The organism is Halomonas sp. DP5N14-9, assembly GCF_019802175.1.
GTDB lineage: Bacteria > Pseudomonadota > Gammaproteobacteria > Pseudomonadales > Halomonadaceae > Halomonas > Halomonas litopenaei.
Window position 1 is genome coordinate 56,453 of record NZ_JAHVHR010000024.1, and the last position, 57,549, is coordinate 114,001.

Consider the following 57,549-nt stretch of genomic DNA (forward strand, 5'->3'; position numbering starts at 1 on the left):
CAACAGCACGTCCTCGGCGATGTTGAACTTGGCACTGAACTGAAACTTGAGTTCAGTGTTGTCCATGTCGGCATCGTCTTCACCGGCACGAAAGGCGTCGGAATTCGGGTTGGTGTTGTAGCTGATCGGCAGGATGTAGTTGCGCCGGTGGGTGGTGATCGAGAACGGATTGCTCTCGGACTCCTGCTCCAGCTGACGACGCTCCTCGACGGTCTCCTCGATGGGCTTGCCCGAGGCACGTGCAACGATCTCCTCGGAGGCGGGCAGACCGGTGGTGTCGGGGGCTTCGGCGTTGACCGTCGATGAAGTGCCGGCGCTACTGACGGCCACGGCCTGTGCACCCTCGCGCTGGGCCTCGTCATCGTCGAGTTCATTTTCCAGCTTGGCGAGCTCAGCCTTCAGGGCCTCGATACGCGCCTCCTTGGCCGCGCGCTCGGCGTCGGTCAGGCCGCCGTCGGCGACGGCCTGTCCGCTGATGGCAAGCGCCAACAGGGAAGGGAACAGGGAGGAACGGACGGCGGGGCGGGTCATAGGGTGAATCCATTCGACAGGTTGAGGCGTTGTTCTACCATGGCGGCGCAGCGAGTCAACTTCGTGGAAGAATCTTGCACTGGATTGCCATACTGACACACTGGGTTGAGAATCTCGCCTCCTCCACGCTGCGACAGGAAGTTCTCTTAAGATGCCCAGCTCGCCTTCTTCGTTTTTCCGAATGCTCCCCCTCTTGCTGGTGTTGCTGCTGTCTCTGCTGTCGGTATCTGCGGTGGTGGCCCAGGAAGCGCCCGAGAAGAGGCTGCCGGACAAGCAAGAGCTGCAGTCGCGCCTTGACGAGCGCGTCGCCAATGCCAGCGATCCCCCAAGCGCCACGGCGCAGGAAGAGATCGATGCGCTGTCCGAGGCGATCGACGCGGTGGAGAAGCTGGCCGAGGTCGAGCGAGACCTGGAGAGTCTCGAGCGACGTATCGAGGAGGCACCCGAACGGCTGGCGGCGCTGGAGGAAGCGCTGCGCCAGAGTGAAGAAGGCGAGTCGCACAATCTGGCTGAGCTCGAGGGGCTGAAGATGCCGGCCGTCGAGCAACGCCTGAGCGACGCCACCCGAGTGCTGCAGTCGACCCAGGATACCCTGACCAGTGTGCAGAGCCAGTTGCTGGGGGCCCAGACGCTCCCGGAGCGGGCGCAACAGGCCATCACCGAGGCCAATCGGGAGATGGATGAGGCGAGGGTCAAGCTCGAAGACCTCAATCGTCGTGACGTGCCGGAAGATGCCCCCTTGCGGGTGGCGGCGCGGGCGCGCCAGGCTCTGGCCGAGGCTCAGCTCGAGCTGCACCAGCGTCAGCTCAATACCAATACACGTATGCGTGAGGTGCTGCAGCAGCGCCTCGCGCTGTTGAAACTGGAGGCGGCAAGCGAGGAGGCCTGGGTCTCCGCGCTGCAGGGTCGGCTCGATCGACTGCGCCGCGAGCAGACCGAGCGGGCCATCGCCGAGGCGGTACGCGATGAGCCAGAGGCCATCTCACGGCATCCGGTGATTCAGGCGGCCCAGACCACCAACCGTCAGCTCTCCAGGGACTTGCTCAACGCCACCTCGCGAGCCAACGATCTGGTGCGTGATGGACTCGAAGTGCGTCGCCAGCTCGAACGGGTGCGTCGCCTGCAGCAGGGGCTGACCCAGAACATCGAGGCGGTGCGCGGCAGTGTACTGTTGTCGCGCATCCTGCGTGAGCAGCGCGGATCGCTGCCCGAAGTGCAGCCACGGCCGGGCCTGCGTGACGAGATCGCCGATGTACGCCTGGCGCAGTTCGAACTCGACAGCGAACGCGACGCCTTGCGCTCCCCGGAGGCACTGGCAAGGGAGGTGTTGGCGCAGGCCGAGGTGGTTGAGCCCGAGCCCCTGGTGGAGCCGCTGGTGCAGCTGTTCAATTCTCGGCGTGAGCTGATCAGCCAGCTTGAGCCCACCTACGGTCAGATCCTCACGGCTGCCATCGATATGCAGCTCAACCAGCAGCAGTTGCTCGACATCAGTGCGCAGTTGCGCACCAGCATCGACGAACAGCTGTTCTGGGTGGCCAACGCCAGGCCCATCGATCTCGGCTGGCTGATGAAGATCCCCCAGAACCTGATGATGGAGTGGCGGGAAGGCGAGTGGCGCCAGATCCTGCCTCACAACTGGCGCTGGCCGGGGCCTGGTGCCTGGGTAGCGGTCCCGGTACTGCTGGTGGTGTTGCTGCTGCTGGCGCTCAGGCGCGCGATCATGCGTCGCCTGGTCACCCTGCACGACCAGATCGGTCGACTTCGCTACGATTCTCAGCTGCATACGCCCAAGGCGGTGGCATTGAACGCCCTGGTGGCCGCACCGGGACCGCTGTGCCTGGTGGCCTTCGGCCTGCTGTTGACCTTCGGTGGCTCCGAGGTGGCAGCGGATGTCGGCTACTCGGTACTGCAGCTTTCACTGGCCTGGGGCGTGGTCGCCTGGTCGCGTCGCCTGCTGGTCAGCGACGGCGTGGCGACACGTCATTTCCACTGGCCGGTCAAGTACGTGGGCAAGCTGCGCTGGTGGCTTTTGTGGCTTGGCGTCAGCATGGCGCCGGTGCTGCTGATCGCGCCGCTTGCCAGGGACGCTGCGGTGACGTTCAACCAGCGCCCGCTGGGGCTCGGACTGTTGCTGCTGGGGCTAATTGGGATGAGCGTGGCGCTCAGCAAGCTGATCATGGCCCACACCCCCTTCTTCGGGGTGAAGCTCTTTCGTCTGGTGCTGGGGCTGGCGCTGGCGATGGTGCCGGTGGTGCTGGGTGGTGCCGTGCTTTATGGCTACGTCTACTCGGCGTTGAGTCTGGTCAGCCGCTTCGTGATCTCGTTGTACCTGCTGGGCGTGTGGATCCTGGTCGAGGCAGCGGTGGTCCGCGGACTGGCGGTGGCGGCCCGACGCCTGGCCTATCGTCGTGCGCTGGCTCGCCGGCGAGCCCTGGCCCAGGACGACAACGACCGTGGCCTCGATATCGTCGAAGAGCCGCCGCTGGACATGGAGCAGGTCAACCAGCAGTCGCTGAGGCTGTCCAAGCTGCTGCTGACCATCGGCTTCGCCGCCTTGCTGTATCTGGTCTGGACCGACTTTCTCGGGGTCATCGGCTACCTCGATAACGTCACCCTGGTGGAAGGTGCCACCGGAGAGGGTGGCGAGGCGCTTGAGGACAACCTGAGTGTCGGCGACGTGCTGGTGGCCTTGTTCATCGCCGGGGTGACCATGATGCTGGCGCGCAACCTGCCGGGTCTGCTCGAGGTGATGGTGCTGTCGCGCCTGGAGCTCAAGCAGGGCAGCGCCTACGCCATCAGTTCGCTGTTGTCATACACCATCGTCGGCACCGGTACGGTGATGACCCTGGGCGCACTCGGGGTGTCATGGGCCAAGTTGCAGTGGCTGGTAGCGGCGCTTGGCGTGGGTCTCGGTTTCGGTCTTCAGGAGATCTTTGCCAACTTCATCTCGGGTCTGATCATCCTGTTCGAACGGCCTGTACGCATCGGCGACACCATTACCCTGGGCAACCTCACCGGCACGGTGAGCCGGATTCGCATCCGCGCGACCACGGTCACCGACTTCGATCGCAAGGAGATCATCATCCCCAACAAGACCTTCGTCACCGACCAGTTGATCAACTGGTCACTGTCGGACAGCGTGACGCGGGTGACGTTGAAGTATGGGGTCAGCCACGACGCCGATCGCAGCCTGGTGCATCGCCTGCTGGAGCAGGCCGCCGAGGAGAACGAGCGGGTACTGTCCGATCCGCCCCCGGAGATCTACTTCATGGCCTACACCGCCAGCACCATGGAGTACGAGTTGCGCATCTACGTGAATGCCCTGGGGGATCGACTGCTGGCCACCGACGAGCTCAATGGCCGCATCGGCGACATGTTCTCCGAGCATGGCATCCGTATCGCCTTCGACCAGCTCGATGTACACATTCGACGCTCGGGGCAGCGCGACGTGTGGAAGGGCGTGCATCGGGTCAAGGGCGACCCTCAGGAAGGCCACCCGCCCCCCGGGGCCAAGGGTGACCCGGGTGACGTCGGTATCGGGGATGGCGGCGGCAGCGATGGGGGCGGTGACGCCGGCGGGCGCTGAGGGCGACCGACCGCGGTCGCTGGCGAAAGGCTACATGGTCTGCTGCATGGCCCGTTGCATAGCCATGCTGCATGGCACGTTGCATGGCATGTCGCATAGCTCGTCGCATGACACGTCGCACAGCCTATCGCTAGCGCCGGCGGGCCTGCAGCAGAAACTCGCGATTGCCGTCGCCGCCGAGGATTGGGCTTTCCTGCCAGTGCAGGATCTCGAAGCCGACCGAGGCGCAGCAGTCGCGGGTGCGCTGCTCGACCTCGGCGTAGCGGCGGGGGTCGCTGACCACGCCTCGCTGATCCACCGCACCAGGCCCCAGCTCAAACTGGGGCTTCACCAGCGACAGCAGCAGGGCGTCCCGTGCCAGCAGCGTCGCCAGCTCGGGCAGAATCAGCGTCTGCGAGATAAAGGACACATCCATCACCGCCACCTCCGGCCGACCGATTTTCTCCATCAGCGTCATGAGTTCGCGGCTGTCACTCAAGTGGCGTGCGTTGAGCCCCTCCAGACAACTGACGCGGGCGTCGCCCCGCAGGCTATCATCGAGCTGACCGTGTCCCACCTCGATGCCGATGACGTGACGCGCGCCGGCGGCCAGGGCGCAGTCGGTAAAGCCCCCGGTGGATTGGCCCACGTCCAGCACCAGGCGACCATCCAGTGACAGTTCCAACGCCGAGAGCACCGCCTCCAGCTTGAGTCCGGCGCGGGACACATAGCGCTCCTCCGGGTCTTCTGCGACCACCAGAGCGAGGTCGTCGGGGCACTTCTCCCCGGGGCGTGTCAAAACCTTGCCGTCATCCCGGCGGGAGACACGGCCGTGGCGGATCAACCGCTGGGCGCGGGTGCGAGAGCGAACCAGGCCCTGGCTGACGAGGAGTTGGTCGAGACGTGGCATGGGGTGTCCTGTGGCGCCTTGGTCGGGCTGTCTGGAGTTCAGGCAGAAAATGCCGGCGCATTATGCCACGGCGAGGCCCCCGTGGGCGCGCACACCAGTCTCAAGCGCTATGAGCCGTCAACCACAGCCGTCCCCGCAGCTTTCCATCATATTCTGTCAGTTTCTACTCGCTAACCTGTTGTTCGCCTCTGGCTAGCACTCGTCTCCTTTCGACACCGACTAGTTTCGATACCGCCTAGGCTCTCACTACGTAGGGGACTAACCATTTTTAGCGCCACCTTCCGGTCGAAATGTCCAGGATCACAGACTATGCTGAAAATCAGCAAGTTTAATTAGGATCGCACAAGGCGACAGGTTCTGTGCGGAGTTGCGACAAGTGGCGGCGAGACAAGCAGTACGGTGCGACAAGCAGTACGGCACGGGCGTGCTGTTCGAAAGACAGCATCAGGTGACAAGGCATAACCACAAGTCGGCGGTCTCTATGTCATGTCACACCACGCGCAGCACCCAGTCCCTACCGAACTTGTGACTTCTTCCCGCCAGAGAGTGATGACGTCGCCACCTTGAAGTTAAGGGGAGGGACTTGCACGGGTGGCATGTCCCCCCGGTAGGGTGCTCGAACGGTTCTTTTCACTGTGCCCCATCGCCAGCTCTGCGCCACCTGATTAACAATGACTGATTGCCCGTTGGAGGGACGTCAACAAGGGCCTCCTGATGGTGCTGCAGCGCTCGTTCTAATATGGATTTATATACAGTATATCTGGCTGCACACCGAGGGCTGGCAGAGAATGCTGAAAGTGGGTGCTCACTTAGTGCGCATAGTCTCAATTTGTTGTCTGGAAAAACAAAAGGATAGAGAAAAGCCGCGAAGCAATATGCGGCACGGTTATCGGAAAAAATGAGCATGCACGTTTTCAGATTTCGCGAATTGACGGAGAAGTGAAACGACCCGTGAGGTTTCAATTGGATAAACGGAAACTTTGCGGGATCAGTCGCGGGAAATTTGAGCACGCCTACGATTAAAAATGTTAGGCAGCATAGTTGGTGATTCACTTTTACGAAGGATGCAGTTTTGAAGATTCAATACCTAGAGATCGTAACGAACGATGTGGATTCTGTATGCGCTTCCTATGGTAAAGCGATAGGAGCTCAATTCAGCGCTGGAGAAGAAAGTCTTGGCAATGCTCGACTCGCCAAACTTGATGATGGAGGCCTGATCGGGGTCCGGGCACCTTTACGCAGTGATGAAGATCCGGTGGTCCGCCCCTATTGGCTGGTTGATGACATTGAGACTGCAGTTAAGGAAGTCGTTGAAGCAGGAGGCCAGATCGCTCACCCTCCCCTTGAGATACCCGGCTTCGGAACTTTCGCTATCTACCTTCAGGGTGGCAACAACCATGGACTCTGGCAGCTATAGCGGCAGCCTAACAATACGATTAACTTCGCGCCTTCGGCGCCGGACAACGGCTGCGCCGTTGCCGGTTATCTATGGCGTTACATTTCACAATCAGCTAAGTAGTAATCATATGGATATCAGAAGAGAAAATGCACTAAAAGTATTAGCAGAAAGATTTTCAACTTTTTCAAATGTTGTGACCATTCAAAATAAAGCGGGATTCAATGACATCAATAAGAGTGCCGAAAGACTTTTTATTAATGTTTTAAATATCGCTTACAACCTACATCTGAGAGATATGAACGCAATTCAAGATAATTACCCAGCTATAGATTTAGGTGATTACGATTCTAGAACGTGTATACAAGTTACGTCGGAATCTACGATTCAAAAATTCAGAAACACAGTTTCAAAGTTTAAAGAAAAACAATTAGATCGTGATTTTGATAAATTGATCTTTCTAATTATTTCAAATAAAGATCTATGTTCTTTAACAGATCGAGATATTACTACCAGCGTAATAAATCTGAATGACTTATACAAAGCTATATCTGTCCTACACGATAGAGATATTTTTTTTATAGAAAGCTACTTAGCAGAAAACTTAGTTAGTAGAGTTGAAAAATCTGATAGCATTCTTCCTTCGGGACTAATGGCATCATATTCAGCACCAACGCCAAATGCTTTGATCTCTTTTTTAGGGTTTGAAGATGAACCTGAATATAGAGAGAAATTATTAAACGATCTTAAATCACTTGCACAAATACTATTAAACCTGACCAGACACCAAAGAGAATACCTATTCTATGTTGTTGGGCAAGGTCAGTTTGCCCGTAATCTTTATGGGAATTTAGATGAAAATAATATTGTCATGCCCACAAGCCAAGTAGGTCAAGTATTTGGAGATTATGGTTATCAGATATTTCAAGTTCTGAAAGCTCAAGACCTATTGTTTGTAAATGATGAGTATGATCCACACGGAGATGATAGATATATCGGGGTTCTTGAGCCTTATTTCAGAGGTGAGCTAGATGATACAAATCTCTTTTGTGCGCTAAAAAGCTTCTGCAAAGGTGATAACAACAAACTCAGAAGAATCATTTTAGATTGTGATTTTTCAGATCTTAAGTAGTAAAATGTAACAAGTGGTTCCAGGTGACGCCTACGGCGCACCTGAACCAGGCGTTAGGCCGCACGGATGCGTACTGCTCACTGGAGGCAATGAATGGCCACATACAACGGTGGTTGCCTATGTGGTGCCGTTCGAATTATGGCATCAGGCCAGCCTTATCGCGTCGGCCTGTGCCATTGTCTTGACTGCCGCAAGCACCATGGTGCCCTCTTTCACGCTTCCGCCGTTTTTCCCAGAGACGCAGTCATGATCGATGGCGAGACCAGAAACTATGAGGAGCGTCATTTCTGCCCACAATGCGGCTCATCGGTCTATTCGTGCAGCGCAGATGAAATCGAGGTCAATCTAGGTTCGCTGGACTTTCCTGATCAACTAACCCCGACCTACGAACTCTGGACGAGCCGTCGAGAGTCTTGGTTGCCGGCGTTTCCATCTGTCCGGTGCTACACCCAAGATCGTGACCCCACGAGCCGTGTTGAAGAATAGGCCGCCGATGAATCGTCGCGCTTCTTTTCACAATCATCAAAGGTTGAGCCAGTGTGGCCTAACCAGTTGCTGTAGGGGACGTTTGACCCGTCACCCGCTTTGCTATCGCAAAGCGCAAATGCCCCTGAGTTCAGGTGTTAGGCTCCATGATCCACGGAGGAATTGAGTGGAAATCAAGTGTATTGCAGGCTTTGCATCAATTACCAAAGACCCTGCGGCAAGTACGTCCTTATATGAGGATGCGCTAGGTCTGCCGCTAGAAAAGATGGACGATTATCGTTTCATGGATAAATTCCCAGGAGCGAATCATTTCGGGGTATGGCCCCTCGCGATGGCGGCCCAATCTTGTTTTGGGCAGGAGGAATGGCCTGACCATGTTCCTGAGCCGACAGCTACAATTGAATTTGAGTTGGCGGACCCAGCTGCAGTGGAAGCGGCAGTGAAAGAATTGAAGGAAAGGGGGCAGGAGTTCGTTCATGAATCCCGGACTGAACCTTGGGGGCAGACAGTTGCAAGGTTTATGAGCCCCGAGGGAGTGTTGGTAGGTCTGAGTTATGCGCCATGGCTTCATGAATAAGAGCCTAACCATAGCATCAACGCGGACTGGCTTTTCCGCTGACGCTGAAAAGCCAACCGGTTACGCTGGGCGTTATGTGTAAGAGGAGAGATTGTGCCCACTCCCTATAATATGGCATTTGCTTGTTTGACTTGCAGGAAGTCTTTCAAACGTAGGTATGATTTTTTCTGCACAATGTCCAAGTGAACTCACTTGTCCTGATTGTGGTGGAGAAGCACACAATTTCGGTCGGCATTTCAAATCACCAAAAAAATCCGGTCTGAAACAATGGGAAAAAGTAGCCTTTCTATTTGATCATGGCTTCAGGTTTCAAAAAATAAGAATTGGCCCGGGGCATCATGATGTAATTCCTTACCCAGACACTTTGGATCAGGCAAAAGAATTCGTGGTCAAATACAAAGACTATGCGTATAAATCAGGAAAAACACATAACCAGGTCATGCACACGACCTTCGGTAACTCACACCTTTTATGCATTCACAGAAATGCCGAAAGTTACCTCGGCCTGTGATGGCGGCGTCATGTTCTAAGAGAAAAATCATGATCAGGGAAATCACTAAAGCCGATTTCGAGTCGTTTTGGCCAACATTTTCAGCGGTTATTCAGGCTCAGGAAACCTATGCCTTCGACCCCGATATGACATTGGAACAGGCATTTGATCTTTGGTGCGAATCCCCATTGAAAGCTTTTGTTTTTGTAGAAAATGACGTCGTTTTGGGCTCTTACTACATTAAACCAAATGCAATGGGGCCGAGTAGCCATATATGTAACTGTGGATACATGGTCTCAAGCGAAGCGAGAGGTAAGGGCATTGCACGACTTATGTGTGAACATTCGCAGGAAACGGCGCTAAGTCTCGGTTTTGACGCGATGCAATTTAACAGCGTTGTTTCTACCAATGAAGTTGCCGTGAAGCTTTGGGAGAAGTTAGGGTTTCATATCATAGGTAAAATCCCTAAGGCATATAATCATGCTCATCTAGGGTTAGTTGATAGCTACGTCATGTACAAATGGCTACGAACATGACAAAGCGTTCAAGGCAGGTTTCCAGCGCTCGGCATTTTGGTTTTATTTGAATTTTGTGTTTTCGGAATAATGGTTAAAGTATGGTGGCGTCGTTGAGTGCTACTTAACTCGGTGCTGTATTCCAGTCATTGTTTATAAGGAGAGTTATGCAATTAGAAATAGATGGTTATTACTTGCGTTCATTGGATGTAGGAGATTCTGAAGCATTTTATAAATGGTCCCGAGACCGTGAAGTGACTCTCTATATTCTTTCTTTGTACGCGTATCCTCAGTCAAGGTCAGATATAGAGAAGTGGCTTTTGGTTATAAACTCTAATGCTAAGAATGTATCTTTCGGGATATGCAGTAAAGATGATGATCGGATAATTGGCTATGCTGGTCTATCCTCAATAAGCGCTCTAAATCGAAGTTGCGAGTATTTTATTCTGATAGGCGAAAAAGATTATTGGTGTAAGGGTGTCGGTACATCAATAACAAAAGTAGTCACAGACTATGCTATACGAACTCTAGGATTGCATAGAGTACAACTCACGGCGAGTTCTCTTAATCAAGCTGCGATCAGAGCTTATGCTAACGCAGGTTACCAACACGAAGGTGTGATGCGACAGTCAGGTTTTCGTAATGGTAATTTCGTAGATAAAGTATTAATGTCCGTTTTATCTACGGAGTGGGAAGGTATATAACAATGTCGTTGAAGATGGATTCAAAACGCGGCGATTCGACTATCCAGTATAACCAAGATTTTTAACCAATATTTTGTCACCGCTTAAGGGCGGCGTTAGTACTCATCGTGGTGTCCAGCAATGTCGAAGAGGTAAATGGATTTATCATGGGGGCGATATATCAAACGAGCTTTCTGTGAAATCCATTTTGACCAGGGACAAGAAAGACTGTGTTTCAGCGGTTCAGGTTTCCCCAAGCCGGAAGAGGCAGCGTCAGATCCAAGCATTTCTTTGAGCAGTTTGCATAAGGCTTGTGAAGTCGCTTGTCTTTTTCAGGCATAGCCTCATATGCTTCCCATGTATTGCCTTCAAATATCACAGATCCCATCCATTTACTCGTCAGTCGGTCTGTAACCTTGGCTGTGGGGATGAGTCTCGAGGGAAGCGGCAATTTATGGCTAGCTGAGAATTGCACGTGGCAAGTGCATGATGGCGACGTTAATGAGCTAGACGACCTTGAATCCAGACATTCATGCACCGGCAGGCCCGGCAAGCCGAGTCGGGTGGCGGCGAGGGTAGCAGGACCTCTGACACCGTGTGGTCGGTGTCTGTTGTGTCTGGACGACGTTTCCAAAAGGTTTACACAGGTAGAGGGAAGGGCACTGGCCCGGACTTGGCGGAAGGAAGCACTCTTCCGCCAAGTCCGGGCCAGTGGCGTTTTAGATTCCCTCGTCGGCCTGTAGGCCACCTGCCGGGATGCGGTCGGCGCCCCAGCTTTCCTGAATCATGGCGACGACGCGGTCGAGTTCCTGCTGGTCGACCTGGGCCAGTTCGCCGTGCTCCAGCGGGTCGTAGTGGTAGATGTACAGACGCGAGGCGAACTGCTCGAAGGGCAGAGAGGCCTCGCCAAAGCGCTCGCCGTGGCTGGAGGTGCTGACCTTCACGCCCATGCCCCAGTCCTGGCCGCTATCGTTGTTGGGGTTGAAGAAGTAGATGCGCATCTGTCCCGACGGATCCAGCGAGGCCCGCAACACGGTGATGGCATGCCAGCCGATGAAGCGCCCGGCGCTGTCGGTGACGGCGATGCCGGCGGGCTGGGGGTGAATCAGCGGCTGGTTACCGTTGTAGTAGGGGTGGTAGCTCGCATAGAAATGGCGCAGGAAGGTATCCAGGTCGGTGAGCTGGCCGGTGGCCACGTCGACATTGATACGAAACCCGCGTCCTGCCCACCAGCCATGGAACTCCGGGTTGACCCAGCGGTGGGGGTCTCCCTCACGGCCCAGGCAGCGACGCCCCATCTCGGCGTAGATACGGTCCAGGTGCGGCACCACCAGCAGCGACACTGGATCAAGGTCCAGCGGCAGGGTCTGTGCGACGCCGGAGATGCTCTCCTGAGACGAGATCGGCTGGCCTTCGAAGTGCATCAGGATCTCATCGTCGCGGGCGGCCCAGGCCACCATCTGCAACAGATAGTCCGGGTCGTTGTAGGCCCACATGGACAGCGCTCGCGCCGACTGGCAGGTCGGGTTGTTGCCCTGGCCGACCCCCAATGGAAGGCCCAGCATGCACAGCACTCCTTCCATCAGGCGGGCCCGGTAGGACACGCCATCACCGAAGGCGGCGTGGAGTCGCGCCTCGGACCAGTCGGATAGCTTGAGGCCAAGCTGCCGCCACAGTGCCGGCGCCACCGGTGGCTGGTAAAGGATGCCACGTTCCAGGGTCAGCGCCAGTCCATAGACGGCCTGGGCGGTCTCGGGATAGATGGCGGTGCGCACCATGGTGTGGACCAGATCGCAGTAGCACAGCAGGCAATCGCGGCCGGTGGACGAAAGGCCCAGCGCCTCGGACAGCAGGTTGTCGCCAAAGTCGAGCAGGTGGCGCAGCAGCACCGGGTGATAGGGCGACACCAGGCCGGTGTCGTGCATCGCCCGGGCAAAACCGCTGGCTTCGTACTGCAGGCCTCTCGCGTCCATGCTGGCTAGCCGTTCGCGGTAGACTTCGATGCCCGGGTCCTCGCGGCAGCCCTGGGTCGGGCCGAACAGCGAGCTGACAAGACGGTCCGCGCCCTGGCCGCTGGCGCCCAGGTCGATCTCGGGGTTGGCCTGACACAAGGCGATCTGGGTGATCATCTGCTTGACCGGATCGACCTGGATCGGGCGCTGCTGCAGGATCCGCCAGATCTCGCTGATCAGCTCGTCGATGACGTGTTCATAGCCGATGCGCTCGGCCAGGTACTGAAACAGCTGACGGGGAATCTCGGCCAGGCGGCCCTGGGTCTCACGCTCGGCTTCCGACGGGGCGGAAAACAGCAGCGGCAGATTGATCGCCATGACCTGGGTGAGGTAGTGGTGGGCCCCCTCATCGGAAATGAGGTGGTGGCGATAGCGTCCCTTGGCGACTGCCAGCATGCGCAACTCGCTCAAGGCCTCGATGACCACCAGCGAACTGTCGGCGCTCTTGAGCGACTGGGTGGTCAGGGAGGGGATCAGAATATGCGGGCTGGCCCAGTCCGATCCCAGAAACAGGCCAGCCTGTTCGAGGGTTTCGGCGCGCTGTTCGATTTCCGCGCAGCCTCCCGGCTGCATCAGCACCCGGCGACAGGTATCGATGACCCGAGGCAGCTTGGCCGGTTTGGCGAACTCCCGGGACTCGCCAAGGCTGGCGATCGCGTCGTCCAGCTTGGTCAGCAGGCCCCGAAGCTTGTCGTTATCCGCGGGGGATGGAGTGTCTGGGTTGGTCACACCGGCTCCTTGTCGTCCTGAAGTTGGCTCCCGGAGGAGTTCCGGCAGCAGTCCCTACATCAGGGGGTCGAGTCGTGTCACGTCGAGCGGACGACGCCAGTATACGCATGCTCGGGCGGCGGCGTCGCCAATCCGGCGGCGCTGCCCCGACGGGGCAGCGCTTAACAGGCAGGCCTAGATGTAGTAGTCCTCGTCTTCCTGTGCCTTCAACAGGTCGCGCAAGGTATGGGCGTCGTCGCCCTTGAAGTAGACCAGGCCCCAGTGGGTACCGAAGGCGGTACGCTTGGTGACGGTCTCTTCCAGCGGCGCGGTCAGCTCGTGTGACTCGAAGTAGGGGTGGTCTTCCACCGACTCCGGGATTTCCAGACGGCTGACCACACGGCGGCGCGGATAGACCCCGAAACAGCCGGCGAAGCCGTTGGCGTCGACCACTTCGCGCGGGAAGAACTCGGCGACTTCCTCGGGCGTGGTCTTGGGGTCGAACACCAGCATGCTGGCCTGGTAGGCGTTGAAGCCATAGACCCGCTCGAGCAGCTCGAACACCTTGAAGCCGGGCGGACGATAGGCCACTTCGCCGAAGTACATCTCGCCATCGCTGGTGACGAAGTACTCGGGGTGGATCAGGCCGAAATCGATGTCGAAGGCCTTGATCAGCTTCTCGATCTGCACGCGGATCTGCTCGCGGTAGCGCTCCAGCTCCGGCGAGGCCGGCACGAACACCGAATAACCCAGGGTCACGTACTCGGAGATGTTGAGAAAGGCGATCTTGCCATCATGGATCCAGGCCTCCACCGCGAACTCCCAGCCGTCCAGGTGGGATTCCATCAGCACCGGAAATTCCTCTTCCGGGATGGTGTCGACCTCGTCGGGCGTGCGGATCACCCGGTGGCCAAGGCAGCCAGCCTTGTCGAAGGCCTTGAGGTGGATCGGGTCGTTGGGGTCACCGTCGAGCTTGAGCAGGGTCTGGTTGACCCGCTTGAGGAAGCGGATGACGTCCTGGTGGTCGTGGGCTTCCTCGAAGATGCCGACGCGAATACCGCCGAGCTGCGCACGCCGCTTCATCAGGGCCTTGTCACGCAGCAGCAGCGACTGGCCGTAGAGGCGCGGATTGTCGAGTAGCACTGAGTTGATCGCTCCGGCCCACTCCACGGTTTCCTCGAACAGCGGAATGGACACGTCCACGCCCATGTCGCGCAGGGTCTCGGCGATTTCCAGCGAGCGGTCGTTGAGCCGTTCGAAGTTCCAGGAGACGTAGGGGATATCGTGCTGCTTGCAGTAGTCCTCGGCCCAGTCCGGGGCCACCACAACGTAGCGACGGTCGAAATTCTCGGCGGCCTCGATGGCGTTCAGGCTCCAGCCGAGTAGTGCGATGTAGCCTTTGTTGGGATCCTTGTTCATGCAGCGCCTCCTTGGAATGGGCGTTGGTGGGCGTAATGGTGTTGGTTGTTCGTGGTCGTCATCCTCAAAAAGTGACGCCTGGTGAGTATGAGCTCCCAGGCGTTAAGGTGCTTCCACCATACAGCTTCAGTGTAGAAGTCTCACATTTCGAGCGCTGCATGACTGTTGAGGCAAAGTCTACTGGGTTTGCCCTTGTGGCCCGGGCATGACCTTGGTATAGTGCCCGCGTCCTGAGCAAGAGGCTGATTTTTCAGGCCTTGCCCGGTGACGTTTTCAGGCAGTCGACATTTCCTTGTTGTCGAGCTCGCCTTGCTGTGGTGGCCCTGTCGGTCCTCCCGCAACGCTAGACCGCAAACCCCGCCAGGCCCGGAAGGGAGCAACGGTAGTGGTGGACGCGTGTGCCGGGATGTGGCTGTCGGGGCCGCCTCCATTTCAGGCCATGCCTTTGATCCTGCAGGACCTTCTGCCTCATTGATCCCCGGTGGTACAAAGAGGTGGTACAAAGATGCCTGGATCAGAGCGTCCCGTGGCCCGCAAGACCCTCCCTTCGTGCAATAGCTTCACACCCTCCAAGCGTTCCAGCGCCAGGCGTCCCAGCGCTCCCTATCTGTTCAGATCCCATCACGGCATCGGGTACTTTCGCGTTGTTGTGCCGGAAAGGGCGCGGCAAGCCATAGGCAAGACCGAGATACGCCGTTCGCTAAGGACTCGCTGTCGGCGAGAAGCCATGGTCGCCGCGGCTGCACTACTGCTGGAGAGCCATGAATTGCTGACCCAGCACGCAGCCAACGAGGGCGATGACAAGGCTTGTGGTGCCTTGGTGCCTCTGGCGGCAACGACCAAGCCGACACCGATTCGCAGCGCAGGACCAGCAGCGCCAGCCGATCCGGGCTTATCACAGCTTCTCGAGAGTTACCGCTGACATCAGCAACGAGAAGGCGTCAGCTTCAAGACGCTGGAGGTGTTGTCCGGCTATTAAATGAGGCCTCATCTGGGACTAGTTAGAGCCTAGCGCCTGGTCGGATATCCAGGGGCCGCGTCGTCGTTCGGCGGGTATAAACTGCAGGCACTTGACGAAGGTAATAAATGCAAAGTGTCCGCGTGATTGTGGCGTTCGCTTTTTCTTTAATTTAGGAACGTTTCTGCAGGTTGGTTCTGCATATAATCAGCCATCATGTTGTTGCTGCCGGCAGTACTATGATCCCTTGTCTGAGCGATGGCGCAGGGAGCGTTGCATATGTTCAATCCAGGGGATGGAGCAATTTTCGTTGGAGACTACAGCTCGCACGGTGGAAGAGTGGTCTCCGGTCAAGCGAATTACATCGTCCACGGAAAGCAGGTTGCTGTTGTTGGTGATATGGTCGCATGTCCAGTCAAGGGGCATGGTGTCTGCCCTATTGTCGAGGGACATCCTACCATCACGGTCAATGGTAAATCCGTTGCCTTTGATGGCTGTCACACGGCCTGTGGGGCGACCCTGATTTCTTCCATGAATGGCGTGCATGCACTGGGGGATGATCGTCAGCCTTCCGCACAGGCCCATTACGACTCAGTGGTGTCACCACGACGACAGTACCCTGGTGCTGGAATCCGGCAGTCCTTCGCCAATACGGAACCGGCTGAGTCTTCCTGTAACCATCCTGACCAAGCACTGGACCTGGCTGCGTACATCGTAGACGAGATTCAGCGGAATGTCGTGTCTCGGCCAGGCCGGATGATGTCACTTTGGAACGGGCAGAGCAGAGAGCTTTTCGTTGAGGTGTTCACGGAAGAGCTGAATAGCATGAGCGGTGACTACCCCATGCTGGCTAACATCCGAAACTTCTTGATGCCGAAAGCTCCCGGTAAGGTATTCGCTCTTGCCCTGTGGACGTTGATGGTGAGGGAGGATGGTGATTGGGATCATAAAAGCAGGATCAGTAGCAATAGAGATGGTGATTTCTCATCACTCGGTAAGTCCTCCTATCGATACCATCACAAATACGGTGAATGCGAGTACTACTACGATATCTGGGCGAACATCCACTACGGCTATGTCAGCCTGTACTGTGGCTTCTCCGAAGGGCTGATGCTGGATGGTGCAGGGCTTGAGCAGGTTGGCTCCGACACTCTGCATGATGGACAGGAAGTCACCTATAGATCGGAGATTCCCGGTTGGTGGCTTAGTCTACGTAAGTTTGATGATGTGACGGATAACCTCTCAATACGTTTAGGTTTCGAGTTATACCACGAATACCCTGACCCTTCAGCACTTACTGCTGATATCGTGATGCAGAAAGTAGCCTCAGCGCCTTATCCAATAAGGGTGGCTTCAAAAGTACGTCACGACTGTGCATTAGCCAGAAGCCGGAGAATATAAACAATGAAAAAGAGAGTCGTCGGGGGTGTCGTACTGCTGCTTGTTAGTAGCCTGTTGGTGTATCTATGGCCAAGACAACCCCCCGATGACGTCTTGGACAGGATGCAGGGGATACTTGGTAAGCTTGAAGAGATGTATGATGGTGAGACAATTTTTATATGGTCGTACAATGCGGAGCCTGATGGTCTTGATGAAGAAAGGGTTAAATGGATTCGGAGTGAAATGCGTGAAGCTGGACTTGGTCGTGTGTCATTAAGTTGCTCAGAACATAGCTGTTTATCAGTTTACTCAATTGCTAGAGGTTTACATATTCTTCGTAATTACATGTATTACAAATATGACTCAGGCGATCTGCTTGAAGAAATAATAGTGGATAGCGTCGAGAAGGCAATAGAAGAAAACACTGAGATCATTTACGCCTTCTGCGAAAGAACCGAAGTAAAACACTGGTTCTACTGTGAGAACAATCACTGATTGTGCCGATGTAACAAGACAAGGAAACAACTGATATATTGACAGCACTCACCTACGACATCGAGGACATGCCCTCCCTCAAGAAGACATTGAGAAAGTGGCAGATCCATAAGATCAGTTATCACACCCAAATAGTTGATCTTACCCAGCATTGGTATCCACTAATGCTGGGTAAGATAAAGTATCCTCAGCGCCTTGTCCAATCAGGGTGGCTTCAAAAGTGCGTCACGACTGTGCATTAGCCAGAAGCCGGAGAATATAAACAATGAAAAAGAGAGTCATCGGGGGTATCTTACTGCTGCTTGTTAGTAGTCTGTTGGCGTATCTATGGCCAAGACAACCTCCCGATGACGTCTTGGATAGGATGGGTGACATACTGGGTAAGCTTGAAGAGATGTATGAAGGTGATGACATTTTTATACGTCCCTTTACCACAAAACCTGATGGCCTTGATGCGGAAAAGGTGAAGTGGCTTCGTGGTAGAATGCGGGAGGCAGGGTTTAGCCGGGCATCCTTAAGCTGTTCAGAATATAGCTGTTCATCTGCCTATTCAATTTCTAGAGGCTTTGATATTTTTCGTAATTACATGTATTACAAATATGATTCTGACGACCTGTTTGAAGAAATAATAGTGGATAGCGTGGAGAAGGCGATAGAGGAAAATACCGAGGTTAATTACGCCTTCTGCGAAAGAACCGAGGCCGAACACTGGTTCTACTGTGAGAATAATCATTGATTGCAGGGCTGTAATCAGAGAAGGAAATAACTGATATATTGACAGCACTCACCTACGATATCGAGGACATGCCCTTCCTAAAGAAGACATTGGGGAAGTGAAAAATCAGCAACATCAAGTACTGCATGCAAGTAGTGCGGTCAGACATACCATGATCTTCCAAGGTCGTGACCCTATGCGGCAACGTAGTTGTCTGTGGCGACCATCTCGCCTGTCCCTGGCTCCCTTCCCGTCTTGTATCGTCTTGGGTGGTCGGGGAGGCGTTAGACCTTGTCTTTGATCTGGTGAAAGAGTTTTGGCACCGCATCAGGGTTGCCCTTGGAGATAATTCAACAATCCCGGATGCGTCTTCACGCGCCAAGACTGACTACTCAATCTTCACCATTGCGCTTGCTCTGTATCATGGCCTGGATATGGCTCATTTCATCATCGTGTGGGACGCCTTGGCGTGTATCAGCCGGCGCTTGATTGCCTTTGCAATACTTCGCCCAGCATGGTCTCGAACATCCGTGGCTCAAGTGTCTCATTGGCTGATATGCGAGGCACCGTGACCCTTCGCCTGAGCGGGAAAGAGGCAATCAGGTTCTGTTGGGGGGCGAGGATGTCAGACCTGGGAGGGGAGGAGTAGGGGGCTATCGCAAGATCGACCGGGACCCAAGGGTGGTTGGCCGCAGCAACAGCGGCAAGCAGTGTGTCGTCCGTCTGATGCGCCGCCCGCGCTGCGATACCAGGAACTTCCTGTTTACACAGCGGAGCGCCTTGCTCGGCGCCCCTACCTGTCTTTCTCGTCTCGGCTCTTCCTCGCCCAGGCGGATACTGCCTTGCCTAGGCGCTGTCCGAAAAGTCGACGAGCGAAGGTTAGACAAGGCAAAAATCGGTGAGAAAGCGCAGTTTACGGGGTGTAAATGAGCATTTTGATCCGATTTTTAACGCCGTATTACCGAGCGCAGGCACTTTTCAGACTAGCCCTAGCGGATCTCGCGATCCAGGGCAAAGTAGTCATCGGACTTGAGTTTGGCGATCTCCGCCGAGAGAGTGGATTCTTCGTTGCGCGACAGCAGCACGCTGGCGACGGCGCTCAGTGAGCACAGCACCTCCTTGCATTCGGTGCGGGTGCGCTGGATCGACTGGCGCGCCAGCAGCAGGCACATGGCCTGGGCGCGGGCAGGGCGCTTGATCAGGGTGCCGTAAAGGTTACCGATGACCACGCCACTCAGCTCCTGGTCCTGGATCTCCCGATTGTCGTACTCACGGTAGAAGGCCTCTTCCTGGCCGTCGGGGATGAAGTAGTGGATGAACTCCTTGTAGTCGGGGTCGTAGGCGATGCTGCTGACGGCGTTGACCAGCTTCTTTTTCAGGGCGGCGTGCTCGGGATCCTGCTCGTCAACCTTGGCGAGCCGTCCGGCAATCTTGACCGCGCCTTCGAGCTCACGCAGCAGGTGGGCGTAGCCTGAGTTGATCTCGTCATGGCAGCGGGCGATATCGTCGAAGTCGCTCTTGATGCTGGCGACCATGCCGTCGCCTTCGGGCAGGCTGCCGAGGACAGGGAACAGCAGGTACTTGTGGACGTGGCAGCTCTCGTAGTAGCGCGAGACCTCGTCCTTGAACGCCTGCAGGTATTCGCCGACCTCTTCCAGGTAGTCGTCGTTCTGCTCGATATGCCGCTGGACCGCGTCCACACCATCCTGTTTCCACAGCCGGTTGAGGCGTCGTTCGATCTTGCCGGCGTTGGTGATCATGCTGTTGAAGTCTTTTGACAGCTGGATGGTGGTTTCCTGGACCTTGGTCACGGCGATGGCGCGGGCCTGGTCATTGATGCCGACCTCGCGAGCCATGCGCCGCTGACGGTGATTGTCCAGCGTCCAGGACACGAAGGCACCGAGGATCGCCAGGCTGGTGGCGATGTCCACGCCAATCGATAGGTTGTCCACTGCGTTGTCTATCCTTTTTAGGGGTTATCGTTATGTGCTGGGAATCGCTTCCGGGGTTGCCAGAAGCGATGGCCGTCTCGCGGGCATACTGGTGTAGCCTTAAACAGGCATGCTGAATCAGGCTAATACGATAGTAGTGGCTGCCGATGACGCTTAGAAGGGGAAATCCCGTCGTTTCGATGTGGGTTGTCAGTTTTTTATCAACATGATCGGGAGATTGCATGTCAGACGTCCTTCGTCGGCTCGAGCGGTTGCGGGCGCCAGCCATCGGCCTTGGCTGCATGAACGTGTCCCACGCCTATGGCAGTCCGTTGCCGGAAGCCGAGGCGGCCAGGGTGTTGCAGCACGCTTTCGAGGTGGGCTACCGCCACTTCGATACCGCCACCCTCTACGGCAAGACGGCCAATGAGCGAGTCGTGGGGCAAGCGCTTGCCGGTCGCCGTAAAGAGGTCTTCCTGGCCAGCAAGTGTGGCATGGCCTTCGACCCGGAGATCGGTGCCAAGCGCATCGACGGGCGGCCTGAGACGCTGCGCCGCCAATGCGAGCAGAGCCTTTCGCGGCTGAAGACCGATCATCTGGATCTCTACTATCTGCATCGACGGGATCGCCGGGTGCCGATCGAGGAGAGCGTGGGAGAACTGGGACGACTCGAGCAGGAAGGCAAGATCGGTGGGGTCGGGCTCTCCGAGGTGTCGGCGGCGACGCTCAGGCAGGCCCGGCGGGAGCATCCCATCGCGGCGGTGCAGTCGGAATACTCGGTGTGGACGCGTAACCCCGAGATCGCGCTGCTCGACGCCTGCCGTGAGTCGAATACCGTGCTGGTGGCGTTCAGCCCGCTGGGCCGCGCCTTTCTGACCGGTACCCTGCGTGACCCCGCCAGGCTCGAGGAGGCCGACATGCGCCGAGGCATGCCGCGCTTTAATGCTGACAACTACCCGCGCAATCTCGCCCTGCTGGCCGAGTTCGAGGAGCTGGCGCGCCAGCGCGAGTGCACCCCCGCCCAGTTGGCGCTGGCCTGGCTGAGAGGGCAGGGGGCGGACGTGATACCGATCCCCGGATCACGTACCGCTGCCCACCAGGAAGAGAACCTGGCCGCCGAGGCGCTGACGCTGGATGCCGGCACGCTTGCGCTGATCAACGCCATGATGACGCCGGACCAGGTAGTCGGTGCGCGTTACAGCGAGGCCCAGCAGGCGGATATCGATACCGAGGAGTTTGCAACGGCGAATGGCGACGGGGATCACTGAAGCGTCGACAGGCCTCGGGGGAGAAATTTGTTCGGCAGCCACGCCGAACTCTGGTCGAATCCTCCTGTCCACCGTGGCGGGCCGGCGCTATGCTGTTTAGCCCCCTGAATCTGCCGAGAGCCTTCGCCATGCGAAGGCTGGTCGCACAGCCATGCCGCAAGGAGAAACAGCCATGAGCCATTACAAGGTTACCAACCCGGCGACCGGAGAGGTCGAAGCCACCTACCCCGACGCCAGCGACGGCGAGATTCTGAAGGCCGTGGAGTCGGCGCATCAGGCGTATCTGGCCTGGCGTGACGTTACCCCCGCCGAGCGTGCGGCGCTGCTGCATCGGGTCGCCGACCTGCACGAACAGCGTCGTGACCAGCTCGCCGATATCATCGTGCGCGAGATGGGCAAGCCGAAGTCCCAGGCCCTGGGCGAAATGTCGGTGGTGGTGGACATCTACCGCTACTACGCCGATAACGGTCCGGCCTGGCTGGAGCCGGAGCCCATCGTCACCGGCGGCGCCAAGGCCGAGGTGCGCAAGCAGGGACTCGGCGTGCTGCTGGGCATCATGCCCTGGAACTTCCCCTACTATCAGGTGGCGCGCTTTGCCGGTCCCAACGTGCTCAACGGCAATACCATCCTGCTCAAGCACGCCCCCCAGTGTCCGGAATCGGCCAAGGCCATCGAGGACATCTTCACCGAGGCGGGTGCGCCCAAGGGGCTTTACACCAACCTGTACGCCAGCAATGAGCAGGTCGGCGAGCTAATCGCCGACCCGCGGGTGCAGGGCGTGTCGCTGACCGGTTCAGAGCGTGCCGGCGCGGCGGTGGCCGAGCAGGCCGGTCGCCAGCTCAAGAAGGTGGTGCTGGAGCTGGGCGGTTCCGATCCCTTCCTCGTGCTGCCCGACGCCGATCTGGAGCAGGCGGTCAAGCAGGCGGTGCAGGGACGTTTCGGCAACTGCGGTCAGGCCTGCAACGCGGCCAAGCGGATCATTGTCGACGACGCCGTCTACGATGACTTCCTGGCGGCCTTCCGCGAGGCGGTGGAGCAGATCAAGGTCGGTGATCCCATGGCGGACGATACCGTGATGGGACCGATGTCCTCGGAGCAGGCGCTGACCAATCTGGATGCTCAGGTTCAGGACGCGATCCGCCAGGGCGCGACCCTGGTCACCGGCGGCAAGCGCCTGGATCGCGCTGGCGCCTGGTACGCCCCGACCCTGCTGACCGGCGTGACCCGCGACATGCGCATCTTCCAGGAGGAGCTGTTCGGACCGGTGGCTGTGGTCTACCGCGCCGCCGATCTGGAGGACGCGATCGACCTGGCCAACGACACGCCCTATGGCCTGGGTGCAGTGATCCAGACCTCCAACCCGGAGGGAGCGCTCGAGCTGGCCAATCGTCTCGAGGTGGGCATGGTCCACATCAACGAGCCGCCCGGCAGCGAAGCCGAGCTGCCCTTCGGTGGCGTCAAGCGCTCTGGCTTCGGCCGCGAGCTTGGCAAGGATGGCATGGATGAGTTCGTCAACCGCCAGATGGTAAAGATGGCACGCTGACCCCGGGCCGACATCTGAGCCGACAGCGGGATGCGCCGCTGGACAAGGACCCGCCAAGTTCGCTTGGCGGGTCCTTGCGTTCAGGGGGCTTGATCTGGATGGAGAAAACAGGAGGCCAAGGCTGGTGCCAGTGGCTATGGTGACGCCATGGGCCCTTGTCCGCGGTTGAATCGAGACGGCGGCTCGTATTCAGGGAACCTCGCCGTCGTCGAGCTTTCCAATGACCATCGACCAAGGAGGAGTGCGATATGAATGCCAAGTACCTGCTCGACCAACTGATGAAACAGGCCGGCGGTTCGTCTTCCGGCGGTTCGTCTTCCGGCAAGGGCGGCTTCGACGTGCAGGGGCTGATCAGCAGTGTCTCGTCCCAGCTGTCCGGGGGCTCGTCGTCGTCCAGCGGTGGCGGCGGCATGGACATGAAGAGCCTGCTCGGCGGCGGCGCGCTGGGTATGCTGATGGGGTCCAAGCGCGGCCGCAGCATGGGCGGCAAGGCGATCAAGTATGGCGCCATCGCCGGCGTCGGCATGCTGGCCTGGAAGGCCTGGCAGAAGTCCCGTGGCGGTGACGAGGCCACCCCCGCGTCTCAGGGGGCTCAATCCGGTGAAGGGGCTCCGCTGGAGGAGCTCGGCGGCGAGGCCCAGGAACGGCGTAGCCTGGAGGTATTGCAGGCGGTGATCATGGCGGCCCGGGCCGACGGCCACATCGACTCCCAGGAGCGCGCCCTGATCAGCGAGCAGATTCAGCAGCTCGGGGCCGATGATGAGCTGCATGCCTGGGTCGAGCGTCAGCTCCAGGCGCCGCTGGACGCCCAGGCTCTGGCCAGTCAGGCCGACTCGCCCCAGGCGGCGCGGGAGATGTACCTGGCCAGCGCCGCGGTGATCGACGACCAGAATGCCATGGAGCGTGCCTGGCTGGACGAGCTGGGCACCGCGCTGTCGCTGGACGAGAACGTGCGTCGCGAACTGGAACGCCAGCTCGAGGGGCAGGGCTGAGCCACCGTCACGCACGGCCGCTTGAGAAGCCCTCGGACAAGCAAGCTCTGACAAGAGCCCTGACAGAAAAGCCTTTTGATGATGAAGCCCGGCGCCGGTCGTCGGGCTTCCCTTGTTGACGGGCCCGGCGGCACAATACGTTCGCCCGATTTGCGCTGAAGGCGTTGTCGGTCAACCCGTCGCCGGTCAACAAAAGGAATAATGCAAGCATGCAGGTGTACCACAGTGAAGCGACCAAGCTGCGTCGTGCCAGGACCGAACTCCACGATGGCCAGCTGATGACCCCCTTCGAGTGCCCCGAGCGGGTCGACCTGGTGCTCGCACAGCTCCGTGACAGCGGTGTCGGACCGGTCGCCGCGCCGAGGGAGCACGGCCTGGCGCCGGTGCTGGCGGTGCATGATGCAGCCTACGTCGAGTTTCTCTCGACCTGCTGGGACGAATGGCAGGCCGCCGGTCACGGCGGCGAGGCCATCCCTACCATCTGGCCGACGCGTACCATGCGCGAAGATCGTATTCCCGGCCATGTCGGGGGCAAGCTTGGTTACTATGCCCTCGGTGGCGACACCTCGATTTCCCCCGGCACCTTCGAGGCGGCGATGGCCAGCAAGGACGTGGCGCTGTCGGCCTACGAGCACACCGCTTCCAGCGGCCAGCCGAGCTTCGGCCTGTGCCGCCCGCCGGGGCATCACGCCGCCAGTGATCAGTTCGGTGGCTACTGCTTTTTCAACAATGCGGCCATCGTGGCCCAGCGTGCGCTCGACGATGGTCACGCTCGGGTGGCGATCCTCGACGTCGACTTCCACCACGGCAACGGCACCCAGCAGATCTTCTATGGCCGTGACGATGTCCTGACCCAGTCGATCCACGGCGACCCGGACCAGTGCTTTCCCTACTATCTCGGCCACGCCGACGAGAAGGGCGAGGGGCCGGGGCTTGGCTACAACGTCAACTATCCGCTGCCGCCGGGTACCGACTATGCCACCTGGCGCGAGCGCCTGGAGCTTGCCCTGGCCGAGATCAGCGACAAGCAGGCAAGCCTTCTGGTGGTGTCGCTGGGTGTCGATACCTTCGAAGGCGACCCCATCTCGAGCTTCCGCCTCAAGAGCGATGACTTCCTCGACATGGGGCGTCGGCTGGCAAGCCTGGGCCTGCCCACCGTCATCCTGATGGAGGGCGGCTACGCGGTGGAAGAGATCGGCGTCAATGTGGCCAAGGTGCTCGGTGGATTCGAGCGAGCTACGGCGACCCGAATCCAAGAGGCGTGACGTATTGGCAAGCATCCCTCCACGTCAGCCCCGGCAAGGTGTGGCGCCTTGGTGGAGCTGTGGCTCGGGATGTCGTATTGCCTGTCTGTCTGGGCTGACGTTAGTTTGCCAATGCGGTGGCACCGTCCTCTGCTTCTTCTTCGCTGTGAATGGCTAGCGCCAACAGTCCCAGCAGTAGCTTGTCACGCTGGGGGCGTGTCGCCCAGGCGTGATGTTCGCGGAATAGCCTGTCGAGTGGCGACGAGGGTCGAGACAGGTCCTCGCAGATGCTCAGCAAAAGACGAACCGCCAGCAAATCGGCGCTATCGATTGTCGCTGGCGTTGTGTCAGCGGAGGCGCGCGGCGGCGCTTGCAGAGCCCGTGCCGCCATCGCTAGACGCTTGATCAGAGGCGCCTGGCCGTGGTGGCGACGGAGCTGTTCGCACAGCGACTTGCTGGCAAACTCTGCTCGTAGCAATTGTAGGCAGGGTGATCCGTGCTGAAGTGCCTCATTGATACTGGCAAGTCCCTCGAGCACGGCGGGAAGGCGCGAGGAGGATAGCCAGGCTCGATATTGCCCTGGAGGAGAGGGGCCAGCGAACACCAGGACAAGAGCCGGCATACTGCCGACATGCGGTTGCTGGCGCTCGCACGTCATCACTGCCGGAGCTCCAGGGGCGGTGTCGCTGCTCGACACGCCAGGATCACGGCTCACTGTTTCCAGCCACAGGCGCTGCCATTCGGCGGGCGTGAACACGATGCCCCGTAGCATGGAGGTCACCTTCTGACGCCAGGGGCGTTGCTGCGCCAATGGGCAACAGAAGATCAGCTGAAGTGGTGATTGGTGTCTGGCGCAGAGTACTGCGGCGCACAGACCTATCCGTAGGGCCATTCGGTGGGAGTGATCGACAAAGTGGTGAAGGCCATAGACTGGCCACACTTGCCGGTCGTTGTCGTTGTCGTTGTCGTTGTCGTTGTCGCTGAGCCGGGCGGCTTGCTCGGGCGCGGTGGCCAGCGCCAGCGGCGCTTGGCGAAGCGCAGGCCAGGCATCGCAAAGGTAGAGCTGCCGCCCGTCGCGACACTCGAGACGCGAGGACACGAAGAAGGGATCCCTGCGTTGATTCGCCAGGTCGTCCCACAGGTACGGCTGCAGGCGCAGGAAGGTGTCGACGTTCAATACCCTGGCGTAATTGATATCCATCCTGTCGGCACCACAGGTGACACCGAAGCGTACCGGGACTGAAGGTGACCGCTCGGCTTGCAGGCGTTGGAAGTGCAGTTGGGCGCCAGCATGACGATGATGGAAGGAACTCTGTCCCTGGCGTTGCAGTTCAGGGATCAAGTGGTCCAGCTTGCCCGTGGTGTCGCCCAATAGTCGCGGGTCGTCATCCACGTAGTAGACCTCGATCCGGCCATGGTAGTCGATCACTTCGATCAGGCGGAACAGCGCGTTGAGGCTGCTCGACTGGTGACCGAGGTGCTTGGTGCCGTCGATCAGCCAGCGAAGGCAGGGCTCACGGTCGAGCTCATGCTTGAAGCGCACCAGCTCAGGCCACGGCAGCGCTGCGCCGGGATCGTCGGGTGGCTTCGAGGCAATTCGGGCGAAGCGGTGACCGGTGTTGATCAGCTGAGGGTGGGTGGCGTGGCGTATGTGCATACGGACTCCGTGCGTTACCGCCCTTCACTTGATGGGGCCGACCGCTGTCGTGGGTGCAGGCTTTGGAGGCTCACACCTCGGACGCTGCGGGGCAGGCGGTGGACCGGGTAGGCGGCCACGCGGTGCATGGTGCAGCTGTTGTCGCACAGCAGCAGGTCGCCTTTTTGCCAGCGATGGCGATAGAGACGAGACGGTGCGGTGGCAAGGCGCACCAGCGCTTTGACCAGTGCCTGGGGGGGCGAGTCGGTCCAGCCGCTTAAGGACTCCATGTAGGGGGGGCTCAGCGTCAGTGTCGGCACTTGAGCGTGGGAGCGGGAGACAAGAGGATGTCGAGCACCCGGCAAGCTGGCCCTTTCGTGCGAGTCCAACGGAGGCAGAGGCTGCGTGGTCACCAGATATTCCAGGCTGTGCCAGGCGCTTACGCGGTTCAGCCGAACTGCCAGCGAGTGCGGGAGTGCACGATAGGCCGCGCGCAGGTCTGCGAATAGCGTATGACCGTAGCGAGGGTCGACGTCGATACCGTGAAGTATCAGCCCCGCCAGGGGGCGAGGCCAGTAGCAGCCATCCTGGTGCCAGAGCCAGTTGAGCCTGAGCAGTGCCAGGGCGTGTTTATCGCTCAGCGGACGTCCCTGGGCATCGACGTTGGTGGAGGTGAACAAACCGCCCGCGGGGGTGCCCAGTCCGACGGCCAATGCCAGCTGTCGCTCGTCGTCGATAGGCAAACCGCGTAGTACCAGGACGCCATGCCGTTGCCACAGCGCTGCCAGTTCTCCGAGACCTTCGGCAGACAGCAGGTAGTGGGTGTCGGGGTTGACGACCTCGGCAGCGAAGTCCGCCGCGGCGGTCAAGGGGCGCAGGGTAAGTCGTTCGCTCATGGGGGCCTGTCGCGTCACACCAGCCGAGGAAAACCCGGGTGGCGAAAGGGGCTGCCGGGCGAGCGTTGGAACATGGCGGTGACAGGATCATCAGTGGCCGTAGTGGCAGGCACGGTGAAGGGTCTCGCTGCACAGTGGGCGTCGTCACCGAACACGCGCAGTGACAGGCTGCGGCGCGTCACCCCTCCACCGGTGGCGCCGCCGCCATGGAGTATGGCTGGATGAAACACGATGATATCTCCCGGTACCTGGGCCCAGCGCCGCGGTGCGGGAGATATCTTGTCGTCCAGTACCGGCAGTGGTGGCCAGGACGGGTCGTCGAACATGGCCTGCTCAGGTGTCTCGGCCTTGAAGGTTGTAGGGTTGTATAGTGGTCCAAGGTGAGAGCCGCTGACGAAGCTCAGTGACCACTGCTCGGCGACCGGCTCGAGATTGATCCAAATGGTCGCCAGTTGATGGCCACCCAACGGCACGTAGGGCAGGTCCTGATGCCACGGCGTAGCGCGGCAGTTCTCTGACTTCAGCCAGATCTGCTCGTACAGCAGCCACAGTCGATGGGTTGCCAGCAGCGCCGCCAGGCAGGAGGCAAGTCCGCTGTCCACCAGCAGCGGGCGGTAGTGAGGGAAGGCGCGGGGGTTGGCGTGGTCCTGGTAGAAACTGCCGTCTGCACCTTCGAGTACCTGACCGGCAAAGGGGCCTGGGTGCTCCAGAGACCACTGGTAGGCCTGGCGTGCCTGGTTCAGCGCGCGCTCATCCATACATTGGCGAAGACAGATGACGCCATTGTTTGCCAGGTCCTGACGCTGGCGCCTGAGCTCAGGCCCGTCGAGCAACCGCACCGCGTCCATCATTGCGCGAGTCCTCCAGGATCATGGGCGTGCGCGGCAACATCAAGCGGCGCCGCCAGCCACCTCAACGACTCCAGCGACAGCAGCGGCGCCGACGCCTCCCTTGCGTGCAGCGCCAGGGCGCTGGCCGGGCCGAGAAAACCGATCCACAGATCTGGCGTCGTCAGTGACGGATGATCCGAGGCCCAGGGCGAGTGGCCGCTGGGCTTCCACAACAGGCGCAGTGCGCGCACCAGACTTGCGGTGCGCGACTGGGCCAGGGCGCGATGGGGGGGCAGGGTAGTGACCATACACCACAACTCCAGTTGGCCAGCGAGTCCATGACAGCAGGTCGGGGTACCGATCGGGGGCACTCTGGCCAGACTTTCCACACACCACCGGGCCTCCGCCTCAAGTCCGTCGATGCAAGGGAAGGCCTGAAGCATCGCCCACAGCAGCCCTGCAGTGCCGTGACACCAGTTGCCTGGGGCATGTACCTGGCTGGAGGAGGCGCGCATGGGTAATTGTCCCTGCGGGTGATCGCGGGCCGTCTGGACCAGCGCCTGGAAGACCCGCCGCGCCAGGGACAGTGCTCCGTTGTTTTTCCGCAGATGGCCCCACTGTGCGATGGCCAGTGCGATACCGGCGCTGCCGTGGGCGCAGCCGAGGTAGTCATGGCTGGTGCTGCCATCCAGCCATAGGGGGGCGGCATCTTGCCACTGTAGCCGGGTGATCAGCTGTAGGGCCAAAGAGTCGATCGCCGCCAATGGCGGGGCCCAGACCTGGGTCGCCAGGCGTGGTGTGATGTCCTCGACCAGTTGCTGGATCAGGCAGGCGGTGAACAGCACTCCGGCCTGACCGCAGAATAGGTCGCTGGATTCGACACCGCTGATGGCCTTGTGAAGACGATTCGCCGCCGCCTCGAGCCAGTCCTCGCGCCGGTGGCGCAGCCCCGCTACGCTCAGCGCCAGGGCAACCCCGGCATTGCCGGTGAACAAGCCGGCGGCCTGGTCCTTGCCACTCTGGCCCGTCAGCCAGGTGGCGCCATCGCAGACATCCTCGTCGAAGTGGCGTTGGCCTAGACCCGTGTCTACAGCCATCAGTCCCAGCACAATGCCGGCTGCCCCGACGTTGATGCCCTGGCACACGAAATCCCGCTGGCTGTGCCCATTGCGCCAGCCAGCGCCCCCGGGGCGGCGAAAGTCTCGGGTGGCCAGGGCGGCTGAATGCGCGCTGCGCCTGACCCAGCGCCACTCAGCGGCGCTCAGGTGCCTGGCGGGTGCGGCAAGGTCCAATGGCGTCGGTATCAGGTGGAATAGCTGTTGCGCTGCCAACTCGGCGCTGGGGCGCCTGTGCGGCAGCCGGTGTCCTAGTCGGAGGGTCAGGCGGGCGGCTCGACGCTGCCCACTGTTGGCCAGCAGCAGCGCCAGGCGTCGGCTGTCATCGCAGACCAGTCCAGGTGGGATGCCTGTCATCGCTTGAAACAGGCAACCCGCGAGCCCATGCACGTCGCGTGATGGCCAGGCAGGCCCTGACCGTTGGCTTTCCGGGGCACGAAAGCCAGGTGTGCCGGCAGGTGAAACATGCTTGCCGGCCTCGCTGGCGTGCTCAAGATCGATCAGCATGATCCCGGTGGGGGTCACCAGGGCATTGTTCAGGGTGATATCTCCGTGGACGATACCCTGTCGGTGGAGTCGCGCCAGACTGTTGGCCAGATCGGGAAGGCGCCGCTGCATATCCTCCAGAGGAAGTTCGCCAAGCGTGGGCGCGCGCACATCCTGCATGGCCAGCATCGGCCACTGGTCCGTCCCCGCACGGTCGACGGCGCTGCCGTACAGCGCAGGGGTCAAGCCTTTGGTGGACATCCGAGCCAGCAACTTCGCCTCCCGGGCAAGCCTGGTCTCGGCCCTGTCATCGGGGGCGATGCCGCCGACGCCGGGGCGAGCCGTCTTGATCAAGGTGGTGCTGGCGTCATCCAGGCGGAGGGCAAGATAGAGTTCGCCGCGGGCAGAGGTGTTGAGATGTTCCACCACCATCAGTTCAAGGTCGGCCAAGCTGACACGCTGGCCGATCTCCAGCGCTGACGCCTGCGGCGGTCGGCACGCCGGCGGAGGCCTGATGCCGGAGGGTTGGCGTCCGCGCTGGCATCGACGGTCAACGGTAAGTTCGCCATTGGCAAGTCGCAGGGCGTGGTGATGCGTGCCACTGGCGTCGATGATCGTCTGTCCCGCCTGGAATATCCCGTAGCGCAGGGATAGCGCACCGGGACGACGTTGGAGATCGGAGGGGACCTCAGGCCCGCAGGCGGTGGGCAGCAATTCGTCGAGTTCGTCAAGCAGTCGATTCAGCTGGGTGTCGACGGCTGGATAGAGGGTGACGATTTTGCCCAGTTGCTCGATACCGGCGTCACCGGAGTTCAGGAATGCCACGCCGTCGAGGTCCCGGGGAAACTTGAAGGAAAGCCTCTGATTGGCCAGCCAGGGAGTGAGGTGGCGGATGAACTCGGCAAAGGCGATGGTGGCGCAGGACAGGTGGATCTTCCAGCCCTGCCGGGGAAGGCGTGCCTGCGGATGGCTCACGACGCGCCAATGCAACGGGGAACTCCCGCGGTCAGCGATGCGCCAGGTCGGTGCCAGTTCGCGGCATAGAGCGTCAATGGCGTCCTCGGCCGCTGCCCTGGCCGAGGCCTCGGATGACCACGTCATACGTCACAACGCCCCCTTCGTCGATCATCCTCGATGCCGGCGGGAAGCCGGTTTCAGCCGTCGGCCAGGTGTGGACAGGTTGTCGGATTTGGCGGCGAGTCAGTTATGCCTAGTGGCCTGGCAGGTGTGCCAGGGGCAAAGGTGGATACTGGCAGCGTCATGAAGCGCTTCGAGTCGAGAAGACGCAGCCGAATTGGTAGCAGATTGTCGGATCAGTTGGGCGGCTTGCCGAGTGTCGAGCCGATCGGCGAGCAGACCTTCACGCACGGCGTCGGCAAGTTCCCGGCCATGTGCGAGGCGTGTCGAGAGAGACGATGTCATCGATGGTGACTCCCTTGTGTTGTCGGACTTCTGTTATCGGGCGTGGGGTGACGAGTCGCTGACCCGGCCAAGGAGGCCTGGTCTAGCTTGGTTCAGCCGACCTGGAAACCCTTGCCTGAGCGCTGCGCCAGGGCACGACGTTCGGGTGATGGGCGTGGGGCTGGCTGTCTTCTTGATGTATAGACGTTCACTCAGGCTGGTCAATGGCCATTTTTTTCGTACCGACGACGTGAACAATGCCACGGCGCAGGGACGTCAACCTGGTGCAGTTCAGAACAGGCCGTCGCCACAGGGTGGCGGCTGTCTCGGCTGTCCCGGCGGTCTCAGGGGCGAAGAACCGGCGCAGAATAGGCGGCCCGTGTGGGCACAGAAAAGTCGTCACGCCGGTGGACAAACAGGTGTTGAAGTCCTCTTTCGTTCATGCCTGGCATCCAGCGAGGGCAAAGGTGAGGGGCTGGACTCAGCGCCAGGTGTTGGCCGTGGCGCAATAAGGCCTCTAGCGCCAGGTGTGCCTGCAGGCGTGCCAGCGTCGCGCCGGGACAGGTGTGGTGGCCGCTGCCGAAGGACAGGTGAGAAGGGCGCGGCGTTGACGTCAACACGAGCCGGTCCGGTCGTGGAAAGCGAGTGGTATCTCGGTTGGCGGCAGCAATGCCGAGAAAGACGGCAGCCCCTTCGGGCAAGATAGTCTGGCCAATGGTGATTGGCGCTAGCGTGAAGCGCGGTGTCGCGAACTCCAGAGGAGGTTCGAGGCGCAGAACCTCCTCGGCGAAAGGAAGAATTTGCTTGGGATCCTGGCGTAGCCGGTGCCAGGTGTGACTCGGAGTTAGCGCCCGCCAGATGAGAGAGGTGATCAGGTGCACACTGGTTTCGTGGCCTGCCATGGTCAGGAGAAACAGCATGGCGTCACACTCGTCAGGGCTCAGTGCCTGTCGGGAGTTCAGTCTCTGCAGCCGAGCGATGATGGACGTCTGCGGTGCCACTGTGCGATGTCGTGCCTGGCGTATAAAGTCCTGTAATTCACCGACGATGTCGGCGCTGCGTTCCGGTGACTCAAGGTCCGCTTGATGCAGTCTCTGCGACCATTGACGCAGTTCGGCATCGCAGCCGGGAGGCAAGCCAAGTAGCCGGATCAGGGTGCTGAGCGAGAGCGGTAGCGCGTAGTGTTCTACGACATCGATATCTCGGTCGAGGCAGGCGTGGACCAGGTCCCGGGCGAGGCGGTCGGCACAGGGCGCAATGTGTTCGCCGCAGCGACGCAGCAGTGACGACGGCATCGCTTGGTTGAGCACCTGGCGCAGATAGGTATGACGTGGCGGGTCGAGACCGACAAGGTTGTCGTAGAGCGGATGGATGGACCGGGCCTGATGACCCGGTGGTCGCTTGCTTAGTTGATCGCTTCGCAACAGGTCGCGCACGCCGTCAAAGTCGGCGATCATCCAGCCGGTGGCTGTGGACGGCAGGCGCACTGGGCAGGGGTGGCCGGGTGGTGCAAGGCGGCGGCACAGTTGCGGAGATCGACGTTTGAAGTCGGGGTCGGTGATCGGCAGGAGCACCTCTGATGGCGTGGCCAGGGGCGATGCTCTGTGTGTCGCTGATCCTGGCGTCATGGGGGCTCCCGGAAACCTGTCGAGGGACTCAGTGCGTAGTATCGTTGATCACCCGCTCCTGCCTGGGTGGTGGTAGGCAAAACGATGCCCTGGGCCGCGAATACAGCCCCTTGAACAGCTTCAGCCCGAGCCATAGAAACAGCAGCGGAATCACCAGTGTGCGCATCACGAACAGCGCCATCAACTGGAGGATGGCGTTGGTGCCGGATTCGACTCGGCTCTGAATGGCGCTGATGCTGAGGCCGTCGGTGAGGGCTCCGATGCGCTCGGCCAGGCCGTCGAACAGACCTTCGTCCGGGTCCTCGCCCGCCAGGCGGCGTCGCAGGGTATCGCGTTCGCGGTCCACGGCGGCGAGCTCGGCGAGCTGATTCTCGCGCTCGTCGGTGAGCTCGGCCAGGCGCTGTCGCCGTTGGCCAAGCTGCTGTTCGAGGCGCTCGATCTCGGGGTTGTCGTGGAAGGGGTTGAGGCGCTCGGTCAGACTCAGCCGGGCGGTCAACAGCGACAGCCGACCGCGACTCTGTTCCACCGCGTCCTCGGCCTTGCCGATCTGTCGATTGGTCTCGATCAGCGATTCGCGCAGTTGCTGGCGCCGCTGGTCGGTATCGGTCATCTCGGCCTCAAGCCGCTCGCGCTGCTGTGGCGTCAAGGCATCGCCGGCCTCGGCCAGGCCGGTGGCCTGGACCTCTTCGGACAGGCCCTGGACCTCGGCCATGCTGGCGCTGGTGCGCTCATCGAGAAACGCCTGATCCACCAGGGTGCTGGCCACCAGTGTCAGCAGCAGCAGAAACCGGCCGAGTCCGATCAGTGCGAAGGCCTTCCACGCCAGTGGCGTCAGCCGCCAGTCTCGCCACAGGCACAGGATCAGCAAGGCACCGGCCAGGCTCAGGGCGATCTTGAACATCAGCGAGCCGGTGATTTCCAGCAGCAGGGTCTGGCCGATCAGTGAGCCGATGGCCAGCTTCATCACGCTGGCGTAGTCCTCCACCAGGTCGTTGAAGGGGTCCAGCGCCTCGAAGGGATGGGTCGACACGCCAACGCCCATCTCGGTGGACTGCAGCACCGAGATGCCCGCATTGAGCCCCCGGGCGGCAGCGAAGGCGAGCAGCGCCTGGGTAGTGGCGCCCTCTACCTGGCGCTGGGTCGCACGGTCGAGCACATCGAGCCAGGACAGTGCCATCACCGCGACGATGGCCAGCGTCAGCAGCACCTTCAGTCGCCGTGAGGGCGATAGCCGTCGATTCGCGGTGGGGGGCGTCTCGGAGGAGGTGGGCGCGGAGTCAGACATGAAGGGTCCTGTGGCAATGGAAGGCGGGACGCTACCGTCGGTTGGCTGCGGGTACCTCTCACCAGTGGCGGATGCGAGCAACGCCAGACGGGCGCACAGGTGTGAGGTGCCGCTTCAACGGCGTGAACCCCCCTTGGCCTTTGCGCCCAAGGCCCCACCCGGTAGAATGCCACGACCATCGGGCGGGAAACACCGTCGCGTGACCGCCACGCCGCCTCGCTCCCGCCGCGTTGTCTCAGCGGGTCGCCTGGCCCAAAGCCCAGCCGCAGGAAAGAACGTTCAATGAGCTATCAGGTACTGGCCCGCAAATGGCGGCCTCGCACCTTCCATGAACTGGTGGGGCAGGAGCATGTCCAGCGGGCGTTGGTCAATGCCCTGGACCAGGGCCGCCTGCACCATGCCTACCTGTTCACCGGGACCCGAGGTGTCGGCAAGACGACCCTGGCGCGTATCCTGGCCAAGTGCCTCAACTGCACCGACAAGGGGGAAGGTGACGACGGCGTGACCTCGACCCCCTGTGGCCGTTGCGATAGCTGTCAGTCCATCGACCAGGGCCGCTTCGTCGACCTGATCGAGGTCGACGCCGCCTCTCGGACCAAGGTCGAAGACACCCGCGAGCTGCTCGACAATGTTCAGTACGCGCCGACCCAGGGCCGCTACAAGGTGTACCTCATCGATGAGGTGCACATGCTCTCCACCAGCAGTTTCAATGCGCTGCTGAAGACCCTGGAAGAGCCGCCGCCCCATGTGAAGTTCCTGCTGGCGACCACCGATCCGCAGAAGCTGCCGCCCACGGTGCTGTCGCGCTGCCTGCAGTTTACCCTCAAGCATATGCCGCCGGAGCGTATCGTCGGCCACCTGTCCAAGGTGCTGGAAGCCGAGCAGGTACCCTTCGAGGAGTCTGCACTGTGGCTGCTGGGCAAGGCCGCCGCCGGCTCCATGCGCGATGCCATGAGTCTGACCGACCAGTCGATCGCCTTCGGCCAGGGTGAGGTCCGCCACGCCGACGTCGCCGCCATGCTCGGTACCCTCGACCATCGCCACGTGCTGGCGCTGATCGAGGCGCTGGCCGAGGTGGACGCCGCGCGGCTGCTCCAGGAGGTGGCGAGCCTGGCCGAGCAGGGCCCGGACTTCGGCGCGGTGCTCGACGATCTGACGGCGGTGCTGCACCGCCTGGCGATCGGTCAGATGGTGCCGTCGGCGCTGGACAACGGCCACGGCGACCGTCAGGCGCTGCTGGAACTGGCCGGGCGCTTCGCCGCTGAGGACGTGCAGCTCTACTATCAGATCGGGGTACAGGGACGTGCCGACATGGCCCATGCCCCTGATCTGCGTACCGCCCTGGAAATGACCCTGCTGCGGATGCTGGCGTTTCGTCCCCAGGGCGTGCCCAGGCCCGCCCGGACGCCGCTGCCGATGCGCGGCGAGGCAGCGCCGCAGGCGGGTTCACCGTCTGCCGCGCAGCCTGACTCTCGGAGCGAACCGCAGCCCGAAGTTCAGACACAAGCTCAGACCCCAGCCCAGAACCAAGCTCAGCCTCACGGCCAGGCCCAGACTCAGCCTCACGGCCAGGCTCAAGCGCAGTCCCAGGCTCAGTCTCACGTTCAGCCCGCACCGCAGCCTGAACCACAGCCCGAGCCTGGGGCGCCATCCCCGTCCGAGACCCAGGCGCAGACGGCGGCGCCGGTCGAGGCCAGTGTCGATGCCGCGCCGGCGCCCGTCGATGGGCCAGCGCCCATGCCGGGTGAAGTGCCAGACAGTCGCGATGATAGTGGCGGCGAAGCCGACTATCGTGCGAACAACCACGCCAGTGACGTGCCGCCGCCCTGGGAGGGCGGTGCTCCCGAGGACCCTACGCCGGGCGCTGAGGCGCCCACCGCCGTCGCCAGCGAGCCGGCACCGACCGCCTCGAACGAGCCGGTCGGCCCGGCCGAGACGCCGTCCGCCGAGGCCCAGGCCCAGGCCCAGGCCGGGCAAGCGATGGCGTCCACACAGGACCCGCCGCTCCCGACCGAACCGCACCCGGTTGAGTCGCACCTGGCCGAAACGCCTGCGGTCGCCGGGAGCGAAGCGAGTAGCGAAGAGCCCAGCCCTGAGCCAAGCCCGGAGCCAAGCCCAGAGCCCAGCCCCGAGCCAAGCCTTGAGCCCGACGTCGAGGTCGAGGAGAGGGCGGCCGAGGCGATGGTCGACGAGGCCTCGCAGCACCAGCAGCACGCCGCAGAGCCCGCCGCTGGCGAGACTACCGCGATGCCGACAGGGGCGCTGACTCACAGCGCCTGGCTGGCCCACTTCGATGATCTTGGCGTGTCGGGCCTGACCCGTAACCTTGCCGCCCACTGCGTGGTGGCCGCCGACGACGGTGAACGGCTACATCTGCATCTGGACCCGTCGCAATCGGCGATGAACGCCGAGGTTCACCAGAACCGGATTCGCGATGCCCTCGAGGCCCTGGGGTATCCCCGTCGACTCGAGATCGAGGTGCGTCAGCTCGACACCAGCGTCGAGACTCCGCGGCAGATGGCCGAACGCCTGGCAGCGGAACGCCACGCCGAAGCGGTTGAGGCCTTGAAGCGTGATCCCCATATTCAACAATTGCAGCAGACATTCGGCGCCAGGCTGGTGGAGTCCACCGTGACCCCCGCCGGCGAGACCCGCAAGGCCAGACGCTGAGCGTCTGTGCCTGACAGTTTAAAACGAGAGGATCGGACCATGATGAAAGGTGGAATGGGTAACCTGATGAAGCAGGCCCAGGAAATGCAGGACAAGATGCAGCGGGTCCAGGAAGAAATCGCCAAGGCCGAGGTGCTGGGTGAAGCCGGCGCCGGCATGGTCAAGGTGACCATGAACGGCCGCCATGACGTCAGCAAGGTCGAGATCGACCCGTCGGTGATGGAAGAGGACAAGGAACTGCTCGAGGACTTGCTGGCCGCTGCGGTCAACGACGCCGTGCGCAAGGTCGAGACCAGCTCCAAGGCCAAGATGGAAGAGGTGACCTCGGGCCTCAACCTGCCGCCCGGCTTCAAGATGCCGTTCTGAGCCGACCCTGACGCGACCCGGGCCAGCGACTGGCCTGGGCGAGAGTGTATCCGCCGGACGCAGTGTTTGCCCGGCGCTGGACGAGTTTGCCCATGAGTTTTTCTCCCCTGGTCGAGCAATTGATGGACGCACTGCGCGTGCTGCCGGGCGTCGGGCCCAAGACCGCCCAGCGCATGGCCATGCACCTGCTGGAGCGCCAGCGTGAAGGCGGCCAGCGTCTGGCCGAGGTGATGCGTGAGGCGGTCGAGAGGGTAGGCTACTGCCAGCGCTGCCGGACCCTGACCGAAGAGCCGCTGTGCGGGCTATGTCAGAGCGCGCGTCGGGATGACAGCCTGCTGTGTGTGGTCGAGTCGCCGGCGGATATGCTGGCCATCGAGGAGGCCGGCGGCTTTCAGGGACGTTACTTCGTGCTGCACGGCCACCTGTCGCCTCTGGACGGTATCGGGCCCGAGGACATCGGTCTCGATCAGCTCGAGACCCTGATGGAAGAGGGCCTGATCGAAGAGGTGGTGCTGGCGACCAATCCCACCGTGGAAGGCGAAGCCACCGCCCACTATATCGCCACCCAGATCCAGCGCCACGGTGCACGTCTGTCGCGTCTGGCCTATGGTGTTCCCATGGGGGGTGAGCTCGAGTACGTCGACGGCGGGACCTTGAGCCGCGCCTTTTCCGGTCGCCTGCCCTTCGACAGTGAATAAGTCGGGCGAACGTTGTTGCCTCAAATGGATGCTTGAATGCCTGTAATCCCTGATATTCGATGGATCGATAGCGCCGACGCTCTCGACGACGCCTGCCAGGCGCTGTCCCAGGCACCGGTACTGGCGCTGGACACGGAGTTCTTTCGCGAGAAGACCTTTCACCCGGTTCCCGCACTGATCCAGATCTACGGTGGCGACGCCACCTATCTGATCGACCCGCTGGAGGTCGCCTGCACCGAGCGTTGCCGGCAACTGCTGACCAATGACGCCTTGAAGCTGCTGCACGCCAGCAGCGAGGACCTCGAGGTATTCGGCCACTGGGCCGGGGTCGCGCCGACGCCGCTGGTCGACACCCAGGTGGCCCAGGGGCTCTTGGGCGAAGACGCCGCCATGGGCTACCAGCGGCTGGTGGAGTTCTGGGTGGGCGAGACGCTGCCCAAGGAAGAGACCCGTTCGAACTGGCTGGAGCGCCCCCTGAGCGATTCCCAGCTGAGCTACGCGGCGCTGGACGTGGTCTACCTGCTGATGGTGTGGCAGCACCAGCGTGAGTCGCTGGAGCGCCACGGTCGACTCGAGTGGGTGCTGGAGGACTGTACCGACCTGGTGGCCCAGTCGCAGCGCTCCAGCGAAAGCGACGGCCAGTGGTACCTGCGCCAGCGTCAGCTATGGCGGCTGGCCCCGCGTCAGGTCGAGGCCTACCGCCTGATGACCACCTGGCGCGAGGGCGAGGCCCGGGCCAGGGACCTGCCGCGCAACTGGGTGATTCAGGATCGTGTGCTCTACGCCATCGCCGAGAAGATGCCGGCCAACCGTCATGACCTGGCGGCGGTGGAGGGCGTCAAGCCGACCCTGATCAAGCGAGAGGGCGACACCCTCTTGGCGATGGTCAAGCAGGCCGCCCACCGAGAGGTCTCGGAGCTCGCACCTGCGCCACTGGCACCAACCTTGCCGCCGTTCAAGGCGCGCATGAAGGCGCTCAAGAAGGTGGTCAATCTCGACGCCGAGTCGCTGGGCGTCGCCCCCGAAGTGCTGCTGCGCCGGCGTGAGCTGGAAGCCCTGGTCACCGCCAGCCTGCGCAACCAGCCGCTGCCGCTGCCCAGTGGCTGGCGTGGCGAACGACTTAATGAGCGCCTTGAAGGAGCCCTGGGGGAGTTGGCCCAAGCCGGCTAGAAAGAAGGACTCGACCAGGCTGACGAAACACTAACAGCAACGACGAGGCGTCCGATGAATCGAAAGGACGCCCACCAGACCGACAGGGCAGCCCAGGTGGCGCCCGATGAGACCGACATGACGACGATGCAGGGCAAGATGCTGTGCGAGATATTCAAGAGCTCGCGCAAGGACGAGATGTATCTCTACGTGGACAAGCGCGAGGGGCTCAAGCCGGTCCCCGAAGCGCTGATGGAGCGCTTCGGCACGCCGGTATCGGTGATGACCATGATCCTCACCGCCGACAAGGCGCTGGCGCGCGCCAGCGGCGCCGAGGTGATGGCGGCGATCGAGGAAAAGGGGTTCTATTTTCAGATGCCGCCGGCCAAGGACGAGTATCTGCTGGACCTGTATCGCACCCCCACCGAAGCCCGCTACTGACGTCATGGCCGAGCTGAGAGAACGTTTCTGGGAGCGCTACGCGCTCGATGAGCTGACCCTGCAGGAATGGGAGGCGCTGTGCGATGGCTGCGGCCAGTGCTGCCTGCGCAAGCTCGAGGACGAGGACACCGGCGATCTGGCGGTGCTGGGCCTGTCCTGCCGGCTGCTCGATACCCACAGCTGCCGCTGCAGCGACTATGACAATCGCCTCGCCAAGGTGCCGGACTGCACCCAACTGACGCCCGAGCTCGCCCACCAGTTCAAGTGGTTGCCGCACTCCTGCGCCTACCGACGGCTGGCCGAGGGACGAAAGCTCGCCGGCTGGCACCATCTGATCTGCGGTGATCCCGAGCGGGTCCACCGCAAGGGTATCAGCGTGCGCAGCTTCGCCATCCCCGAGACCGAGGTGGACGAGGCCGACCTCGAGGACCACATCATCGCAGTGATCCCGGTCGAGGGCTGAACGCCTCTTGTGGCAACGCCACCTGCAATCTTTGATAGCGACCTCCTTCGGGAGGTCGCTTGCGTTGTGGCATGCCCCTGGTACCTGGCGTGCCGTCAGCCCGCCGCCATGGCCTCGATCAGGGCGTCGCGAAACGCCTGGGCCGGCGGCGACAGTGCTCGCTTGCGGTCCCAGGCGAAGCCCACGTCCATGGTCGGGATGGGGTCGGCCAGGTCGATGTGCTCGATGCGTCGGCCCTCCAGCGACCAGGGCCGATAGACCATATCCGACAGGATGCTGACGCCCGAGCCGCTGGCGACAAGGGAGCGCACCGCTTCCACCGAGGATGTGCTGAACAGCGTCTGTGGACCGAGTCCCGATGGTGCCCAGTAGCGCAGTGCGGTCTGCTCGGCCTCGTCGACGTTGAGCATGATATAGGGCTCGCGGGCGACGTCGGCCAGGCCAACGTCGCGCCTGCCGTGAAGAGGGTGGTGGCTGGCGACCCACAGGCGGCGGGGCGATCGAATCAGCAGGTGCTGGGCCAGCGGGGCACCCGGTTCAAGGTTGGAGATCAGCATGATGGCTAGATCGAAGCGGCCGCCGAGCAGGCCGGCCTGGATCGTCGGCCTCGAGGCCTCGTGCAGGCGTACCGTCACACCGGGATAGCGACGTTGAAACTGTGCCAGCAGCGGCGGAAGAAAGTAACCCGCCACGGTATAGCTCATGGCCAGATCGAGGCGTCCCTCCAGCGTCGGCGAGTGCACCCGGGTCGAGTCGAAGGCCTCGTCCACCGCCTGGAAGACGTGTCTGACCCGGTCGAGAAAGCGGGTGCCTTCGCGGGTCAGCACCATGCCCTGGGCCTGTCGGTCGAACAGCTTGACGCCCAGCTCGTCCTCGATTTCCCGCACCCCGGTGGTGATCGACGACTGGGACACGTTCAGGTCCACCGCGGCCTGGGTCACCTTGCCGCTTTCCGCCACCGCCACGAAGTAGCGCAGCTTGCGAAGGGAAGGACTGCGCGCCATGTGAGATCTCCCTCAAGTTCTGTTGTTCGAACCTGTTATTCGGATTTTTTGATAATGCCAAACAAGAATTGGTATTTCCAATCAGTGGCGTCTCTCATATACAACGATGGAACACCCGCGAGGAGACCCACAATGACAACACTGGACCTCAATGCCGACATGGGGGAGGGATTCGGCGCCTGGCGCATCGGCGGAGACATCGACGATCGCATCATGGCCGGCATCAGTTCCGCCAATATCGCCACCGGCTTCCACGCCGGCGACCCAACCATCATGACCCATAGCCTGCAGCAGGCGGCGAAGCACGGGGTCGCGGTGGGGGCCCATCCCGGATTTCGCGACCTGGTCGGCTTTGGTCGCCGGCATATTCACGCCGCCGCCGATGAACTGGTCAATGACGTCATCTATCAGCTCGGCGCCTTGCGCGAACTGGCCGCCCGGGAGGGCCTAGGCCTTCATCACCTGAAGCTTCACGGGGCCCTGTTCATGCACGCGGCCAGGGACGAGGGCTTCGCCACGGCGCTATGTCGTGCACTGATGACCATCGACGCCAATCTGCCGATCTACTGCCTGGCAGGGTCGGTGATCGATCGTGTGGCCGAGGCCGAGGGCATCCAGCGTGTCCACGAGTTCTACGCCGATCGTGACTACGACGATCAGGGTTCCATCGTCTTTGTCCGCCAGGTGCAGCGCCTCGACCCCGAAACGGTAGCCGAGAAGGTGCTGCTGGCGGCCCGCGAGGGCGTGGTCGAGACCGCCAGCGGCAAGCGTGTACCGGTCAGCTTTCAGTCGGTGTGCCTGCACAGCGATTCCCCCGGGGCGCTGGAGATGCTCGACGCCATCCGCCGCCGGCTGGCCGATGCCGGCATCGAGCTCAAGGCTCCCTGAGCCTGCGGCCGCCTGGCCACAGCCATCTTCACCTTGATCGTGTTCAGCGCAAACCAATTCCAATGACAAGCGAGAGATCTCATGTCCCAGCAAACACAGCAAGCCCCCTTTCCCGGCGTCTTCTATCGCCGTCCCTCGCCCGAGGCCGAGGCCTTCGTGTCCCCGGGTGATAGCGTCCAGGCCGGCGACACCATCGGCCTGCTCGAAGTGATGAAGCAGTTCTGCGAACTCAAGGCCGAGGTGACAGGCCAGATCGCGTCCATCGAGGTGGATGACGGCGATGTGCTGGAAGCCGGTCAGGACATCCTGGTCATCGACGTTTCGGAGGGCGAGGCATGAACGCGACCCGTCTGTTGATCGTCAATCGCGGTGAGATCGCCGTGCGGGTGGTGCGCGCCGCCCGCGAACTCGGCCTGACCAGCATCGTCACCCACAGTGAGGCCGACGCCGACAGCCTGGCGGTCAAACTGGCCGATGAGGCGGTATGTATCGGCCCGGCCCAGGCCGCCAAGAGCTATCTGAACATCGAGGCGATCCTGGCGGCAGCCCGGGAAGTCGGTGCCGAGGCGGTCCATCCCGGCTACGGCTTCCTGTCGGAGAGCGCCGACTTCGCGCGCCGTGTGGTCGAGGCCGGCATGATCTTCGTCGGCCCCGACGCCGAATTGATCGAGCGCATGGGCAACAAGGCCGAGGCCAGGCGCACCGCTCTGGTCGCAGGTGTTCCGGTGGTGCCGGGGTCGCCGTCGGCGGTGGCCGACGTGGAGGAGGCGGTGAAGGTCGCCCTGGAGGTCGGCTATCCACTGCTGATCAAGGCCGCCGCCGGCGGTGGCGGGCGCGGCATTCGCACCGCTGCCGACGAGGCGGAACTCCGCGCCCAGCTACCGCTGGCCCAGAGCGAGGCGCGAGCCGCCTTCGGCGATGACAGCGTCTATCTCGAGCGTTTTATCGAGCGTGCACGACATATCGAGGTGCAGATCCTGGCCGACGGTGAGCGTGCCGTGCATCTGTACGAGCGGGAGTGCTCGCTGCAGCGACGGCGTCAGAAGGTGTTCGAGGAAAGCCCATCGCCGGCGCTGGACGAGGCCGCCCGCGAGCGCCTCTGCGCCTCCGCGGTGGCGCTCGCCGAGCACGTCGGCTACAAGGCCGCCGGGACGCTTGAGTACCTGTACGACGATGACAGCGGTGAGTTCTTCTTTATCGAGATGAATACCCGCATCCAGGTGGAGCATCCGGTCACCGAGATGATCACCGGTGTCGATCTGGTGCGGGCGATGCTCAGGGTTTGCCTGGGTGAGCCGCTGGGGGTGGTCCAGGCCGATATCGCGATACGTGGCTGGGCCGTGGAGATGCGTATCAACGCAGAAGACCCGGACAATGGCTTCTTTCCGTCGCTGGGGCAGGTCGAGCGACTGACCTGGCCCACCGGCCCGGGGGTGCGCGTCGACAGCGCCCTGTACGAGGGCTACAGGATGCCGCCGTTCTATGACTCGCTGGTGGCCAAGCTGGTCGTCTGGGACGAGGATCGCGCCTCAGCGCTGGCCCGCGCCGGCCGTGCCCTCGACGAATTCACGCTGGAGGGCTTCACCACCACGGCGGGGCTGCATCGTCGGCTGGTGGAAGACCAGGCGGTACGTCGCGGCGACTTCCATACCGGCACCCTGGAGCACTGGCTGGACACAGCATCGGCGGCGTCAGCACCATCGGCACAGGAGCAAGCGTCATGAAGCCATCCACCCAGCGTGACCCCAGGCAGGCCAAGCCCGCACGCTACAGCGCCGCCGGAGACGAGTTCCTGTTCGTCGAACTGTCCGAGGCGATGAACCTGGAAGCCTTCTTTCGCGGGGTGTCGATCACCAGTCGGCTTGCCGAGCGCGAGATCCCCGGGGTGACCGAAATCTGTCCCGCCAATGCCTCCTATCAGGTGCGCTACGATCCCGACCGGCTGCCGCTGTCACGCTTGATCGAGACTCTGGAGCAGGTCGATGCCGAGGTGCTCGGCCAGCAGGTTCAGCGCCTGGAGACCCGGGTGGTGGAGGTGCCGGTGCTCTACAACGACCCCTGGACCCACGAGACGCTGATGCGCTTTCGCGATCGCCACCAGGACCCGTCAGGCACCGACCTGGAGTACGCCGCCAGGATCAACGGCTTTGCCAGCGTCGATGGCTTTATCGAGGCCCACAGCGCCAGTCCCTGGTTCGTGTCCATGGTGGGGTTCGTCGCCGGCCTGCCGTTCATGTACCAGATGGTGCCCCGAGAGCGCCAGATCGAGGTGCCCAAGTACGTGCGGCCTCGTACCGATACGCCCAAGCAGACCGTCGGCTACGGCGGCTGCTTCAGCTGCATCTACTCGGTGCGCGGCGCCGGGGGCTATCAGATGTTCGGGGTGACCCCCATGCCGATCTACGATCCCAGCGGCAGCCAGCCCCACATCGACGACTCGATGATCTATTTCCGCCCCGGGGACATCGTCAAGCATCGGCCCGTCGATCGCAGCGAGTACGACGCCATGGTGGCCGCTGCCGAGGCCGGGCGCTTCCGCCCGAAAACCGCGCCATTCGTGTTCGACCTGGATGAATATCGCGAGGCCCCCGAAGCCGTGGCCCGTCGCGTCGAGGAGGTGCTCAATGAGCATTGAAGTGATCAAGCCGGGGCTTGCGACCTCGGTCCAGGATGCCGGACGCGCCGGTCATTACCACCTGGGCATTCCGCCCTCTGGCGCCATGGACCAGTTCGCCATGCGCTCGGCCAACCTGCTGCTGGGCAACGCCGAGGACGCCGCGGTACTCGAGTGCGCCCTGATGGGGCCGGAGCTGCTCTTTACCCAGGCCTGTCGTATCGCCACCGGCGGCGCGGAAATGGTGCCGAAGATCGATGGTCAGCCCCATCCCAACTTCGAGGTGCTCGAGGTGCCAGCGGGCAGTGTGCTGAGCTTCGACTTCGTGCGTGCCGGGGCGCGGCTCTACCTGGCGGTGGAGGGCGGCATCGATGTGCCCGAGCGTCTGGGTAGCCGCAGCACCTACGCGCTCGGCGCCCTCGGTGGCTACGAGGGGCGTCCGCTCAAGGCGGGCGATGTGCTGCCCGTCGGTCAACCCAACGCCGCAACCCGCGCGGCAGTCGGTCGGCGTCTTCCCGAGGCCTTTGTGCCGCGCTTTGCCAAGCACTATGAGTTGCGCGTTGTACCCGGACTTTACGACCACCTGCTCGAGGAAGAGGCGAGGGAACGCTTCTATCAGGAGGACTGGAGCGTGGCCTCGGAGGCCGATCGCATCGGCTATCGCTTCAAGGGCGGCACGCCGCTTCGGTTCATCGAGCGAGAGCCGCCCTTCGGGGCAGGTGACGACCCGTCCAACATCGTCGATGCCTGCTATCCCATCGGCTCGATCCAGGTGCCCGCCGGCAGCGAGCCGATCATCCTCCACCGAGACGCCGTGTCCGGCGGTGGTTACGCCATGGTTGGCACGGTGATCAGCGCCGACATGGATCTGGTGGGCCAGATCCAGCCCCACCAGAAGGTGCGATTCGTCGGGGTCTCCCTCGAACAGGCGCTGGACGCGCGCAAGGCCTACGCCGAGCGCCTGGAGGCGCTGCGTCAAGCACTGGGCGATGCCCGGGACCAGGCCCTCGGCCAGGCGCTCGACTAGCCGGCTGAAAAGGATCGAAGGCAAGGGCCTGAGTGCTTCGATCCCGTCTCACTTATTCCCGCAATTGCCACTTTGCCCGGCGGAGTCAGTCGCCTCCGCCCGGGCGCCCCTTGCCCGGAATGTCACTCGAGCCCTGTCACCGAGGTATGGGCTGACTCTTCTGTCCAAGGGGCTTCGCCCAACCACAACAACAGCACGAGGCAACAACCATGAACGACACGACATCCCGCGAGAAGGGTGGGCAAGGCGCCGGCGACTTCGCCGACCGCCCCATGCCCCTGGACCAACGCATGCCCAGGGGCAATCTGATGATGGCCTGGTGGGCGGTATGCAGCGCCATCTTCTACATGGTGGTGGCCGCCGCCATGGCCCGCAGTTACGGCACCACCAATGCGCTGATCGGGATCGCCCTGACGGTGGTCTGCTACGGCGTCATCAATGCGGTGATCAGCCGCTATGCGATACGTACCGGGCTGACCGTTGCGCTGTTTTCCCGGGTCCTGTTCGGTCATCTGGGAGCGATGATCGCGACCCTGATCTTTTTTGCCACCGCGCTCTACTACGCGGTGTTCGAAGGCTATGTGATGGCGCTGGTGCTGTCCGAGTGGTCGCCCTCGCTCGGCATGGCCAGCGCTACCCTGATCGTGGTGGTGGTCGGAGTCTCGCTGATCTTCGGCAGCGTCCAGCACTGGCTCGACAAGTTCAATGGTGTGCTGCTGCCGGTGTACATCGTCGGCATGCTGATCGCCGTGGGCATGGCGATGGCCGAGTTCGGCTATCCCTCCGGCTGGCTCTCCCGGGTGCCCGAAGGAGGCGCCAGTCCCTTCGGCTGGCTGTCCACCTTTGCCTACTACATGGGGGTCTGGGTGCTGATGATGTTTACCTTCGACTACGCCCGCTTCGGTCGCGTCGAGGATAGCCGCTTCCACGCCCGCGTTACCTTCGGCATTCCCTTTTATCTGATGACCTTCGTGTTCAGCGGAGTGGTGGGGATCCTGCTCGACGCCTGCCTGCCTACCGACGGCCTGTCGGAGGCGTCCATCGTGCTGGGGCTGCTCGAGTTGATGGGGCTCGGCGGGCTGGCGCTGGTGTGGGTGACCCAGAGCCGCATCAATACCGCCAATTTCTACCTGGCGACGGTCAATCTCGAGGCCTTCGTCGGCAAGCTCACGGGCCTCAAGCTCAACAAGATCCTGGCCGGCTGTCTGGTGGGCGGGCTTGCCTACCTGCTGATGCGGGCGGACGTGTTCAGCTACCTGCTGGCGGCCCTGGTCTATCAAGGCGTGTTCGTGGTGGCCTGGGTGGGGGTGGCACTGGCCCATATCCTGTCGCCGGAGGGGCGTCTCGAGGTCGATCTGGACGCTGACATCAGCGCCTTCAACCCTGTGGGGCTGGCGGCCTGGGCCCTGGCGGCGATTGTCGGCATCGCGCTGATGCTGTCGCCGAGTCTGGCCGGAGCCTCGGCACCGCTGACCTTTGTGGTGGCCTGGGGGATCCATGTCCTGGGGCGTGGTCTGGCCAGGCATGGAGCCACCGCCGCCTGACCGGCTAGATTGGGAAACGACAGCGCCGGGCCTCGTGAAGAGGCCCGGCGCCTTGTCGGCAAAGAAGGCTTCGCCGAGTGTTGGCGATCAATTGCCGCTGTGGCTAGCGTCCGTTTGCCGGTCGTCGCCGTCTTCTGTGCTTTCTCCTTCGTTGTCAGCCTGGTCGTCATCGCTACCTTGCGGTGCGGCGGCTGTAGCGGCGGCGTCGGGGTCGACCTCCGGCTCTGAACGCTCGCTTTCCATCGCTTCTTCCATCTCGCCTTCCATGTCACCTTCAAGAGACCCCGACATGGCCCCCTCACCGGTGAACAGCGGACGGGCGTCATCGAGGCTGTTGAGGTCTTCGATCAGGACGGTGGCGTTCTCGGCCTCGCCTTCGTTGCCCTCGGCTTCGACGTAGCTGCTGCCGTCGAAGCGCAGGTGCAGGGCCTGAGCCGGCTGATCGGCGGCCAGGTGGCGCTTGACCACCAGGTCTCGCCAGCCCTCGTGAGATGCTTCGCCAAGCTGGATCGGAGGCTGGGTAGTGGGCTGGGCGCTGATGACGCGGTAGGCGTCGTCCTGGGCTTCGAGGATCAGGGTATCGCAACCACCGGTGCCGCAGACCATCGGGCCGACCACGTGGACCACGGCCTCGTCCTGACCATCGTCGTTCAGGTCACTCCAGCCGACCAGGTAGCGAATCTCTCCGAGCTGGGGATCAAAGTTGGCGCGCAGGGACTGCTCCAGTGCCTCGCGGCGATCCGCCGGGCTCATCTCCGAGATGTCGTCGCCTTGTTCGTCGCTGGTGTCGTCTTCACCGGCTGAGTCCGCGCTCTCGTTGCTGCCGCCACCATTACCGGAGGTGACGTTTTCGCTCTGCTGTGACGTGCCCTCGGACGTCTCGGACTCGTTGTCGTCGGAGCAGCCGACGAGGGAGGTGCCGAGCCATAGCGCAGCGGTGAGGGCGAGCATCGGTTTGGCGTTCATGAAATTCCTTATTCTGAAAGTGGCCGCTAAAGCGGCCAAGGGCGTCCAAAGGTGCGGTCAGGCCTGCGGGTTCTCGTCGATGGAGCAGGGATGGGGCCTTGGTGATTCGACCGGAGAGTTGTCCATCAGGTCGGCATTCACCAGGTCTGCATCCAGCAAGTCCAGGGCCCAGAGCACGAAGGCATCCTGGCGTGCCCCTTCGCGCCAGGCCTTGAAACGACCCGAGGCGCCGCCGTGACCGGACGTCATGTCGGTCTTCAATAGGGTTGTCCGGTTGGACAGTGCCGCCTGCTCGGCGTTCGCCAGGCTCAGGCGTGCGTAGAGCTTGGCCGGCTCCCAGTAGGGTACACGGCTATCGTGCCAGCCACCCTGCAGGAATACCGGCGGCCAGGCCTCGGCATCGAGGTTGTCCAGCGGTGAATAGCTGCCGATGCGTCGGGCGTCGGCGGCGTGGCTGGGGTTGCCCCATTCGGTGTACTCCGCCGTGGTCAGCGGCAGGTCCGGGTTTTCCATGGTACGCAGGACGTCCACAAAGGGCACGTCGAGTACCGCCGCGCAGAATGCCTGTGGCGCGCGATTGAGGCTGGCGCCCACCAGCAGACCGCCGGCGCTGGCCCCGTAGGCGACGATACGCTGGGGATTCGATAGACCCGCGTCGACCAGGGCGTCACGTGCGGCCAGGAAGTCCTCGAAGCTGTTGGGCTTGTGCTCGAGCTTGCCGGCCAGGTACCAGGGTTCGCCGCGCTCACCGCCGCCTCGCACGTGGGCCACCGCGAAGGCCACTCCACGCTGGAGCAGTTCCAGTCGAGACACCGAGAACCAGGGATCCAGCGCCTCGCCGTAGGCGCCGTAGCCATACAGCAGCGTCGGCAGTGGCTGGTTCGCCAGGTCCTTGCGGCAGACCACTGACACCGGGACCCGCTCGCCGTCGTGGGACTCGGCCCACAACCGTTGGCAGTGCAGGTCTTCCGGTGCCAGATCGCCGTGCAGAGGCTGCCGCTTGAGCAGTCGGCGCTCGCCGCTATCAAGATCCAGCGACCACCAGCTTGGCGGGGTGCAGAAGGATTCCTCGCGCAGGCGCAGTACCCGGTCGTCGAAGTGTGGGCTGTCGCCGAGCCCCAGGCTAAGCGGTGCGGGCGAGCAGGGCAGGGGGGCGTCGAGGGTGACGCTGTGGTCGCTGTCGAACTCGAGGCGACGCAGGCGCACCTGGGCCTCGAGGTGGTCGCGTTCGGCGATCACCAGGCCCCAGGCGTAGGCATCGACACCCTCCAGGGTGGTCTCCTGGCGATGGGGCACCAGTACTCGCCGCTGACCGGAGCGGTCCTCGTTCTCCACTTCCAGCTGAAAGTGCACCAGCCCTTCGTTGTGCAACACATAGAAGTGACCGGGACGATGATCGAGGGCGTACTCAACGCCCGGGCGACGGGGCTGAAAGCAGTGCGGGGGAGTCGCTGGCGCGTGGGCCGGAACCAGATGGGTCTCGCTGGTGTCCTTGGAGGCCGACTCGATGGTCAGCCAGGCCCGCGATCGGGTCTTGCCCAGGCCGATCCAGAACTCGGCGTCGTCCTCGCGCAGGACCAGCTCGTCGGTCTCGACCCTGGCGTCTGCGCTGGCCGCATCCAGCGACAGGCTGAGCCGCCAGGCGCTGTCGGGTCGCTGGGTGGCGTCGTAGCGGGTGAACAGCAGGGTCTGGCCGTCCTCGGCCCAGCACAGCTCAGGGCCGATGTCGTCCAGCAGTCGATGCTCGGCGCCATCGGGCAGACGCTTGATGAACAGGCGATAGGTCTCGTCACCCTGGGTGTCCTCGGTCCAGGCCAGCCACTGCTCGTCCGGGGACAGCGCCATGTCACCGAGTTCGAGGAAGGTGTGCTCCTGCGCTCTGGCCTCGAGGTCGAAGAACACCTCGCGCGACTGCGGGGCATCGTTGGGATGGCGCCACCAGACCGGATAGTCGGCGTCGGCGGCGGTCTCGCTCCACAGGGTGAAGTGGTCCAGGCGACTGGGCAGCCCCTTGACGGCCAGCTCTCGCCGCGCCAGGTGGCCCTGGTAGAGTCGCTCGATCAAGGATTCCAGAGGGGCGAACCAGGCGTCGGCCTGGCGGTTGGCGGCCTCGAGAAAGTCACTCACGGCGGGATCGTCGCGATTCTCGAGCCAGTGCCAGGCGTTGTCGTCCTGACGCGTGAAGTCCAGGGCGGGGCCCCAAGTTGCTGCGGCCGGTGCATTTGGCGGCTGTGCTTTCATGGTGCGAGATGTACCATACTCAAGAGAAATTTCATCTGTGCGCGGCGCGCACGTCAGGTTGGAGCATGCAATGTTGATTTCGGATTCCATGTCCACGCTGTGGTTGATCTATGGCGCATTGTCGCTGGTCGTACTGTTGGCTGGCTACCTTGGACTGGCTTTTTTACCGCGCCTGCCACGCCTGGTGCTGACCTGGGCAGTGGCCGGCGTGATGTGGATGCCGTCGATGTTCGAACTGCCGCTGATCGAGGAAGGCGAGGTCTACAGCGGTCAGGCGCCGGCCATCATGGTGGCAGCGGTCGCCTTCATGGACGGCAACAATGGCGTGCTGGTGCCGGCGGCCACGCGCGTCATCGTCGGCGCCGCGATCGGTGCGCTGTTCGGACTGGCACTGTGGTGGAGTGGCCGTCGCCGCCGTCTGCGCAAGGCCGAGGCCGCTGCAGCGGCGCGTGACCAGGACGCAGAGGCTCATGGGGCGTCGCGTGAAGAAGGGCGGGAGCGTCAGGAGCCGGTGCTCGGCTAGAAACTGTTCGGCTAGAAACTGCTGGCGAGGTCGCTCTGGCCACCGTGAACGGTGGACCATCGATGAACACGTCGAAGGGGGATGTAAAAGACGTCCACCGCCCACGGCCTGGAGATTCCGGGCGAGTTCCAAGGAGGACACATGGCCAAGCGGGGCCAGCAACGCTGCGGGAAAGGGGTAATGATGGCGACAATCGTGGCGTTGTGCCTGTCGCCGCTGACGGCGCTTGCCCAGTCGGCGACTGGGCAAGCGGGCTCGGATGAGCCACCGGACGTTCGCGTCGTGGTGGACGTGTCCGGCAGCATGAAGACCAATGACCCCAATCGCCTGGCAGGCAGTGCGCTGGACATGCTGGTGGCGCTGTTGCCGAGTGGTGTCAGCGCCGGCATCTGGACCTTCGGCGAGTCGATCGACAATCCGTTGCCTCTGGGGCAGGTCGACGCCCAGTGGCGCGAGCGGGCCTTGGCGCTGCCGCCGGCGCTGGAACAGTATCAGCAGCATACCGATATCGAGGCGGCGCTGCGCACCGCGGCAGCAGCCGAGGGTGACGGCTGGCGCCACCTGGTGTTGCTGACCGACGGGGTGATCGACCTGTCGCCGGGCCGGGGTGCCAAGCCCGACGTGGACCTTGCCTCTCGCCAACGCCTGGTCGAGGCGATGGTGCCGGACCTGGCCAACCAGGGGGTGGCCATCCACGCCATCGCCTTTTCGCCAGGCGCCGACGTTGCCCTGGTCGAGCGACTGGCGCAGCGCACCGGGGGACTGGCGGCGGTGGTCGAGACACCGGACGCCCTGTTGGGCGCCTTTCTCGATATCGTCGAGCGCATCTTCCCGGTGGATCAGGTGCCGCTTGAGGACCGCCGTTTCACCGTCGATGCCGGCGTCGACGATTTTTCCGCGTTGATCTTCCATGACCCCGGCCAGGGAGAGGTGACCCTGGTGGCGCCGGACGGCACCCGTTACACCCGCGACACCGCACCCGCAGAGGTGCGCTGGCAGCGGGAACCACGCTTCGACCTGATCCGCGTACCCGACCCCGCCCAGGGGGAGTGGCGGATCGAGGGTCCTCTGGCGGCGGACTCGCGGATTACCGTCAACAGCGATCGCCACCTGGTGACGGAGGCGCTGCCCGCGACGCTGTATTCCGGCTTCGAGGTGCCGTTGGCGGTGCGTGTCGAAAGTGACGGCGAGGTGACGGTGCCCGAGGGGCTCAAGGTGACGGCGGAGCTGTCCGGCGAGGCGGTGGACGGCCTGCAGATCCTGGCGCTTGGCAACGATGATGGCGTGTTTCGCGGGCGGCTGCCGTCGCCGTCGGGCACCGGCGCGGCTGAGCTGGTGATCACCGCCGAGGGCGAGGACTTCCATCGCCGACGGGTGCAGGCGGTCAATGTGCTGCCGGCCGTCGGCGCGGCACTGGACGAATCCGGGCGTCGGGTGACGCTGGTGGCCGAACATCCGCGCCTTGGCCACGACAACACCCGCTTCGAGGCCGATCTGCTGGGCCAGTCGCTGGAGGTGGCCCCGGCAGACGCCAGGCGCTGGAGCCTGGAAATTCCGCCCCAGGAGGATGAGGTCAGCCGTCCGCTGCGGATCTCGGCGGTGGCGACGATCGACGGCAACGAGACCCGCTGGAACCTGCCGCCGCTGTGGATCAATCGCGATGGCGAGGTGGCCCTGGATCGGGCGCTGGCAGGCCCCACCCTGTCCGGTGAACGCTTCGCCGAAGCCAGTGAGCGACAGGCCGAGGAGGAGGCTGGCGAGGCGCTGGCCGACCAGTTTGTGGCGTTGGTGAATGAAGGCCCCGAGCGGCTGGTGCAGTGGTGGCGCGAGGGAAGGCCTGGTCTTGAGCCCGCCCTCGAGCGTGCTCGACATGATCCGCGCAGCTGGCTGGTAGCCGCTATCCTGGCGGTGGTGGTGATCGCCTGGCTGTTGTGGCGTCGCCGGCGCACTCGCCTGGCTGCGGCCGGGTCAACAAGAGAGGAACCCCATGTGTGAGCTTCTGGGCATGAGTGCCAATGTGCCCACGGATATCTGTTTCAGCTTTACCGGCTTTCTGCATCGTGGCGGCGGCACCGGCCCCCACCGTGACGGCTGGGGCATCGCTTTTTACGAAGAGGGGGGCTATCGCGAATTTCGCGACCCTCATCCTTCGGTGCACTCGCGAATCGCCCGGCTGATCTGCGAATACCCGATCAAGTCGAATATCGTCATCAGCCACATCCGCCAGGCCAATGTGGGCGGAGTGAAACTGGCCAATACCCATCCGTTCGTGCGCGAGATGTGGGGGCAGCCCTGGTGCTATGCCCACAACGGCCAGTTGTCCGGCTGGGAGACGCTGGAACTCGCCAGCTATCGACCGGTGGGGTCCACCGACAGCGAGCACGCCTTCTGCCACCTGCTGGGTGAGCTCCGGCGGCGCTATCCAGACCCGCCGGAGGATCGTCGCGGTCTGTGGTCTTCGCTGCACGAGCTGTGCGAGAAGCTCAGAGGTCTGGGGGTCTTCAACCTGCTGCTGGCCGACGGCGAGTACCTGTACACCTATTGTTCCACCAAGCTCGCCCATATCACCCGCCGCGCGCCCTTTGGCGAGGCCAACCTGTCGGACGCCGAGATGGTGGTCAACTTTGTCGAGCACACCACCCCCGACGATGTGGTCTCGGTGCTGGCCACCGAACCGCTCACCGACAACGAAGAGTGGGTGCGCATGCAGCCGGGTGAGCTGCTGGTGTGGCGGGAAGGCGAGATCGTGGCCCGTTATCTAAGCGATGAATAGCGGGTTTTAAACGAAAGTTTGAATCAAGCGTATTACAGTCGCTGCGGGACTGGGCTATGGTAGCCAGTGTCGACACCACAATTTGATAATAAGAGGGGACCTGGTCCCCCGAATGGAGAACGCCCATGAGTGAGAACGCCGCTGCATCGATCGTTCGGGGGGAGGCCCTGGAAGGGCTCGATGACTATCATTCGGTGATGGATATCTTCCACCGCTCCGTCAAGCGCTACGACGAAAAGGTGGCCTTCTCGTGCATGGGCAAGTCCCTGACCTACGCCGAGCTTGACCGGCTGTCCGGTGATTTCGCCGCCTGGCTGCAGCACGAGACCAACCTTGAGCCCGGTGATCGGGTGGCGATCCAGTTGCCGAACCTGCTGCAGTTCCCGGTAGCGGTGTTCGGCGCCATTCGCGCCGGCATGGTGGTGGTCAACACCAATCCGCTGTACACCGAGCGCGAGATGACCCACCAGTTCAAGGATTCCGGCGCCAAGGCGATCCTGATCCTGGCCAACATGGCAGACAAGCTCGAGCGGGTGCTGGACAAGACCGACATCGAGCATGTGGTGATCACCGAGATCGGTGATCTGCACGACTTCCCCAAACGACCGCTGATCAACTTTGTGGTCAAGTACGTCAAGAAGATGGTGCCGCGCTACTCGATCCCCAAGGCGGTCAGGTTGCGTCAGGTGCTCAAGCAAGGCGCCTCCCTCGAGCACCGTGAGGTGGAACGCGAGCTCGACGATATCGCCGCGCTGCAGTACACCGGGGGGACCACCGGGCTTGCCAAGGGCACCATGCTGACCCACCGCAATCTGGTGGCCAACATGCTTCAGGCCAAGCAGATCATCGGGGGTGGCTTGAGCGAGGGTAGTGAGGTGGTGGTCGCGCCGCTGCCGGTCTATCACATCTATACCTTTACGGTGAACTGCCTGTTCATGCTGGAAGGCGGCAACAATTCGCTGCTGATCACCAATCCGCGGGACCTCGATACCTTTATCAAGGAGCTCTCGAAGACGCGTTTCACCGGCTTCGTCGGGCTCAATACGCTGTTCAATGCGCTATGCAATCGTGACGACTTCAAGGCACTGGACTTCTCCCACCTGCACCTGACCATCTCCGGTGGCATGGCGCTGACCAAGGCCGCGGCCAAGCGTTGGGAAGAGGTGACGGGCTGCCCCATCGCCGAGGGTTACGGCCTGACCGAGACCTCGCCGATCGTCAGCTTCAACCCGGTGGAGGCGATCCAGCTCGGCACCATCGGCCGCCCCGTCGCCGGCACCGAGCTCAAGCTGTGCAACCCTGACGGTGGCGACCCCGAGCCGGGCGAGCCGGGCGAGCTGTGCGTGCGCGGCCCCCAGGTGATGAAGGGATACTGGAACCGCGATGACGAGACGGCCAAGGTCATCGATGCCGATGGCTTCTTCCACACCGGTGACATCGCGGTCATCCAGGACGATGGCTACGTGCGTATCGTCGATCGCAAGAAGGACATGATTCTGGTGTCCGGCTTCAACGTCTATCCCAACGAGATCGAGGACGTGGTCGCGGCCCACCCCAAGGTGGTCGAGTCCTGCGCCGTCGGGGTGCCCGACGATACCAGCGGAGAAGTCATCAAGCTGTTCGTGGTGGCCAAGGACAGCTCCTTGACCAGTGACGAGCTGCGCGCCTGGTGCAAGCAGGAATTGGCCGGCTACAAGGTGCCCAAGCTGGTGGAGTTTCGTGACGAACTGCCCAAGACCAACGTCGGCAAGGTGCTCCGGCGCCAGTTGCGTGACGAAGGCAGCACCGAAACCGGGACCGGCACCGACGGCTGACGCCCGCCGACAAGGTCCGGGGAAGGGCAGGGGCCGGCGATTGGCCCTTGCCTTGGCTGCGGCGTTACAATAGCGCCCTTTGCGTTGCGGGAGCCTTCCCGCCCCGCGTCCGTGCGACGCGGCGCCCATGATCCACCCGGAGCCTTCGACCCCAACGTGAGTAGTTCTACGCCCACCGCCCAGCAAAACGCCGACGACGCCTCTCGCCTGAAGTCTCTGACCGAAGGACTGGAACAGGTGATGCTTCGCGATCGCCCGACGCTGGCCAAGCGTCTGGCCGGTCTCGAGCGTCGTCGACGCGACGGCAAGCCCATCGACCGGGGACTCAAGGAGGTCGAGCACCACTGGCAGCGCTCCCGTCAGACCCTGGCCTCGCGCCAGGCGCGCCCGGTCGCGCTCGACTATCCCGAGCAGCTCCCGGTGGCGGCACGGCGTGCCGATATCCTCAAGGCACTGGAGTCCCATCAGGTGGTGGTGGTGGCCGGCGAAACCGGCTCCGGCAAGACCACCCAGCTGCCCAAGCTGTGTCTGGAGCTGGGGCTTGGCCGTCGCGGGCTGATCGGCCACACCCAGCCGCGGCGCCTGGCGGCGCGCTCGGTGGCGACCCGCCTGGCAGAAGAACTGCAGGTGCCGCTGGGCGAGCAGGTGGGTTATCAGGTCCGCTTCACCGACCAGACCAACGACGACACCCTGGTCAAGCTGATGACCGACGGCATCCTGCTGGCGGAGACCCGCCAGGATCCGGACCTGCGCCGCTATGACACCCTGATCATCGACGAGGCCCATGAACGCAGCCTCAATATCGATTTCCTGCTCGGTTACCTCAAGCGCCTGCTCGATCGCCGCCCCGACCTCAAGGTCATCATCACCTCCGCCACCATCGATGTGGAACGCTTCAGTCAGCACTTTGCCAGCCGAGACCAGGACGGTGTCGTGCGCCCTGCTCCGGTGGTGGAGGTCTCGGGTCGTACCTACCCGGTGGAGGTGCGTTATCGTCCGCTGATCCGCGACGAAGATGACGAGGAAGACCGCACCCTCAGCGAGGGTATCCTTCACGCGGTGGAGGAAATCGAGACCATCGAGCGCGAAAAGCGCTGGTTCCATGGTCCCCGCGATATTCTGGTGTTTCTGCCCGGTGAGCGTGAGATCCGCGAGACCGCCGACGTGCTCCGGCGCGCCGATCTCAAGAGCACCGAGATACTGCCGCTCTACGCCAGGCTTTCTAACGCCGAGCAGAACCGCGTGTTTGCTCCCCACAGTGGGCGGCGCATCGTGCTCGCCACCAACGTGGCCGAGACCTCGCTGACGGTGCCGGGTATCCGCTACGTGATCGACCCGGGGCTGGTGCGCATCAGTCGCTACAGCTATCGCGCCAAGATTCAGCGCCTGCCGGTGGAGGCGGTCAGCCAGGCCAGCGCCAATCAGCGCAAGGGCCGCTGCGGCCGGGTGGCGGAAGGCGTGTGCATCCGTCTGTACGACGAAGACGACTTCCTGGCGCGCCCTGAGTTTACCGATCCGGAGATCCGGCGCACCAACCTGGCCTCGGTGATCCTGTCGATGCTGTCGCTGAAACTGGGCGACATCCAGGACTTCCCTTTCGTCGATCCACCTGACTCGCGCTTCGTCACCGATGGCTTCAAGTTGCTCTATGAGCTGGGTGCGGTCGACGACAACAGCCGCCTGACGACATTGGGGCGACGGCTGGCGCGGCTACCCATCGATCCGCGCCTGGCCCGCATGGTGCTGGCCGGGGTAGAGCAGCAGAGCCTGCGCGAGGTGCTGATCGTGGTCTCGGCGCTGGCGGTGCAGGACCCGCGTGATCGACCCTCCGACAAGCGCGAAGCCGCCGATCAGGCCCACCGCCGCTGGCAGGATCCGGATTCCGACTTCGTGGCGCTGCTCAATCTGTGGCACGGCTTCGAAGCCGCCCGAGAGGAACTCTCGGGCAACCGGCTGCGTCGCTGGTGTCGCGATAATTTCTTGAATTACCTGCGCCTGCGCGAGTGGCACGATACCTTCCGCCAGTTGCGTCAGCTGCTCAAGGACATGGATATCCAGGTGCCGTCGGCCAGGCCCGCCATCGCCGCCGAAGGTGAAGATGACGACGGTCAGGCCAAGGAGCGAAAGCGTCAGCAGACGGT

The 57,549-nt window shown here is 62.2% G+C and carries 48 protein-coding genes and 1 other RNA gene (2 of these 49 only partly in view); 34 read left to right on the top strand and 15 right to left on the bottom strand.

Translation table 11 applies throughout. The features are described from left to right. Positions 1-531 carry the beginning of a phospholipase A gene (locus tag KUW00_RS13225; protein ID WP_222569275.1) on the bottom strand. The gene continues 594 nt to the left of window position 1, outside the view, so only the first 531 of its 1,125 coding nucleotides appear in the window; the start codon lies at positions 529-531; its stop codon lies off the left edge, out of view. A 181-nt stretch (positions 532-712) separates the two neighbouring features. Here KUW00_RS13225 and mscK point away from each other — a divergent pair, with 181 nt between their 5' ends. Then, on the top strand, positions 713-4,117 hold the full coding sequence (gene mscK / locus KUW00_RS13230) for a mechanosensitive channel MscK (protein ID WP_261392162.1): 3,405 nt from the start codon (positions 713-715) through the stop codon (positions 4,115-4,117). A 130-nt stretch (positions 4,118-4,247) separates the two neighbouring features. Here mscK and KUW00_RS13235 read toward each other — a convergent pair whose 3' ends face one another. After that, complete coding sequence (locus tag KUW00_RS13235; protein ID WP_222569277.1) at positions 4,248-5,006, bottom strand: TlyA family RNA methyltransferase; 759 nt, start codon at positions 5,004-5,006, stop codon at positions 4,248-4,250. 1,072 nt (positions 5,007-6,078) lie between these two features. Between KUW00_RS13235 and KUW00_RS13240 the strand changes: the two genes are divergently transcribed. The 7 genes from KUW00_RS13240 (at position 6,079) to KUW00_RS13270 (ending at position 10,306) form a co-directional block, all read left to right on the top strand. Next, the gene (locus KUW00_RS13240) at positions 6,079-6,423 is read left to right on the top strand and encodes a VOC family protein (RefSeq protein WP_222569278.1); all 345 of its coding nucleotides are present in this window, start codon (positions 6,079-6,081) and stop codon (positions 6,421-6,423) included. Continuing rightward, on the top strand, positions 6,404-7,534 hold the full coding sequence (locus KUW00_RS13245; RefSeq protein WP_222569279.1) for an SMEK domain-containing protein: 1,131 nt from the start codon (positions 6,404-6,406) through the stop codon (positions 7,532-7,534). Before KUW00_RS13240 ends, KUW00_RS13245 begins: the two co-directional genes overlap by 20 nt. A 138-nt stretch (positions 7,535-7,672) precedes the next feature. Further along, positions 7,673-8,020 carry a GFA family protein gene (locus tag KUW00_RS13250; RefSeq protein WP_261392204.1) on the top strand — a complete coding sequence of 116 codons (348 nt, stop codon included), beginning with the start codon at positions 7,673-7,675 and terminating at the stop codon, positions 8,018-8,020. A gap of 166 nt (positions 8,021-8,186) precedes the next feature. Continuing rightward, on the top strand, positions 8,187-8,597 hold the full coding sequence (locus KUW00_RS13255; protein ID WP_124804317.1) for a VOC family protein: 411 nt from the start codon (positions 8,187-8,189) through the stop codon (positions 8,595-8,597). 157 nt (positions 8,598-8,754) lie between these two features. Further along, positions 8,755-9,108: a hypothetical protein gene (locus KUW00_RS13260; RefSeq protein ID WP_222569281.1), complete on the top strand. Its 354-nt coding sequence runs from the start codon at positions 8,755-8,757 to the stop codon at positions 9,106-9,108. A gap of 29 nt (positions 9,109-9,137) precedes the next feature. Beyond that, positions 9,138-9,623: a GNAT family N-acetyltransferase gene (locus tag KUW00_RS13265; RefSeq protein WP_222569282.1), complete on the top strand. Its 486-nt coding sequence runs from the start codon at positions 9,138-9,140 to the stop codon at positions 9,621-9,623. A 146-nt stretch (positions 9,624-9,769) separates the two neighbouring features. Further along, positions 9,770-10,306: a GNAT family N-acetyltransferase gene (locus tag KUW00_RS13270; RefSeq protein WP_222569283.1), complete on the top strand. Its 537-nt coding sequence runs from the start codon at positions 9,770-9,772 to the stop codon at positions 10,304-10,306. A gap of 95 nt (positions 10,307-10,401) precedes the next feature. On the opposite strand, the gene KUW00_RS22430 is transcribed toward KUW00_RS13270, so the two are convergent. From KUW00_RS22430 to KUW00_RS13285, 3 genes are all read right to left on the bottom strand, one after another. After that, positions 10,402-10,572 (bottom strand): type II toxin-antitoxin system YoeB family toxin, encoded by a 171-nt coding sequence (locus KUW00_RS22430; RefSeq protein ID WP_261392163.1) that lies wholly within the window; start codon positions 10,570-10,572, stop codon positions 10,402-10,404. Positions 10,573-11,004: 432 nt separating this feature from the next. After that, positions 11,005-13,026 (bottom strand): hypothetical protein, encoded by a 2,022-nt coding sequence (locus tag KUW00_RS13280; RefSeq protein ID WP_213231853.1) that lies wholly within the window; start codon positions 13,024-13,026, stop codon positions 11,005-11,007. A 174-nt stretch (positions 13,027-13,200) separates the two neighbouring features. Further along, positions 13,201-14,424 carry an acetyl-CoA carboxylase biotin carboxylase subunit family protein gene (locus tag KUW00_RS13285; protein WP_045993197.1) on the bottom strand — a complete coding sequence of 408 codons (1,224 nt, stop codon included), beginning with the start codon at positions 14,422-14,424 and terminating at the stop codon, positions 13,201-13,203. A 324-nt stretch (positions 14,425-14,748) separates the two neighbouring features. Here KUW00_RS13285 and ffs point away from each other — a divergent pair. From ffs to KUW00_RS13305, 5 genes are all read left to right on the top strand, one after another. Next, an RNA gene (gene ffs / locus KUW00_RS13290) (signal recognition particle sRNA small type) lies at positions 14,749-14,845 on the top strand. An 84-nt stretch (positions 14,846-14,929) separates the two neighbouring features. Next, a complete protein-coding gene (locus KUW00_RS22670; RefSeq protein ID WP_409996292.1) occupies positions 14,930-15,346 on the top strand; it encodes a DUF6538 domain-containing protein in 417 nt (138 codons plus the stop codon). Positions 15,347-15,661: 315 nt separating this feature from the next. Next, positions 15,662-16,783, top strand: coding sequence for a PAAR domain-containing protein (locus KUW00_RS13295; protein WP_222569284.1), 1,122 nt, complete (start codon positions 15,662-15,664; stop codon positions 16,781-16,783). Positions 16,784-16,786: 3 nt separating this feature from the next. Next, positions 16,787-17,257 (top strand): hypothetical protein, encoded by a 471-nt coding sequence (locus KUW00_RS13300; RefSeq protein WP_222569285.1) that lies wholly within the window; start codon positions 16,787-16,789, stop codon positions 17,255-17,257. Between the two features lie 265 nt (positions 17,258-17,522). Further along, positions 17,523-17,993 (top strand): hypothetical protein, encoded by a 471-nt coding sequence (locus KUW00_RS13305; RefSeq protein ID WP_222569286.1) that lies wholly within the window; start codon positions 17,523-17,525, stop codon positions 17,991-17,993. 968 nt (positions 17,994-18,961) lie between these two features. Here KUW00_RS13305 and KUW00_RS13310 read toward each other — a convergent pair. Continuing rightward, the gene (locus KUW00_RS13310) at positions 18,962-19,924 is read right to left on the bottom strand and encodes a hypothetical protein (protein WP_222569287.1); all 963 of its coding nucleotides are present in this window, start codon (positions 19,922-19,924) and stop codon (positions 18,962-18,964) included. Positions 19,925-20,145: 221 nt separating this feature from the next. Here KUW00_RS13310 and KUW00_RS13315 point away from each other — a divergent pair, with 221 nt between their 5' ends. The 4 genes from KUW00_RS13315 to KUW00_RS13330 all read left to right on the top strand — a co-directional run bounded on the left by KUW00_RS13315 (position 20,146) and on the right by KUW00_RS13330 (position 24,971). Then, a complete protein-coding gene (locus tag KUW00_RS13315) occupies positions 20,146-21,171 on the top strand; it encodes an aldo/keto reductase (protein ID WP_222569288.1) in 1,026 nt (341 codons plus the stop codon). Between the two features lie 172 nt (positions 21,172-21,343). Beyond that, complete coding sequence (locus KUW00_RS13320) at positions 21,344-22,714, top strand: NAD-dependent succinate-semialdehyde dehydrogenase (RefSeq protein ID WP_108132613.1); 1,371 nt, start codon at positions 21,344-21,346, stop codon at positions 22,712-22,714. A gap of 248 nt (positions 22,715-22,962) precedes the next feature. Continuing rightward, positions 22,963-23,706 carry a tellurite resistance TerB family protein gene (locus KUW00_RS13325; RefSeq protein ID WP_222569289.1) on the top strand — a complete coding sequence of 248 codons (744 nt, stop codon included), beginning with the start codon at positions 22,963-22,965 and terminating at the stop codon, positions 23,704-23,706. A 209-nt stretch (positions 23,707-23,915) separates the two neighbouring features. Further along, a complete protein-coding gene (locus KUW00_RS13330) occupies positions 23,916-24,971 on the top strand; it encodes a histone deacetylase family protein (protein WP_222569290.1) in 1,056 nt (351 codons plus the stop codon). A gap of 100 nt (positions 24,972-25,071) precedes the next feature. On the opposite strand, the gene KUW00_RS13335 is transcribed toward KUW00_RS13330, so the two are convergent. From KUW00_RS13335 to KUW00_RS13360, 6 genes are all read right to left on the bottom strand, one after another. Then, complete coding sequence (locus tag KUW00_RS13335; protein WP_222569291.1) at positions 25,072-26,607, bottom strand: hypothetical protein; 1,536 nt, start codon at positions 26,605-26,607, stop codon at positions 25,072-25,074. Positions 26,608-26,621: 14 nt separating this feature from the next. Next, positions 26,622-27,482, bottom strand: coding sequence for a TauD/TfdA dioxygenase family protein (locus KUW00_RS13340; RefSeq protein ID WP_222569292.1), 861 nt, complete (start codon positions 27,480-27,482; stop codon positions 26,622-26,624). A 14-nt stretch (positions 27,483-27,496) separates the two neighbouring features. Next, positions 27,497-28,333, bottom strand: coding sequence for a phytanoyl-CoA dioxygenase family protein (locus tag KUW00_RS13345; RefSeq protein WP_222569293.1), 837 nt, complete (start codon positions 28,331-28,333; stop codon positions 27,497-27,499). Continuing rightward, positions 28,330-31,014: a lanthionine synthetase LanC family protein gene (locus KUW00_RS13350; RefSeq protein WP_222569294.1), complete on the bottom strand. Its 2,685-nt coding sequence runs from the start codon at positions 31,012-31,014 to the stop codon at positions 28,330-28,332. Before KUW00_RS13350 ends, KUW00_RS13345 begins: the two co-directional genes overlap by 4 nt. 644 nt (positions 31,015-31,658) lie before the next feature. Further along, positions 31,659-32,771, bottom strand: coding sequence for a cytochrome P450 (locus KUW00_RS13355; RefSeq protein ID WP_222569295.1), 1,113 nt, complete (start codon positions 32,769-32,771; stop codon positions 31,659-31,661). 199 nt (positions 32,772-32,970) lie between these two features. Then, the gene (locus KUW00_RS13360; protein ID WP_222569296.1) at positions 32,971-34,227 is read right to left on the bottom strand and encodes a hypothetical protein; all 1,257 of its coding nucleotides are present in this window, start codon (positions 34,225-34,227) and stop codon (positions 32,971-32,973) included. A gap of 282 nt (positions 34,228-34,509) precedes the next feature. On the opposite strand from KUW00_RS13360, the gene dnaX reads away from it, so the two are divergent. The 6 genes from dnaX to KUW00_RS13390 all read left to right on the top strand — a co-directional run bounded on the left by dnaX (position 34,510) and on the right by KUW00_RS13390 (position 40,014). Continuing rightward, on the top strand, positions 34,510-36,897 hold the full coding sequence (gene dnaX / locus KUW00_RS13365; protein WP_222569297.1) for a DNA polymerase III subunit gamma/tau: 2,388 nt from the start codon (positions 34,510-34,512) through the stop codon (positions 36,895-36,897). A 39-nt stretch (positions 36,898-36,936) separates the two neighbouring features. Beyond that, entirely contained in the window at positions 36,937-37,263 is a 327-nt protein-coding gene (locus tag KUW00_RS13370; RefSeq protein ID WP_045993209.1) for a YbaB/EbfC family nucleoid-associated protein, read from the top strand. 92 nt (positions 37,264-37,355) lie between these two features. Beyond that, positions 37,356-37,961 carry a recombination mediator RecR gene (recR, locus tag KUW00_RS13375; RefSeq protein ID WP_045993210.1) on the top strand — a complete coding sequence of 202 codons (606 nt, stop codon included), beginning with the start codon at positions 37,356-37,358 and terminating at the stop codon, positions 37,959-37,961. A gap of 36 nt (positions 37,962-37,997) precedes the next feature. After that, complete coding sequence (rnd, locus tag KUW00_RS13380) at positions 37,998-39,131, top strand: ribonuclease D (RefSeq protein WP_045993211.1); 1,134 nt, start codon at positions 37,998-38,000, stop codon at positions 39,129-39,131. Positions 39,132-39,248: 117 nt separating this feature from the next. Continuing rightward, positions 39,249-39,551, top strand: a complete 303-nt coding sequence (locus KUW00_RS13385; RefSeq protein WP_409996293.1) for a YcgL domain-containing protein — start codon at positions 39,249-39,251, stop codon at positions 39,549-39,551. A 4-nt stretch (positions 39,552-39,555) separates the two neighbouring features. Then, positions 39,556-40,014, top strand: a complete 459-nt coding sequence (locus KUW00_RS13390) for a YcgN family cysteine cluster protein (protein ID WP_222569298.1) — start codon at positions 39,556-39,558, stop codon at positions 40,012-40,014. A 95-nt stretch (positions 40,015-40,109) separates the two neighbouring features. On the opposite strand, the gene KUW00_RS13395 is transcribed toward KUW00_RS13390, so the two are convergent. Further along, positions 40,110-41,018 carry a LysR substrate-binding domain-containing protein gene (locus tag KUW00_RS13395; protein WP_045993213.1) on the bottom strand — a complete coding sequence of 303 codons (909 nt, stop codon included), beginning with the start codon at positions 41,016-41,018 and terminating at the stop codon, positions 40,110-40,112. 132 nt (positions 41,019-41,150) lie between these two features. On the opposite strand from KUW00_RS13395, the gene KUW00_RS13400 reads away from it, so the two are divergent. The 6 genes from KUW00_RS13400 to KUW00_RS13425 all read left to right on the top strand — a co-directional run bounded on the left by KUW00_RS13400 (position 41,151) and on the right by KUW00_RS13425 (position 47,091). Then, on the top strand, positions 41,151-41,906 hold the full coding sequence (locus tag KUW00_RS13400) for a 5-oxoprolinase subunit PxpA (protein WP_124804326.1): 756 nt from the start codon (positions 41,151-41,153) through the stop codon (positions 41,904-41,906). An 81-nt stretch (positions 41,907-41,987) separates the two neighbouring features. Next, complete coding sequence (locus KUW00_RS13405; protein WP_045993215.1) at positions 41,988-42,245, top strand: acetyl-CoA carboxylase; 258 nt, start codon at positions 41,988-41,990, stop codon at positions 42,243-42,245. Next, positions 42,242-43,630 carry an acetyl-CoA carboxylase biotin carboxylase subunit gene (locus KUW00_RS13410; protein WP_222569299.1) on the top strand — a complete coding sequence of 463 codons (1,389 nt, stop codon included), beginning with the start codon at positions 42,242-42,244 and terminating at the stop codon, positions 43,628-43,630. The genes KUW00_RS13405 and KUW00_RS13410 overlap by 4 nt, the downstream gene beginning before the upstream one ends. Continuing rightward, a complete protein-coding gene (locus tag KUW00_RS13415) occupies positions 43,627-44,541 on the top strand; it encodes a 5-oxoprolinase subunit B family protein (protein WP_222569300.1) in 915 nt (304 codons plus the stop codon). Before KUW00_RS13410 ends, KUW00_RS13415 begins: the two co-directional genes overlap by 4 nt. Further along, positions 44,531-45,547 carry a biotin-dependent carboxyltransferase family protein gene (locus tag KUW00_RS13420; RefSeq protein ID WP_222569301.1) on the top strand — a complete coding sequence of 339 codons (1,017 nt, stop codon included), beginning with the start codon at positions 44,531-44,533 and terminating at the stop codon, positions 45,545-45,547. The genes KUW00_RS13415 and KUW00_RS13420 overlap by 11 nt, the downstream gene beginning before the upstream one ends. 209 nt (positions 45,548-45,756) lie before the next feature. Continuing rightward, positions 45,757-47,091 (top strand): purine-cytosine permease family protein, encoded by a 1,335-nt coding sequence (locus KUW00_RS13425; RefSeq protein WP_222569302.1) that lies wholly within the window; start codon positions 45,757-45,759, stop codon positions 47,089-47,091. Positions 47,092-47,178: 87 nt separating this feature from the next. On the opposite strand, the gene KUW00_RS13430 is transcribed toward KUW00_RS13425, so the two are convergent. Both KUW00_RS13430 and KUW00_RS13435 read right to left on the bottom strand, forming a co-directional pair. Beyond that, complete coding sequence (locus KUW00_RS13430) at positions 47,179-48,057, bottom strand: hypothetical protein (protein ID WP_222569303.1); 879 nt, start codon at positions 48,055-48,057, stop codon at positions 47,179-47,181. 57 nt (positions 48,058-48,114) lie between these two features. Next, positions 48,115-50,298 carry a S9 family peptidase gene (locus tag KUW00_RS13435; protein WP_222569304.1) on the bottom strand — a complete coding sequence of 728 codons (2,184 nt, stop codon included), beginning with the start codon at positions 50,296-50,298 and terminating at the stop codon, positions 48,115-48,117. Between the two features lie 70 nt (positions 50,299-50,368). On the opposite strand from KUW00_RS13435, the gene KUW00_RS13440 reads away from it, so the two are divergent. The 5 genes from KUW00_RS13440 to hrpA all read left to right on the top strand — a co-directional run. Beyond that, positions 50,369-50,821 carry a hypothetical protein gene (locus tag KUW00_RS13440; RefSeq protein WP_222569305.1) on the top strand — a complete coding sequence of 151 codons (453 nt, stop codon included), beginning with the start codon at positions 50,369-50,371 and terminating at the stop codon, positions 50,819-50,821. 141 nt (positions 50,822-50,962) lie between these two features. Continuing rightward, positions 50,963-52,816, top strand: coding sequence for a vWA domain-containing protein (locus KUW00_RS13445; protein ID WP_124804333.1), 1,854 nt, complete (start codon positions 50,963-50,965; stop codon positions 52,814-52,816). Next, on the top strand, positions 52,809-53,594 hold the full coding sequence (locus tag KUW00_RS13450) for a class II glutamine amidotransferase (protein WP_045993222.1): 786 nt from the start codon (positions 52,809-52,811) through the stop codon (positions 53,592-53,594). The genes KUW00_RS13445 and KUW00_RS13450 overlap by 8 nt, the downstream gene beginning before the upstream one ends. A gap of 125 nt (positions 53,595-53,719) precedes the next feature. Then, entirely contained in the window at positions 53,720-55,408 is a 1,689-nt protein-coding gene (locus KUW00_RS13455) for an AMP-binding protein (RefSeq protein WP_222569306.1), read from the top strand. 240 nt (positions 55,409-55,648) lie between these two features. Further along, positions 55,649-57,549 carry the 5' portion of an ATP-dependent RNA helicase HrpA gene (gene hrpA, locus KUW00_RS13460; RefSeq protein ID WP_409996294.1) on the top strand. Its footprint extends 2,038 nt past the window's final position, so 1,901 of the gene's 3,939 nt are visible here — the first part of the coding sequence; the start codon lies at positions 55,649-55,651; the stop codon falls past the right edge of the window.

What these genes read in the sequence shown, in the direction of transcription:
- mscK (WP_261392162.1), top strand. Translation starts at nt 713, where the DNA reads ATGCTCCCCCTCTTGCTGGTGTTGCTGCTGTCTCTGCTGTCGGTATCT.
- KUW00_RS13235 (WP_222569277.1), bottom strand. Translation starts at nt 5,006, where the DNA reads ATGCCACGTCTCGACCAACTCCTCGTCAGCCAGGGCCTGGTTCGCTCT.
- KUW00_RS13245 (WP_222569279.1), top strand. Translation starts at nt 6,404, where the DNA reads ATGGACTCTGGCAGCTATAGCGGCAGCCTAACAATACGATTAACTTCG.
- KUW00_RS13250 (WP_261392204.1), top strand. Translation starts at nt 7,673, where the DNA reads ATGGCATCAGGCCAGCCTTATCGCGTCGGCCTGTGCCATTGTCTTGAC.
- KUW00_RS13260 (WP_222569281.1), top strand. Translation starts at nt 8,755, where the DNA reads ATGATTTTTTCTGCACAATGTCCAAGTGAACTCACTTGTCCTGATTGT.
- KUW00_RS13265 (WP_222569282.1), top strand. Translation starts at nt 9,138, where the DNA reads ATGATCAGGGAAATCACTAAAGCCGATTTCGAGTCGTTTTGGCCAACA.
- KUW00_RS13270 (WP_222569283.1), top strand. Translation starts at nt 9,770, where the DNA reads ATGCAATTAGAAATAGATGGTTATTACTTGCGTTCATTGGATGTAGGA.
- KUW00_RS22430 (WP_261392163.1), bottom strand. Translation starts at nt 10,572, where the DNA reads ATGCTTGGATCTGACGCTGCCTCTTCCGGCTTGGGGAAACCTGAACCG.
- KUW00_RS13285 (WP_045993197.1), bottom strand. Translation starts at nt 14,424, where the DNA reads ATGAACAAGGATCCCAACAAAGGCTACATCGCACTACTCGGCTGGAGC.
- KUW00_RS22670 (WP_409996292.1), top strand. Translation starts at nt 14,930, where the DNA reads ATGCCTGGATCAGAGCGTCCCGTGGCCCGCAAGACCCTCCCTTCGTGC.
- KUW00_RS13295 (WP_222569284.1), top strand. Translation starts at nt 15,662, where the DNA reads ATGTTCAATCCAGGGGATGGAGCAATTTTCGTTGGAGACTACAGCTCG.
- KUW00_RS13300 (WP_222569285.1), top strand. Translation starts at nt 16,787, where the DNA reads ATGAAAAAGAGAGTCGTCGGGGGTGTCGTACTGCTGCTTGTTAGTAGC.
- KUW00_RS13305 (WP_222569286.1), top strand. Translation starts at nt 17,523, where the DNA reads ATGAAAAAGAGAGTCATCGGGGGTATCTTACTGCTGCTTGTTAGTAGT.
- KUW00_RS13315 (WP_222569288.1), top strand. Translation starts at nt 20,146, where the DNA reads ATGTCAGACGTCCTTCGTCGGCTCGAGCGGTTGCGGGCGCCAGCCATC.
- KUW00_RS13320 (WP_108132613.1), top strand. Translation starts at nt 21,344, where the DNA reads ATGAGCCATTACAAGGTTACCAACCCGGCGACCGGAGAGGTCGAAGCC.
- KUW00_RS13325 (WP_222569289.1), top strand. Translation starts at nt 22,963, where the DNA reads ATGAATGCCAAGTACCTGCTCGACCAACTGATGAAACAGGCCGGCGGT.
- KUW00_RS13330 (WP_222569290.1), top strand. Translation starts at nt 23,916, where the DNA reads ATGCAGGTGTACCACAGTGAAGCGACCAAGCTGCGTCGTGCCAGGACC.
- KUW00_RS13335 (WP_222569291.1), bottom strand. Translation starts at nt 26,607, where the DNA reads ATGCACATACGCCACGCCACCCACCCTCAGCTGATCAACACCGGTCAC.
- KUW00_RS13340 (WP_222569292.1), bottom strand. Translation starts at nt 27,482, where the DNA reads ATGAGCGAACGACTTACCCTGCGCCCCTTGACCGCCGCGGCGGACTTC.
- KUW00_RS13345 (WP_222569293.1), bottom strand. Translation starts at nt 28,333, where the DNA reads ATGATGGACGCGGTGCGGTTGCTCGACGGGCCTGAGCTCAGGCGCCAG.
- KUW00_RS13350 (WP_222569294.1), bottom strand. Translation starts at nt 31,014, where the DNA reads ATGACGTGGTCATCCGAGGCCTCGGCCAGGGCAGCGGCCGAGGACGCC.
- KUW00_RS13355 (WP_222569295.1), bottom strand. Translation starts at nt 32,771, where the DNA reads ATGATCGCCGACTTTGACGGCGTGCGCGACCTGTTGCGAAGCGATCAA.
- KUW00_RS13360 (WP_222569296.1), bottom strand. Translation starts at nt 34,227, where the DNA reads ATGTCTGACTCCGCGCCCACCTCCTCCGAGACGCCCCCCACCGCGAAT.
- dnaX (WP_222569297.1), top strand. Translation starts at nt 34,510, where the DNA reads ATGAGCTATCAGGTACTGGCCCGCAAATGGCGGCCTCGCACCTTCCAT.
- KUW00_RS13370 (WP_045993209.1), top strand. Translation starts at nt 36,937, where the DNA reads ATGATGAAAGGTGGAATGGGTAACCTGATGAAGCAGGCCCAGGAAATG.
- recR (WP_045993210.1), top strand. Translation starts at nt 37,356, where the DNA reads ATGAGTTTTTCTCCCCTGGTCGAGCAATTGATGGACGCACTGCGCGTG.
- rnd (WP_045993211.1), top strand. Translation starts at nt 37,998, where the DNA reads ATGCCTGTAATCCCTGATATTCGATGGATCGATAGCGCCGACGCTCTC.
- KUW00_RS13385 (WP_409996293.1), top strand. Translation starts at nt 39,249, where the DNA reads ATGACGACGATGCAGGGCAAGATGCTGTGCGAGATATTCAAGAGCTCG.
- KUW00_RS13390 (WP_222569298.1), top strand. Translation starts at nt 39,556, where the DNA reads ATGGCCGAGCTGAGAGAACGTTTCTGGGAGCGCTACGCGCTCGATGAG.
- KUW00_RS13395 (WP_045993213.1), bottom strand. Translation starts at nt 41,018, where the DNA reads ATGGCGCGCAGTCCTTCCCTTCGCAAGCTGCGCTACTTCGTGGCGGTG.
- KUW00_RS13400 (WP_124804326.1), top strand. Translation starts at nt 41,151, where the DNA reads ATGACAACACTGGACCTCAATGCCGACATGGGGGAGGGATTCGGCGCC.
- KUW00_RS13405 (WP_045993215.1), top strand. Translation starts at nt 41,988, where the DNA reads ATGTCCCAGCAAACACAGCAAGCCCCCTTTCCCGGCGTCTTCTATCGC.
- KUW00_RS13410 (WP_222569299.1), top strand. Translation starts at nt 42,242, where the DNA reads ATGAACGCGACCCGTCTGTTGATCGTCAATCGCGGTGAGATCGCCGTG.
- KUW00_RS13415 (WP_222569300.1), top strand. Translation starts at nt 43,627, where the DNA reads ATGAAGCCATCCACCCAGCGTGACCCCAGGCAGGCCAAGCCCGCACGC.
- KUW00_RS13420 (WP_222569301.1), top strand. Translation starts at nt 44,531, where the DNA reads ATGAGCATTGAAGTGATCAAGCCGGGGCTTGCGACCTCGGTCCAGGAT.
- KUW00_RS13425 (WP_222569302.1), top strand. Translation starts at nt 45,757, where the DNA reads ATGAACGACACGACATCCCGCGAGAAGGGTGGGCAAGGCGCCGGCGAC.
- KUW00_RS13430 (WP_222569303.1), bottom strand. Translation starts at nt 48,057, where the DNA reads ATGAACGCCAAACCGATGCTCGCCCTCACCGCTGCGCTATGGCTCGGC.
- KUW00_RS13435 (WP_222569304.1), bottom strand. Translation starts at nt 50,298, where the DNA reads ATGAAAGCACAGCCGCCAAATGCACCGGCCGCAGCAACTTGGGGCCCC.
- KUW00_RS13440 (WP_222569305.1), top strand. Translation starts at nt 50,369, where the DNA reads ATGTTGATTTCGGATTCCATGTCCACGCTGTGGTTGATCTATGGCGCA.
- KUW00_RS13445 (WP_124804333.1), top strand. Translation starts at nt 50,963, where the DNA reads ATGGCCAAGCGGGGCCAGCAACGCTGCGGGAAAGGGGTAATGATGGCG.
- KUW00_RS13450 (WP_045993222.1), top strand. Translation starts at nt 52,809, where the DNA reads ATGTGTGAGCTTCTGGGCATGAGTGCCAATGTGCCCACGGATATCTGT.
- KUW00_RS13455 (WP_222569306.1), top strand. Translation starts at nt 53,720, where the DNA reads ATGAGTGAGAACGCCGCTGCATCGATCGTTCGGGGGGAGGCCCTGGAA.